We start from the raw sequence: 55,265 nt of genomic DNA on the forward strand, positions 1-55,265 counted from the left end.
CAGGACACTGCTCGCCGCAGCGGCCGCGGTCGGCTCGTCGGCCGCCCTGCTGCTGAGCAGCGGAACAGCCAACGCCCAGCCCGCTCCCCCGCTGCCGATCGACGCGTTGCAGGCGCCCGGCCTGCCGGCGATGGAGAGCCTCGGGCCGGCCATCCAGCAGGCGGCGGCCGACCCGAACAACGCCGTGTCGATGCTGATGGCGGCCGCTGCGGCATTCGCCGGAAACTCGTCGGCACCGCCTGATTCGCGCAATGTGGCGACCGCGGTCAATCAGTTCGTGGCCGAACCGGTTGCCCATGTCCCGGCGGCAGGGGCGCTCCCGGGCACCGAGGCGCATCTGCCTGCCGGCGTCGATCCCGCGCATGCAGTCGGTCCGGCACCCGAGGCCGCGCCGGACGCCGCTGCGCTGGCGGCGCCCGTGCCGGCTCCTGAGGCGGCCCCGGCTCCGGCTCCCGAGGCGGCTGCACCGGCACCGGCTCCGGCTCCTGAGGCGGCTGCACCTGCCCCCGCTCCCGAGGGAGCCGCGCCGGCTCCGGCGCCCGCACCGGGCGGCGCGCCGACGTTCAGCCCGGACAGCCCGCCGACACAGGACTTCATGTATCCCTCGATCAGCAACGGGTGCACGAAGGACGGCGGAAACGTTCTGGCGACGGCGATCTCGGTGGCGGGGCCGGCGAAGATCCCGACGCCGGGACCGCGCCCGGGGCAGACCGCCTACGTGTTCACCGCGGTCGGCACGCCCGGTCCCGCGGCCGAGCAGGCGTTGCCGCTCAATGTCACATGGGTCAACCTGACCACCGGCAAGTCCGGGAGTGCGACGCTCAAGCCGCACGCCGACATCAACCCGCAGGGGCCGACGACGATGACGGCGATCGCCGACACCGGGTCGGGCAGCATCATGTCGACGATCTTCGGTCAGATCACCACCACCGAGAAGCAGTGCCAGTTCATGCCGACCATCGGGTCGACGGTCGTGCCCTGACCTGTTACGCGAAAACGAATTCCCGGTCGTCAGGCGTGTACCGCCCGACGGCCGGGAATTCCGTTTATCGGGTGGGTCAGTAGGCCATGAAGAGGATGGCGTCGCGGTCGTAGTCGCGACCGGGATGCGCCTCGCTGAGGTGGGCCTGAGCCTTCTCGACCAGGTCGTCCTCGTCCTTACCGGTGATGGCTTCCCCGCACGGGCAACTCAGATGTGTCTTCATGGGTCCATTCTGCACACATGCGTCACCGGGCATGTCGGGATACGCCGACGCCGAAACTGCGCCCAGGGCTGCCGGGCGCCACGCCTGACGACCCTGTACGCAGTCTCGCGGCCGGGTCACAGCCCACGCTCGCCCAGCCACCCGTCGATCCGCTCCGCGACGTCCGCCCAGCCCGGCTCGAGCATCATGTTGTGCGCCATGCCCGGGAAGATCTCCGCCTCGGTGCCGTAGGCGCGCGCAGTCGACTCCACCTCGGCCACCGTGAAACACCGGTCGTTCTCCCCGCCGAGCACCAGCATCGGGGCCGTCACGCGCTCCGGTCGACACTTGTCCCATCCGAGTGTGTCGAGGGTGAGTCGCCCCACCAGTTCCTCACCGAGCCGCGCGGCGTAGCGCGCGACGTCCGCTTCGGGCAGCGACGCCGAGAAGAACATCTCGCGGGCCCGCGTCGCCGTACCGACCGACTGTCTACCCCGCAGCGTCACCCCGGCCGCCTGCACCGGGTGGTGACGCCAGAGCCGTCCCATGTATCCGACGATGCCCGACACCGGCATCGACGCGACCAACACACCGGCCTGCGCATGATGGGTTTCGAGGTACTTCTGCACGACGGCGCCGCCGAGAGAGTGTCCGATCAGGACCGGCTCGGACCCCAACTCATCGGCCACCGCGGCGACGTCCTCGACGAAGTGGGCCAGTGCGCAGGAGCGCGGCCGCGGATGAGTGCGGCTACCTCCGTGGCCACGCAGACTGACTGCCAGTGTGCGGTAACCGCGCTCGGCGAAGAAGTCGAGAAAGTGCTCGTCCCAGCACCACGCGGCGTGCCATGATCCGTGGACGAACAGCAGCGGCGCCGGGTGCCCCGACGTGCAGCCGCCCTTGTCGATCACCTCGAGCCCCTCGACCATGCCCATTCTCGGAGAATTGCACGAAGCTCCGGCGTCCCGTGCGTATTCGACTACTCGAAGTTCAGGCCTTCGCGGCCTTGGCCGCCGCCTTGGCCTGCTTCTTGTACGAACGCACCCGCTCGAGCGATCCGGCGTCGGTGACGTCGGCGACCGACATGTGCGAACCCGCCTTGCCGTAGTCACCCGCCGCCGCGCGCCAGCCCTGCGGCGTCACTCCGTACTGCTTGCCGAGCAGCGCCAGGAAGATGCGCGCCTTCTGATCGCCGAACCCGGGCAGTGCCTTCAGCCGGCGCGCCACCTCGGTGCCGTCGGGATCGCCGTCGGTCCACAACGCCGCGGTGTTGCCGTCGTACTGGTCGACGATCACCTGGGCCAGCGCCTGGATGCGCTTGGCCATCGAGCCCGGGAACCGGTGCACCGCAGGGCGTTCGGCGCACAACGCGGCGAACGCCTCCTCGTCGTACTCGGCGACCTGGCGGGCGTCGAGACCGCCGAGCCGGTCGGCGAGCTTCTTCGGCCCGGCGAACGCGACCTCCATCGGGATCTGTTGATCGAGCAGCATCCCGACCAGCAGGGCGAACGGGTTGTCCTCCAGCAGAGCATCGGCCGCCGGATCCTGAACCAGCTGCAGTTTCGGCACGGGCTGTCCAATCTTTCGGGGCGCACAAGGCATGAGCAGGTGGGAAACAACGTATCCGTCGAGCCGGCGAGTGGCTGCCGGCGGCAGTCAATCTCTTCTCGAGACGCCTCTGCGTGCGGCGTCTGTGAGCGATGGGCATGCCCTACGCCGGTTTCGCCGATGCCCATTGCTTCGACACCTCGACGGCGTGGTGATCAAGGTTACGGTGCGTCGGAATCGCTGTATCGCGCATAAACCGAGCGGTAACCGCGACGACGGGCAAGCGGTGCCAAGGCTGCGCCCAACCCTCTTGAGGCCATTCCTGCAACTCCCGGCAGGCCGATGTCTTCGCGATACTCGTGCGCTATCAGGACCATCTGGAGAAAAGTGGGCAACTGTGTCCTCGAGCTGAACTTCCCGTCGCTGGCCAGGCCGAAGTAAGTCTCGAAGAATGTCTCCATTCTCAGTGCCGGGCGCAGTGTCACCGCGACTGTGGCCGAATCGCTGAACGGGTTGCCCCAGACATGGTCCGCACCGCGGGGAACGACCACCAATTCGCCGGCTTCGGCTACCCGAGTCGTGCCTGCGGTCTTGATCTGCACACGGCCCGAAACAATTTCGAACCGCTCCTCTGCCCGCGGGTGGACATGCGGGCGAGGCAGGAAGCCACCCGCTGCCATTTCGATGCTGAGCTTGAGAAACGTTCCGCCCGTTGTCGCAGCAGTTTCGAGGAAGGTCAACCGCTCGCCTGTGAGCGGGTGCTCGATCGTGTCTCCGACATGCGCCATTCGAACCACCCCGTCCCCTCGCGGACCACAAGTCTCACCCGCCGCGCCTCGAGATGTCAGGAAAAGAACGATTCCACTGACTCGCGTGCGAATCGAATTCGATTCATTGGTCCTGCTGACCCGCGTTCAGTGGCCATTCAGCGAACGGGTTGTCCTCCAGCAGAGCATCGGCCGCCGGATCCTGAACCAGCTGCAGTTTCGGCACCGCGCCGGTCTAAGGTGACCAGAGGCTGGTGAGGTGAGATGTCTGGCGAGCTCGCTTTGGTGCTGGCGGCGGTCCTGCTGCTGGCGGCGGTCGCCGCCGCGGTCGCGGTGGTGCGCACCCGCCGCGTCGTGGCCACTCCGACCGAACGCGCGGTGCACGCAGCCCTGCACACCGCGTCGCTGGCGGCCCGCGCCCTGCGACAGGGCCTCGACACCGAATCCGCACAGACGTCGGCGCCGTTCCTGCGCGGCCTGACCGGTGCCGACGGCGTGGCGCTGTTCGGCCGCGACGGCGATCTGCTGGCCCGCGATCCCGCCGACGAGCCGGTCTGGACGGCCGATGTGGTCGAGGACTGCGAACGCACGGCGGCGCAGTCCATCTCCGGAGAGCGCCGGGTGCTCGAGGCCGGCCGGACGTCGGCGGTGGTGGCCCAGCCACTCCTGGCGGAAGACGGCGACGTGCTGGGCGTCCTGGTCGTGGTCACCACCCGCACGCCGGGCCCGGGCCTGCTGGGCGCTGTCGGAGAGGTCGCCCGGTATGCGGCCAGTCAGCTCGAACTCGCCGAACTCGATGCGTCGCGGGCCCGGCTCGACCGCGCCGAGGTGCTCGCGCTGCGCGCCCAGATCAGCCCGCACTTCATCTACAACGCGCTCAACACCATCGCCTCGTTCGTGCGCACCGATCCCGACCGGGCCCGTGAGCTGATCCTCGAGTTCGCCGACTTCACCCGCTACTCGTTCCGCGCGGCGGGCCCGTACACCACGCTCGCAGAGGAGCTCCGCAACATCGACCGGTACCTGACGCTCGAGCGGGCCCGGTTCGGCACCGCGCTGGACGTCCGCCTGCAGGTGGCCCCGGAGGTGCTCAACGTCGTCGTGCCGTTCCTTGCCCTGCAGCCGCTGGTGGAGAATGCGGTGCGGCACGGCCTGGTCGGGCAGGCCGGCGGCTCGGTGGAGATCATCGCCCGCGACGAAGGGTCGGACTGCGTCATCACCATCGAAGACGACGGCGCCGGAATGGATCCCGCCGCGCTGCGGGCCGGATCGGGCGACGCCCTGAACGCCGCCGCCAGCGAGTCCGCGCACGTCGGCCTGACGAATGTGGACCATCGGCTGCGGGCCGCGTTCGGCAACGATTACGGTCTGGTGGTCGAAACCGCGATCGGTGCGGGCACCAAGGTGATGATGCGGGTGCCCAAGTTCCGCTCCGGGGTCCGGGCCAGCGGAGGTGCGTTCGGGTGAGGGTCAGATGACCGGCCTGACGGTGCTCGCCGTCGACGACGAGGCGCCCGCCCGCGACGAACTGGTCTATCTGCTGAGCCGCCATCCCGGCATCGCCCACGTGCACAGCGCCGCCGACGCCGCCTCGGCGTTGCGGGAACTCAACCAGCGCACCATCGACGCGATCTTCCTCGACATCAACATGCCCGGCCTGTCCGGCATCGAACTCGCCGGTGTGCTCGCCAACTTCGCCCACCGCCCGGCGGTCGTGTTCGTCACCGCCCACGAGGACAAGGCGGTCGCCGCCTTCGACGTCGGCGCCGTCGACTACCTGCTCAAGCCGATCCGCGAGCAACGGCTCGACGAGGCGGTGCGCCGCGTCTCCGCCGCGCGGTCGGTCGAACCTGCGCCCGCTGAGACCGTGCCGGCGCCCGACTCCGACGTCATCCCCGCCGAGGTCGGGGGCGTCACCCATCTGGTGCCGCGGGAGAGCATCGGCTGGGTGGAAGCGGACGGCGATTACGCGCGGCTGCACTCGGCGTCCGGCTCGCACCTGGTCCGGATCCCCCTGAGTACTCTCGAAACACATTGGCGCAACTACGGATTCCAGCGCATTCACCGCTCCTACCTGGTGGCACTGCGGCTGGTGACCGGTCTGCGCACCGCCGACGGCGCGGTGCTGGTGCGACTGCGCGCCAACGGCGCGTCGCCCGCTGTCGAACTGCCGGTGAGCCGGCGCCAGGCCCGGGAACTGCGTGACCGTGTGGTGCGCGACCCCATGCGGCACCTCAAACCGGCCGGTGGCGATGACTAGCGGCGGCCAACCCGACCGGCCGCAGCGCGAGCGCGTCGTACTGGCCCACCGCCGCGGCGCACGCATGGTGCGTACCCGCGTCGAGGTGCAGGAGCAGACCCAGGTCGGCGACGCCCTGGTGCGCGGCCTGGTGCGCGCGCAACTGGGCCTGGCCCTGCGGCTGGCCGCCGTGGTGCTGTGCGCGGTCACCGCGATCGTCGTGGTGAACAGCGCGTTCCCCGGCTTCGCCGACATCGACGTGGCCGGTGTCCGGGCCAACTGGCTGATCCTGGCGGCGCTGGCCTATCCGCTGCTGTACGGCGTCGGCCGCCTTTACGTGCGGCTCGCCGAACAGGCCGAGCGGGATTTCGTGCGCGTCGTCGACAGCGAACCGTGACCGGCTCCCCGCTGACCGCGGCCGCGCTGCTCGCCTCGGCGCTGGCAACCATCGCGATCGGTGCGTACGGAGTCCGGTTCTCGCGCACCACCTCCGACTTCCTCGTCGCGTCGCGCAGCGTCGGCTCCCAGTGGAACGCCGCTGCCATCTCCGGCGAATATCTCTCGGCCGCATCGTTTCTCGGCGTCGCCGGTCTGATCGCCAAGTACGGCGCCGACGCGCTGTGGTATCCCGTCGGCTTCACCGCCGGTTACCTCGGGCTGCTGCTGTTCGTGGCGGCGCCGCTGCGCCGCTCGGGCGCCTACACGGTGCCCGACTTCGCCGAGTTCCGCCTGGGGTCGGCCCGGTTGCGCAAGGTGGCGATGCTCACCGTCGTCGTCATCTGCGTGTTCTACCTGGCGCCGCAGTATCAGGGCGCCGGGCTGGCGTTGAAAACGCTTCTCGGCGTTCCCGTCTGGATCGGCCCGTTGGCCGTCGGCGCGATCGTCGTCACCAATGTGGTCGCCGGTGGCATGCGGTCGATCACCTTCGTCCAGGCGTTCCAGTACTGGTTGAAGCTGACCGCCGTCGCGGTCCCCGCCCTGGCACTGACCGGGTTGTTCTTCAGCGGCGGCGGGGAACTCGGCGGGCCGCTGCCACCGACCGTGCAGCAGGACACCACCGTCGCGATCGAGACCGACGTGGTGGTGCAGGTCGCCGCACCGGCCGGGATCACTGTCACCGGAACCCTCGACGGGACCCCGGTGGCCGACGCCGGCATCGGCGCGACGGGCGAGCACACACTCGGCGCGGGCAGCACGCTGAGTCTCGCCGCCGGAACGGCCACGCCCGTTGTCGCAGGCACCCCCGGCGCGGGCTCGGAATGGCTCGCGTCCGGCGGCGGCCTGGGCGGCGATCATCCGCTGTACCAGGTGGTGTCGATCATCATCGCGACATTCCTGGGGACCATGGGCCTCCCGCACGTGCTGGTGCGTTTCTACACCAACCCCGACGGCCGGGCGGCGCGCAGAACCGCGCTGGCGGTGATCGCACTGCTGTCGCTGTTCTATCTCTTCCCGACCCTGCTCGGGGTGTTCTCCCGGTTGTACGTGCCGCAGCTGCTCATCACCGGCACCGCCGACGCCGCCGTGCTGCTCGCCCCTGGCGCGGCGGTCGGCGGGGTGGGCGGGCAACTACTCGCAGCGCTGGTGGCGGCCGGGGCGATCGCCGCCTTCCTGGCGACGTCGTCGGGCCTGCTGGTCAGCATCGCCGGTGCCCTGGCCACCGACGTGTTGCGCGGCCGGGTGCGTGACTTCCGGGTGGCCGCCCTGGTCGGCGGTGTCATCCCGATCCCGTTGTCGCTCATCACCTCCGGCCTGGAACTGTCACGCAGCGTCGGCCTCGCGTTCGCGGTGGCCGCTTCCACGCTGTGCCCCCTGTTGGTGCTGGGCATCTGGTGGCGTGGACTGACCGCACTCGGGGCCGCCTGCGGGCTGGTGGTCGGCGGGCTGGTGTCCGGGACGGCGGTCACCCTCGCGATCACCGGCGCCGTCGACGAGCGGGCGCTGGCAGGCTGGCCTGCGGTGGTGACCGGCTATCCCGCTGCCGTGAGCGTGCCGTTGGCCTTCGCGACGATGATCGTCGTCAGCCTGTGCGACCGCCGCGGCGCACCGCGCGACGTCGCACAGATCTTCGCCCGTATGCACGTCCCCGAACGACTCGGGATGGGCATCGAACGAGTGCCTCGAGGCTGAGCTCCTGGCAGCGCGCCGTTCGTCGTGGCCGATCGACCGCTCACCGCAGCCGACCACGTCCTTGCCGTGTGACCTGCGGGAAAGGTGGGTATGTGACCCACATCTCAGCTAGCTTCGCCGATGAGCCGGTTCACACACACGAGGTCAGGAGTCACCGTGCCCGAGACCATGCCCTCGGATCCCGCGGCCGCCATCAGCGGCCAGCGGTATCTCGAGGTCCAAGCCAGTCCGGAATTCCAGGAGCTGCGAAGCAGGCTGCGCCGCTTCGTGTTCCCGATGACCGCGTTCTTCCTCGTCTGGTACGGCCTCTATGTCGTGCTCGGCGCCTTCGCACACGACTTCATGGCCATCCAGGTGTGGGGCAACATCAACGTCGGGCTGATCGTCGGCCTCGGGCAGTTCCTCACCACCTTCCTGATCACCGGGCTGTACGTCCGCTTCGCCAACCGGGAACTCGACCCGCGCGCCACGAAGATCCGCACCGAACTGGAAGGTGAGCTCACGTGAGCGTCCTGGCCGCCGAGACGGTGGGCAACACCGCCGCCAACATCGGCATCTTCGCGCTGTTCGTGGTGATCACGCTGATCGTGGTGATCCGGGCCAGCCGCAACAACCGGACCGCCGACCAGTTCTTCACCGGTGGCCGCGGATTCTCCGGGCCGCAGAACGGCATCGCGATCGCCGGCGACTACCTGTCGGCCGCAAGCTTCCTCGGCATCGCAGGCGCCATCGCCGTCTACGGCTACGACGGCTTCCTCTACTCGATCGGCTTCCTGGTGGCCTGGCTGGTGGCCCTGCTGCTGGTGGCCGAATTGCTGCGCAACACCGGCAAATTCACCATGGCCGACGTGCTGAGCTTCCGGCTCAAGCAGCGGCCGGTCCGGGTGGCGGCCGCGACGACGACGCTGACCGTGTCGCTGTTCTACCTGCTGGCCCAGATGGCCGGTGCGGGTGGGCTCGTCGCCCTGCTGCTGAACGTCACGAGCAAGAGCGGCCAAGCCGTGGTGATCGCCGTGGTCGGTCTGCTGATGATCGTCTACGTACTCGTCGGCGGCATGAAGGGCACCACCTGGGTGCAGATCATCAAGGCGGTGCTGCTGATCACCGGCGCGGGTCTGATGACGGTCATGGTGTTCGTCAAGTTCGGCCTGAACTTCTCCGAGATCCTCGGCTCGGCACAGACCGCCATCTCCGGCGCCACCACCGAGGGTGTCGCCAGTCGCGACGTGCTCGCCCCGGGCGCGCAGTACGGCGGATCGCTGACGAGTCAGATCAACTTCATCTCACTCGCGCTCGCGCTGGTGCTCGGCACCGCGGGCCTGCCGCACGTGCTGATGCGGTTCTACACCGTGCCGACGGCCAAAGAGGCCCGCCGGTCGGTGGTCTGGGCGATCGCCCTCATCGGCGCGTTCTACCTGTTCACTCTCGCGCTGGGCTACGGGGCGGCGGCCATCGTCGGACCCGACCGCATCCTCGGCGCCCCCGGCGGGGTCAACTCCGCCGCTCCGCTGCTGGCGTTCGAACTGGGCGGGGTGATCCTGCTCGGTGTCATCTCGGCGGTCGCCTTCGCGACCATCCTCGCCGTGGTGGCCGGACTGACGATCACCGCGTCGGCCTCCTTCGCCCACGACATCTACGCGTCGGTACTCAAGGCGCACAAGGTGACCGAAGCCGAACAGGTGAAGGTCTCGCGTATCACGGCCGTGGTGCTCGGCGTGGTCGCGATCGGCCTCGGCATCCTCGCCAACGGCCAGAACGTGGCGTTCCTGGTGGCGCTCGCCTTCGCCGTCGCCGCGGCGGCCAATCTGCCGACCATCGTGTACTCGCTCTACTGGCGCCGGTTCAACACCCGCGGCGCGCTGTGGAGCATGTACGGCGGCCTCCTCTCGACGATCGTGTTGATCGTGTTCTCCCCCGCCGTGTCGGGGTCGAAGACGGCCATGATCCCGGGCGTCGACTTCGCCTTCTTCCCGCTGGCCAACCCCGGCATCGTGTCGATCCCGCTGGCGTTCATCCTCGGCATCGTCGGCACCTACACCTCGCCCGACGACGAGAACCGCGAGGTCGCCGCTGAGATGGAGGTGCGGTCGCTCACCGGCATCGGCGCGGAGAAGGCCGTGTCGCACTGACCACGAACGGAATAACCGGGGCCGCCGGCGTCGCTGTCATCAGATATGTCTGACAACGCGCCGGCGGCCTCGTCCCCCGCCACCGACTCCCGGCAGGCGGTCAGCCGCTTCGCCCTCCCGTTGCTGGCGTACGCCTTCGCCGCGATCATGGTCGGCACCACGCTGCCGACGCCGATGTACGCGCTCTACGCCGAGCGCATGCATTTCGCGGTGCTCACCACCACGGTCATCTACGCCACCTACGCCGGCGGCGTGCTCTTCGCGCTGCTGGCGTTCGGCCGCTGGTCCGACGCGATCGGCCGAGGCCCGATGCTGCTCGCGGGCGTGGCGTTCGCGGTGGTGAGCGCGATGGTGTTCCTGGTGGCCGATTCGGTGCCGGTGCTGCTGGTGGGCCGGGTGCTGTCCGGACTGTCGGCGGGCATCTTCACCGGCACCGCGACCGCGGCGGTTATCGAGGCCGCCCCGCCGAGCTGGCGCGACCGGGCGGCCGCGGTGGCCACCGTCGCCAACATCGGCGGCCTCGGCCTCGGCCCGCTGCTGGCCGGGTTGCTCGTGCAGTACGCCCCGCAACCGCTGCATCTGGCATTCGTGGTGCACATCGCGATGGCCGCACTCGCCGCGATCGCGGTGTTCGTGGTGCCGGAGACCTCGAGCCGCGCCGGACGGATCGGTGTGCAGCGGCTGTCGGTGCCCCCGGAGACCCGCGCGGTCTTCGTCGTCGCCGCGCTGGCGGCGTTCGCCGGATTCGCCGTCACCGGATTGTTCACCGCGGTCGCGCCGTCGTTCCTGGCCGGCGTGGTGGGCATCGACAACCACGCGGTCGCCGGAGCCATCGCGTGCTCGATCTTCGCGGCCTCCGCGGTGGCCCAGGTGGTGGCCCGCCGGACCGCACCGCAGCGGGCCGTCGCGCTCGGCTGCGTGATCCTGTTCGCCGGCATGGTCATACTCGCTGTCGCGCTGGCCACTTCGTCACTGCCGGGACTGCTCGCCGCCGCGGTGGTGTCCGGTGTCGGTCAGGGCATCAGCTTCAGCCGCGGGCTGGCCGCCGTCGCTGAGCGCACGCCGCCGGATCGCCGCGCGGAAGTCAGCTCCACGTATTTCGTGGTCGCCTACATCGCCATCTCGGTTCCCGTAGTGGGCGAGGGCCTGGCGGCTCAGCATCTCGGATTGCGCACCGCGGGCGTGAGTTTCGCGATCGCGGTGGCGATACTGGCCGCGGTCTGCTTGCTCGCGATCCTCGCCCAGGAGCGACGGATGAGGGTGAGCACCGCCGCCGGCTGATACACCGTCACGGGTAGGGCAGCGGGGCGCCGTCCCGTTGTGCGAGCAGGATCGTCATCACCTGGATGTCCTGTGCCTGCTCGCTGATCATCACGGCGGCCGCTCGGCGTACCGCGTCGGTGTCGGTGTGGCGCACGGCGTGTGACGCCATGTCGATCCCACCCTGGTGGTGGCGCACCATGAGTTGCAGGAAGAGCACCTCGTTGTCGCGTCCGGTGCTGCGCTGCAGCCGGGTGAGGTCGGCGGGTGAGGCCATCCCCGGCATCGCCGTCGCCGCGTCACCCGGATGGTGGTGCTCGTCGTGGCCCATCCACGCCATCGGGGTGGCGGCGGCAGGCGGTGCGTCGACGAGCTGGAGCCAGCCGGTCATCTGACCGATCTCGGTGAGCTGGGTGAAGCGGATCTGCTCGGCGAGTGCGCGCACATCGGGCCCGGCGTCACGGACGAGCATGTCGGACATGGTGACCGCCTGTTGGTGATGGCTCGACATGTCCTGGGCGAAACCGGTGTCGACAGCCGTCATCAGCGGCGGGCGCGGCGGTGGCTCGCGATATGCGAGCGCGATCGCACCGCCGAGCACTCCCGCGGCGAGCAGCGCCACGATCCGCACCACGACCGTCCGCGTCATCGCGGCGGGTACACGGCGGGGTCGAGCCGCAACGCCATGAAGCCGTTGTCCGAGCAGGACACGAAGAGCGTGTTGCCGCGGAACTCCGGCGGCGACATGCACCAGTCGGCCGACAGGTCGAGCCCGATGATGCGGCCGTCCCGGATGATGTCGTTGCCGTTGATCTGCCCGTTGAGGATCGCCTGGGCGATGGCGACCGCACTGCTGGCAGGCGGCACGATGATGCCGCCGAACCGGACGTGCTGCGAGTTGGGCAGCCGGTCGTTCTTGCCGGTCTGCGCCGGCGGGTTGAAATAGGCGATCTCCCTGATGTTCTCGGGATCACGGACGTCGAAGACCCGGATGCCGGACTGGGTCCATCCGCACGCGAGCGCCTGCGGATTCTCCCGCCGGTCCACCGCGCAGTAGTGCGACTCGTAGCCGAAGGCACCGCTGCTGGAGGCGGTCGCGGCCCACGTGTCGAGGTTCTGCGGCAGGTTGATCTCGAGCTTGACGGTGTTCTTCAGCCGGAGGTCCGCAGGGTTCGCGGCGTCGAAGACCTTGACACCACCGGACCCGAACTCGTCGACGTTGAACAGGTACGGTGTGCCGCCATAGGTCACGTAGATGCTGTGCTGGCTGATCAGCCCGTCACGCCAGTGCTTGTATCCACGCAGCGGCAGCATCTGGTGCATAGTGGTGCCGGGCGCCACGCGATCCTGGATCGCCGAGGTGTCCAGGATGTTGAGGCCCTGGGCGGTGGACATGTACATGGTGTCACCGTCGGGACTGAACTCCATTCCGTGGCTGGCGAATCCGGCGGGCGCACTCCACACCACCGCCGGGTTCGCGGGGTCGACGAGGTCGACCGCGCTGGCCCACATCTGCCCCGAGGCCCAGTAGGTGTTCCCGTCGGGCGAGAAGCCCCCTTCGTGGGTCAGCATCGGGATCCGCACACCGGGCAGCGAACCGCGCCCGAGGTTCAGCAGGCGCGGGTGCGCGCAGTCGGTGGCGATGTCGTAGATCGAGATGTAGCCGAGCCCCATCACGAAGGGCACTCCGGTGCCGGCAAGCAGGCCACGGGCTTCGTTGACCTTCAGCGATTCCCAGGTGCCGTTCACCATGGCCGGTTCGCTGAGCATCGCGGTCGGTCGCGGATTGGCCGGATCGGAGACGTCGAGCACCTGCACGCCCTGGGTGTGGGGGAACGTCGATCCGATGTAGACGCAGTTCTTGTACGACGCGCTGGTCCACCCGGCCCCCGGTCCCTGGAACTGGCCGAGCAGATCGATGTTGCAGTGGTAGCCCTCGGTGCTGCGGCGGGAGTCACGATCGGCGAGCGGCACCTCGCCCTGCAAGCCGGTCTCGGGACGGTCTCCGAGCCGGCAGTTGGCCGTGGGCACCGCCGTCGGCCAGATGTCCTTCGCCTCGTCGAAGTCCGGCGGCAGCGTCGCCCAGGCGTTCGTCCCGCCGACGGCGACCAGCATCAGCAGCACCGTCACCACGACGAGGACACGGTCGAGCACCCTCCCGCCGATCCGGTGCCCATCCCCCGCCGGCGCACATCTCCCCATGACCGGAACGTAACATTCTCTAATCTATTAGAGAATGAAATGTGAATAATGGATATCTGTCGCGAGCGACAATTGGCACGCCGGGCGGCGACGTACAGGCCGGACGGGACGGGCCTGCAATAGACTCGAAAACATCGCCACACGCAGGAAGTACGACGCACCGCAGCGCCGGAGGGATCTCGCCGACGCGGGTATCACCCTGCTGGGCACTGACGGTTCGCGTGGTCTGAGTCATCCGCGGGTGGACCGCCATGCCGGTGTTCCCGCGGGCACCACGTCGTTCTATTTCCGCACCCGCAAAGCACTTTTGCAGGCGATCGGGAATCGCATCACCGAGCTCGATGTCGCCGATCTGTCGATGATGGCGGAGTTGGGGCATGACGAAGCCGGCGGCTACTCGGGCACCCTTGGACTCGCCCAGTTGGTGATGCTGTCGAGCACCGAGCCGTATCTGACGCGGACCCGGGCACGATTCGAGATCGTGCTGAGCGCCCGCCAGGACCCTGAGCTCGACGAGACGTTCCGGAATTACGGCATGCGCTTCTATGCCCTGGCGCGCGACGTCATCGCGCAGTGGTACGACGACCCCCACGTGCCCGACACCGTGATCGAGGAGCGGGCCGTCACCGTGCTGACGTTCATCAGCGGTGTGATGACGAGCTTCGTCAACGGCTACTCCGTCGTCTCCGACGCCGCACACCTCGACCGGCTGATCCGCCAGATGTTGCGCAGCAGCGACCTCGCGTGACGATCAGGCCAGGAAACGACTGACGTAGGGCGCGAAGCGCTCTCGCAGCTCCTCCTCGTCGATACCGAAGTCACGCCACGACGTCGAGATCCGGCCCAGCCGGCCCCGCTGGTGTCCGTCGAGGTAGCCGGCCATCGCCGCCCGCGCGTCGTCGGTCAGCGGTTCGTCGGCCAGCCGGTACACCGCCTCGGCGACGCTCATCTCGTCGGCCATGAAATCGTCGAACCGGACGTCGATCGAGCGGTCCGGTCCGAGCAGGTCGCGGTCCCGGATCAGCGCGGCGAGCATGCGCTCGAGCCGGTCGATCCACATCGCCGCCGTGTCCCGCACCGGCACCGGATCGCGGTGCATCCGTGCCGAATACGTGATCATCGCGATCATCGACAGCGCCACCGGCAGCGGGTCGCGGTGCGTGCACACCACCACTGCGCCCGGAAAGACCCGATCGAGCACCGGCAGCTGCTCGAGGTGCTGCGGCGACTTGAGCAGCCAGCGCCGGCCGCCGCGCAGGAACTGCATCGCCTTCAGCTGCGTGGCGAGGTAGCGGTAGTGCGGCGCCTGATCGTGGCCCTGGTAGTGGTCGCGCCAGCGCGGCACGTCGGCCAGCGTCTCGAACAGCATCGTGGAGAAGTCGTTGGCCAGCAGCTGGATCTCCTCGTGCACATGATCGGTGGTCATCTCGTGCATCAACCGGAAGTGCGGCATGACGACGTCCATCACGCTCACAGCGGCGTCCATCCGCAGCCTGCGGGGATCGGGCTCGACGCCCTGCTCACCCGGCATCGGGAACGGCTCGACGCTCTCCCAGTACGGCATCGTCCGGAAAGTGGTCGGCGCGGCCAGCAGATTGTGCAGATGGGTGGTGCCGGTCCGCGGCAGACCGGCGATCACGACCGGCGGAAGGAGTTCGATCTGGTGGATCTCGGGATGGCGGGCCAGCAGGTCGGTGAGTAGTAGCCGGTTCTTCAGCAGCTGCACCAGCATGACGTGGAAGTTGACCACGCCGGGGTCGTGCAGTCCGGAGATTTCCTGCAGCGCAGTGAGAAACACATCGAGACGGTCGCGGTAGTCATCGGCGCCGAAGTCGTGGAGCCCGGTTTCCGCACTGGCCTTGGCGTGCAGCGCGGCCGCGTCCAGCGGGCAGTCCGCGGCCATCATCGCCATCATGTCGCGGATCTGCTGCGCGTCGGCACTGAACTGCGGGTGCGCAAGATCGCCGAGCTCGACGACTGCGGCTGTGGTGTCGGTCACAGCGACTTATGTTACTCTGAGTTTCGTAATGACGACAGACCTGGGTCGCCCCCGGAATCCCCGCATCGACTCCGCCGTCCTCGACGCGACCGTCGACCTGCTCGGCCGGACCGGCTACGCCGCGCTCTCGGTCGACGCGATCGCCAGGCGGGCAGGCACCAGCAAGCCGGCCATCTACCGGAGGTGGCCCAGCAAGGCGCACCTCGTGCACGAAGCGGCCTTCCCGCTCGACGCGGCGGTGGAGCTGCCCACCACCGGGTCCCTGCCGGAAGACGTCCGGGAGATGGTGCGCCGCACCGCCGCCGTGCTCACCACTCCGGCCGCACAGGCGGCCCTGCCCGGCCTGATCGGCGAGATGGCCGCCGACCCCACGCTGCACACCGCACTGCTCGAGCGCTTCGGCGACATCCTCGGCCGCGGGCTGTCCGAACGACTGGCCGATGCCGGAACCCGCGGCGAGATCCGGACCGATGTGACCGCCGTCGACCTCACCGAAGCGATCGCCGGCATCACCCTGCTCGCGTTGCTCAGCCGGGGCGCCACCCTGGACGACGCCTGGGTCGAACGCACCGCCACCCTCATCACGAAAGGCATCAGCGCATGACCGGAGCCACCCACGAGTCGAGCGCCGCGTGGCGCGAACTGCTCGACACCCTCGGCAGTCTCGACCGCACCTTCCTCGAGGGCGACCGCGCCGTCACCGACGACCGCCACGTCGCGGACGGCTACCGCATGCTTGCGACCACCCTCGGGGTGGCCTTCGACACCTACCTGTTCGCCGACCCCGCCCGCCCGCGGTGGCTCGAGGTGAACTCGCCGTCGCGTCCCGACCGCCGATGGGGTGGCGACAACACCGACGCCTACTACTTCATGTGCCCGGTCGACCCGCAGCGCCGCTACCGCATCAGCGGCAACCGCGGCGACAGCGTCTACTTCTCGGTGACCGCCTACAACGAACCCGCCCCTGGTGCGTGGTCGGACCGCATCGTGGCGATCGTGCGCGACGACGACCTCGAGTTCACCGCCGACGGCGACTTCACGTTCGACTTCGGCCCGGCCCCGGACGCCGCGGTGCTGATGACCCGCGACTACCAGGCCGATCCGCGCACCGGGCGACCGGTGCGTTGGGAGATCGAGGCGCTCGACGAGCCACCGCCGTTCCGGCACGGCGACGCCGAAACCGCCTCGGCATTGCGCGCCTCGGCGGCCTGGCTGCGGACGATGTTCGCCATCCTGCCGCTGGCCGTCGGCGTGCGGGTCGACGACGCACTCGCGCACGGTCACGAGATCGCCTCGGTGGCCAACGAATTCGCCGACCCGTACCAGGTCCCGGACGCCAACTTCGGCTGGTCGGCGCGCGACGCGTGCTATGCCTACGGCAGCTTCGTGCTCGAGGACGACGAGGCCCTCGTGATCACCCACCGCCCGCCGCCCTGCCGGTTCTGGAATCTGGTGGTGTGGAACCAGTTCATGGCCACCCCCGGCGTGGCCGACGCCCGCAGTTCGGTCAACGGCCACCGCGCGGTGCCCAGTGCCGACGGCTCGGTGACGATCGTCGTGTCACCCGGCAGCACGGCGCACCCGAACTCGGTCACGACGCTCGGCTATCCCCGCGGCAACCTCGCGTTCCGGTGGTTCCTGGCCGACGGGGTGCCCGCCCGGCCGGAGGTGCGGTTGGTCAAGGCGGCGGACGCCCCGACCGAAATTTGAGTAGCACTACCTAGGCGGTCGCGGCATACCGTTTTCCCATGCCAGAACGCCTTTCCGAACCCCGGGTCGCAACGCTCCTGCCCGCCTTCTTCCCGTCCCCCGCCGAGGTCGCCGCGGGCACCCCGGCCACCCGCGACCGCGCCATCGACGTCATCCGCATCACCGCCCTCGTCGGCGTGGTTCTCGGCCACACCGTGATGGCCACCAGCACCATCCGCGACGACGTGTTCATCTGGAGCAATCTGCTCACCGCCTCGCCGGTGTTGCAGGCGCTGACCTGGGTGTTCCAGATCATGCCGCTGTTCTTCTTCGCGGGGGTGGCGGCGTGCGTGGACTCGTGGAAAGCCGGCGGATCCTGGGGCAACTGGCTGCTGCGCCGCTGCACCCGGCTGTACCGGCCGGTGTTCTACTACCTGGCGTTCTGGGGTGTGGCCCTGGTGACGCTGCGCGTGGTGCTGCCCGAACACGTCTACGAACCGATCGCCGGTATCAGCATCCAACTGCTCTGGTTCCTCGGCGCCTACGTGCTCGTGCTCGCCGCCGTCCCGCTGCTCACCCACATCACCACCACGGCCCGGCTGGCGGCGGCGGTGCTCGGCGCCTACGCGTTCGTCGCGGCGATCGACGTCCTGCGCATCAACATGGAGATGCCGAAGCTGGTGTCCTACCTGAACATGGCGGCCTGGCTCATCCCCGGCATGCTGGGAGTGGCGTACCGGCGACGGCTGCTCGACGGCCGCACCGCGCTGGGCGTCGGCGTGGCGATGCTCGGGGTGAATCTGGCGCTGCTGTGGTGGGGCCCCTACGAGCTGAGCCTGGTCGGCATCGAGACCCAGCAGCTCAAGAACATGACACCGCCGTCACTGCTGCTCGCCGGACACGCGATCATGATGTGCGCCTTCGCGATCGCCGCCGCACCCGCCATCAACCGGTGGGCACAGCGGCCCCGGGTGTGGTGGCTGGCCGCGATCGGCAACTCCGGAGCGATGACGCTCTACCTGTGGCACATGCCGGCCCTGCTGGCCATGCACCTGGTGTTCGACCACCTCGGCATGTCCCGATTCGACCCCGCCGCAGACGGTTTCGTGCTGCTGTCGGTGGTTCAGCTGGTGATCATGGCGGCGCTGATCGGCGTGGTGTTCGTGACGCTTCGCCCGCTGGAGAACAACCCGTTACCGCTGTGGGACGGCGGCCTGGTGTCGCGGCCGGGGCCGCGCAGCGCCGCGGTCGGCACCCTGCTCTGCGTGGCCGGCGCTGCCACGCTGGCCTCCGTCGGGTGGGGGCTCAAGGATCAGGGCCTGTGGTGCGTCGCGGTGATGCTGGTGGCGCTGGTGGGCGCCCGCGCGCTGGCCGGTGACGCGTCGGTGATCGCGCCGCGGGTCACCGAACGTGCGGCCACGGCGATCTGACCGCCGGATCGCCGAAGTGACCGCCGCGCTACCCGCTCTTGCGGCGGAACTCCCGACGGCTCTCCTGGGGGCCGTGTGCCCGGGGCTGCTTGCGGCCGCCGTCCTTGTGCGCGGCGCCGCCGCCCGCATTCGCCTTCTTGCGTTCCAGCGCTTCGCGGAACTTCTGCTTGGTGTCGTCCGGTGCGGCGGCTCCGGTCGTCTCGCCGTTGCTCTCGGTCACCGGTTCGTCAGCCATGAGCGCAGCGTAGCCTGCCCGCCCGCCGCCGTCGCGAGGTTTACCGGCGCCCCGGCGGCATGCCGTAGACATGCGAGATCGGCAGCGTCAGCAACACCCGCCGGTCGTCGACCATCGCCCGCCGGTAGTCATCCCAGTCCGGATGCTCTCCGGCGATGTTGCGGTACAACGCAATCAGCGCCTCGACGGTGTCGTCCCGGGGATCGGCGGCCGGAGGGGTCAGACTCGCCGTGCCCTCGGCCACCGCATACGACCACCCGTCGTCGGAGCCGACGTGCAGCGAGGCCCGGGCGTCACGGCGCAGATTGCGGGTCTTGGCCCGCGGTTCGGTGACCGAGACCTGGACGACGACCGCGCGGGGGTCGAAGTAGTAGCTGACGTTCGACAGCTGCGGCCGGCCGTCGCGCTTGATGGTGGCCAGCACGCCCAGCGAGTTGTTCGCGATCAGCGCCAACAGCTTGTCGTCGAACACCTGACGGCCCATGGACCGAGCCTACGTCTTTACCATCGATCTGATGACGGCGATCGACGGCAACACTTTGGACGGCGTTTCGGCCACCACCCTGTGGACGCTGCACAACCGCGGCTCCGAGGCCAAGCGGTCCGACGGCGTGATCCGCGACCCGTGGGCGGTGACGCTGCTGGACGCCATCGACTACGACTACCGCAAATTCGGCAAGCCCAACCAGTCGCACGGGCTGCGGGCCCGCGCGTTCGACGACGCGACGGCCGCCTATCTGCGCGCCCACCCCGGCGCGTCGGTGGTGGCGCTCGCCGAAGGACTGCAGACCAGTTTCTGGCGCCTGGACCGCCGCGGCGTCGCGGACGACGTGAGGTGGTACTCGGTCGATCTGCCCCCGGTGATGGCGCTGCGCGAGCAGCTGCTCCCGCGGGACGACCGGATCGTCGAGCTGGCCCAGTCGGCGCTGGACCGCAGCTGGATGGACCGGGTCGACGCGTCGCGGGGGGTGTTCATCACCGCCGAGGGCCTGTTGATGTACCTCGAGCCCGGCGACGTGCTCGACCTCCTCCGCGACTGCGCGGCGCGCTTCCCGGGCGGGCAGATGATGTTCGACTCGATCCCGCACTGGCTCAGCCGCCGCACGCTGAAGGGGCTGAAGCTGTCGGACCGCTACGTCACACCGCCGATGCCGTTCGCGCTCACCGCCGACGACGGTGTCGCCCTGGCCGGACGCATTCCCGGCGGGCGCGCGGCCCGCGACGTCGCCATGCCGCGCGGCCGCGGACTGTTCAACGTGCTGTTCTGGCCGGCCCTGGACCGGCTCGGGTTTCACCGCCGCAACCGGCCGAGTATCACGCTGCTGGAGTTCGGCGGGTGACCCGCTACGCCGCGTTCCTTCGCGGAGTGAACGTCGGCGGGGTGACCCTGAAGATGGCCGACGTGAAACGCGTCTTCACCGATGCCGGATTCAGTTCTGTGCGAACCATTCTGGCGAGCGGCAATGTCGTCTTCGACAGCCCAGCCGCGGTCGGCGGGGTCCGCGCGAAGGCCGAGAAGGCGCTGCGCGACGCGTTCGGCTACGACGCCTGGGTCCTGGCCTACGACCTCGGCACGGTGGCGGCCATCTCCGAGGCGTACCCGTTCGAGCGCGAGGTCGACGGGCACCACTCGTACGTCACATTCGTCAGCGATGCCGACGTGCTCGACGAGTTGGCCCTACTGGCCGACGACCCGGGGCCCGACGAGAAGATCGCCCGCGGTGACGGCGTCGTCTACTGGCAGGTGCCCCGCTCGGCGACGCTGCACAGCGCGATGGGCAAGACGATGGGCAGGAAGCGGTACAAGTCGTCGACGACCACCCGCAATCTCCGCACGCTGGACAAAGTGTTGAGGTGAGTACATTCGCGTAGGTGACAGGCACACCTACCCCGAAGGTCGACGCCAGCGCCCTGAAGGATGTCTCGGAGACGGCCCTGCTGACCCTGCAGGTCCGGGCACACGAGGCCAGGCGCCCCGACTCCCTGATCGACGATCCGATGGCCGTGCGGCTCGTCGACTCGATCGACTTCGACTTCGCCAAGTTCGGCTTCACCCGCCGCCAGGACATGGCACTGCGCGCGAAGACCTTCGACACCTACACCCGTCGCTACCTCGTCGACCACCCGAAGGCGACGGTGGTGGCCCTCGCGGAGGGGTTCCAGACCAGCTTCCACCGGCTGGACGCCGCCGGGGTGGGCCACGACTTTCGTTGGCTCACCGTCGATCTGCCACCGATGATCGCGCTGCGCGAGAAGCTGCTGCCGCCGTCGGACCGGGTGCGGATGCTGGCGCAGTCAGCGCTGGACTACTCGTGGATGGACGCGGTGGACGACTCCGACGGCGTGTTCGTCACGGCCGAGGGCCTGCTGATGTACCTGCCGCCGTCGGACGCGATGGGTCTGATCAACGCCTGCGCCACCCGGTTCCCCGGCGGCCAGATGATGTTCGACCTGCCGCCGCCGTGGTTCGCGGCGATCACCCGCCGGGGCCTGCGGACGTCGACGCGCTACAAGGTGCCGCCGATGCCGTTCAGCCTGACGGTGTCGCAGGCCGCCGAACTGGCCGACACGGTGCCGGGCGTGCGCGCGGTGCACGACGTGCCGATTCCGGAGGGCCGTGGGCGGCTGCTCAACGCCCTGGCCTGGACGGCGCAGCGATTGCCCGCGTTCGACTCGGTGCGTCCGGTGACGACGCTGCTCGAGTTCGGCTAGCGCTAGTCGAAGGCCGACTCGACGTAGCGCAGCGCTTCGGTCTTGTCGACGCCGAGTGCCCGCGCCGTCGCCACGAAGGTGTGTGCCGCGGTCGCCATCACGGTGTCGGCGGGGTCCACCCTGGCGACGAATGTGCCGAACCTGCCCCGGGTTTCGAGGATGCCCGCGGCTTCCAGTTCGCGGTAGGCGCGGGCCACGGTGTTGACGGCCAGGTTGAGCTGACCGGCGAGTTCGCGCACGGTGGGCAGCCGGGTGCCCGGAGGCAGCCCGCCTTCACGGACACCGTCGATGATCTGCTGCCTGAGCTGGTCGAAGAGTGGCCGTGCTGCTTGCGCGTCGATCCGCACCCAATCCCCCAATTCGGCCACGTGCCCAGTATTGCTCACAGCCGCTACTTTGGTCATGTGCAAGTGACGGTGCTCAGCGGGGCCGGCATCTCGGCCGAGAGTGGCGTGCCGACGTTCCGCGACGTCGAGACGGGTCTGTGGGCCAAGGTCGACCCCTACGAGATCTCCAGCGCCCACGGCTGGGCGAACCATCCCGAGAAGGTCTGGGCGTGGTACCTGTGGCGCCACCACATGATGGACGCCGTGGAACCGAACAACGGCCACCGCGCGGTCGCGGCGTGGCAGGACTACGCCGACGTGCACGTCGTCACCCAGAACGTGGACAACCTGCACGAGCGGGCAGGTAGCCGCAACGTCTACCACCTGCACGGCAGCCTGTTCGAATTCCGTTGCGCCGCGTGTGGCGGGCAGTTCGAGGGTGTGGTGCCCGCGATGCCCGAACCGGTGGAGTCGGTGGATCCGCCGCAGTGTCCGTGCGGCGGGCTGATCCGCCCGAATGTGGTGTGGTTCGGCGAGGCGCTGCCCGAGGACGCGTGGCAGCGGTCGGTGGCCGCGGTCAACGCCGCGGACGTGGTGATCGTGGTGGGCACGTCGTCGATCGTCTACCCGGCCGCCGGGCTCCCCGAGATGGCGCTGGCCAACGGCACGGCGGTGGTGGAGGTCAATCCGGAGCGCACCCCGCTGTCCGACGCCGCGACCGTCAGCCTGCGCGAATCGGCGGCCGGCGCGCTGCCCAACCTGTTGCAGCGGCTGCCGCAACTACTGCGCTAGGGCGTGGCGGCAGGCCCGCTCGAGCGCTGCTCGAAGTGGCGGCGCATGGCCGCGAGCATCTCCTCGTGCGCTCTCACCGCTTCGCGGTGCGCATAGCCGATCAACGGGCGCGGTGCGACGATCCGCACCCGCTCGACGATCCGGGTGCCGTTGTCGACGGCATCGAAACTCACGACGTCACGGAGTCGCACACCGAGGTGCGCCTGTGACTCACCGACCACGTCGCCTTCAGCACCGACGCGCAGATTCGCCGTGTACGACGTGCGAAACGACAACGGACCGAGCGTGTTCCGCTCCTGAACGCGCCAGTGCCCGGGTGCGACCTCGCGCACCGCCAGGATCAGCGGGTGAACCGTCGGCAGGTTCGTCAGGTCCGTGTAGAAGGCTCGCATCGTGGCAGGATCGGTGGGCACCCACTCGGTCAGCGTCCACTCCGAGCGCGCACGCCACCAGCTCATGGTCAGTCCCGGACTGCCCGGCCCAGCGCCACTTCGGCGACCGGCGACGGCGCCCAGGCCGGTAGCGCCCATTCGCGTCGCGCGCCGTCGACACGGAATCCCGCGCCGACGATCGACGATTCGGTGTCGCGGTGGGTGTGACAGTTCCCGAGCAGCCGCGGCCACACTGTGGCGTCGGCGAGCCGCTGCAGCCGCGCCCGTATGCCGGTACCTGCGACGTGTTCGAGGTAGCGCAGCTCCCCGCCCGGACGCAGCAACGAATACAGCTGTCGCAGAACACCGTCCGGATCATCGACCGAGCACAGCACCAGTGAGCACACCACCGCGTCGAACGGCTCGCGGGCCGCGAAGTCCTCGATGGCGTCGGCGGTGACGGTGACGGGGACCGGTGCGTGCGCGGCCGCCTCGCGGGCGGTTTCGGCGAGCCGGTGTTCGGGTTCGAGTGCGATGACCTCCGCCACCCCCGGCGGGTAGTGCGCGAAATTGGTGCCGGTGCCTGCACCCACCTCGAGCACCCGGCCGGTCAACCCGGCCAGATTCTCCGTACGCAGCCGGCGAACGGTCTCCGGTTCGTGTCCGGACATGGCGGTCCACACCCGTGCGAAGAACGGATTGTCAACGAGTTCGCTCATCGGCCATCTCCTTCATCAGCGCTATCGTCTGCTGCGGTGGCGTCTCGACATCGATGATCGTCGACATGATGTGGCCGCAACACACCGCCCGCAGCACGCGGTCGGCGAATGCCTCGACGTCGCCCCACGGCAGATACGGCCGTGAGATCAGCATCGCCGCCACCCCGTGGGCGGCCGTCCACAGTTCCAGCGCCAGCATGGTCGGGTCACCCGGCGGGTAGATGCCCTCGGCGATCAGCGCTTCGATCGAACCGCGCATGTGGACGAACGCCGAACTGTTGAGTGTCACGTCGACGTCGCTGCCCGGGCGGCCCTCCCCCATCGTCGCGATGCGGTACAGCTCAGGGGTCTCGGTGGCGAACCGGACATAGGCCAGGCCCTGGGCCCGCAGCACGTCGATGGCCGACGGCTGATCGGCCGACACCCGCTGCATCTCCTCGTCGAGTTTCTCGAAGTAGCGGGCGCACACCGCATCCAGGAGCGCATCCTTGTCGGCGAAGTGCAGATAGATCGACGGCGCGGTGACGCCGACGCGCTGCGCCACGGAGCGGATCGACACCGCCTTGGCGTGCCCCGTCTCCAGCAGCAGATCGGTGGTGGCGTCGAGTATCTCCTCACGCAGGTGTTCGCCGGACCCGCGTGGGGCCCGGCGACGCTTCACCCCGGTCGGCCCGCTCACGTCACCCAGTGTCCGACACGGCGAGCCGTGGCCGGTCGTCGGCCCCCGCAGCGCGCTCGGGCGCCGACTCACTGATGCCGATGCGCTCGTGCAACCGGACCAGCGGCGCGGGCGCCCACCAGTTCCACCGGCCGAGCACATGCATGAACGCCGGCACCAGCAGCATCCGCACCAGCGTGGCATCGGCGAGCACCGCCAGGGTGAGGCCCACCCCGAACATCCGCATGAAGGACACCTGCGCGGCGATCAGTGCGGCGAAGCTGATCGACATGACCAGCGCCGCAGCCGTGACGACACGGCCGGTGCGGGCCAGTCCGAGCGCCACGGCCTCGTCGTTGTCCTCGGCTGTCCTTCCGGGTGATGCCAGCCAGTACTCCCTGATCCTGGAGACCAGGAAGACCTCGTAGTCCATCGACAGGCCGAAGGCGATGCAGAACATCAGCACCGGCATGTTGGCGACCAGGGTTCCGGTCGGCGTGGTGCCGAACGCGCCGAGATGGCCTTCCTGGAAGATCCACACCAGCGCGCCGAACGCGGCGGACAACGAGATGACGTTGAGCAGCAACGCTTTCAGCGGTATCACCACGCTGCCGCTGAGCAGGAACAGCAGCACGAATGTCACCGCGGCAATGACACCGAGCACCAGCGGCAGCCGGGACGTGATCGATTCCGAGCTGTCGCGGTTGATCGCCGCGACACCGGTCAACTGCACCGGCTTGCCTTCGGGCGGCGCCACCGCTCGCAGTGCGTCGAGCTGCGCGTCGGACGCCGCGGTGAACAGCGGCGCCTCGCTCGTGACGGTGAGATAGGCGGCGCCGTCCCGCATTCCGGTCGATGCCGCAGGCGCCCCGACCGGTGCACCGTCGACGAACGTGCCACCCGGTGCGGACGCCGAGGCGACCTGCGGCACCTGCGACAGGGCGGCGGCATAGCGGTCGAACTGCTCGGGTGTGACGCCGGTGGCGTCTGGCAGGACCACCGTCACGTTGGCGGCCGAGTCGACCGCGAAGCCGTTGCGCAGCTCGTCACCCACTTGGCGCGCCGAGGCCGACTCGGGCAGCACGCGGTCGTCGGGGAATCCCCACTTGATGCCGAGGAACGGCGCCCCGAGCAGGAGCAGAAGCGTGACGACGGCCAGGCCGATGATGACTGAGCGGCGCATCACGAACTTCGTCGAGCGGTACCAGAAGGTCTCCTCGACCGGCCGCGGGACCGGCTCGGGCCGGCACAGTATCCGCCTCAGGCCGCGCCGCACGTCGAGGGAGTCGATGCGATCGCCCAGCAGCGCGATCGCCGCGGGCGCCACCACCAGTGCTGCGGTCGCGGCGAAGACCACCACCGCGATACCGGCGTAGGCGAACGACTTCAGGAAGTACATCGGGAACAGCACCATCGCGAGCATCGACAGCGCGACCGTCATCGCCGAGAAGAGCACGGTGCGGCCTGCCGTCACCATGGTGCGCACCAGCGCGCGGTCCCGGTCGGCGCCCTCGGCGAGTTCGTCGCGGTAGCGGCTGATGATGAGAAGCGTGGAGTCGATGGCGATCGCCAGACCCATGGCGATCGAGAGATTCAGCGCGAAGATCGACACGTCGGTGAACAGGGTGACGGTCCGCAGCGCGGCCATCGTGCCCAGGATCGCGAAGGCGCCGACGATCAGCGGCAGCGTCGCGGCGAACACGCCGCCGAACACCCACAGCAGCACCAGGAAGCTGAGCGGGATCGCGATCGACTCCATCAGGAGCAGGTCTTTCTCGCTCTGCCCGTTCACCTGGACGTAGGTCATCGCCTCGCCACCGGCCCGCACCACGACACCGTCGCGGTCGTGCACCACCTGTTCGACCAGCGCCTTGGCATGTTTCTGCGCGTCACTCTCGCCCCCGGTGATTCCGGCGATGATCAGGCCGGTGCGACCGTCCTCACTCACCAGGGCCGACGCGGCGGCAGGTGGCGCGGTCCACGCCGAGCTGACCTGGCCGACCTCGGGCGAGGCCTCCAGTGCGCGGACGATGTCGTCTCCGGCGGCGCGGGCTGCGGCGTCACGCGCGCCCGCCTCGGAGGTGACGCTGATGACGAGGTCCATGTCGCCGCGGTCGAACTTGTCGACCAGCACCGCGGTGGCTCTGGCCGATTCGGAGTCCGGATCCTGGAAACCACCGGCGGACAGGTTCTTGGCCACCGGGATGCCGAAGACTCCGGCTGCGACCATCACGAGTGCGGCGATGACGAGAATGCGGCGGGGTGCGGCGATGGCCAGCTCGGCGATTCGTTGCAGCATCGTCGCGTCCTCCAGACCCGAATACGGACTTACCGGCGCTAACTTAACAACGGTAACCCGAGACGTCAACGCCCCGGCCGCAGGATTGCCGTCCGCGCCGGGACCAACCCCGTCACCGCACCCGAATCGCCCGATCGGGCAAACAAAGGCCGTTCGGGGTGCCTACTGTATTCCCGCCTGCGATGATTCGCCCGTGACCACCTCAGTCGTCGGCCGCGCGGGTGACTCTCGCGTCGTCGCCGACTTCCTCACCGCCGCCTCCGAGCAACCATCGGGCCTCGGCATCGAGGGTGAGGCGGGCATCGGGAAGACCACCCTGTGGCTGGGTGTGGAGGACCGGGCGCGCACCACCGGATTCCAGGTGCTGTCCGCGCGCGCCGTACAGAGCGAATCATCGCTGGCCTACGCGGCTCTGGCCGATCTGCTGCGCGACGTACCGGCCGCGGTCATCGACCGGCTCCCCGAGCTGCAGCGCATCGCGATCGACCGGGTGTTGTTGCGCGGCGACGACACCGGGCCGAGCACCGATCAGCGTGCGGTGGCCGCCGCGTTCGTCTCCGCGGTCGAGACGATGACGGCCGACGCGCCGGTGCTGGTGGCGGTCGACGACGTGCCATGGCTCGACGCGTCGACCAGGGCGGTCCTCACCTACGCCGCGCGCCGGCTCTCCGGACCGGTCGGGATCCTCGTCACGGCGCGCACCGATGCCGACGAGCCCGACGCACTGTCGTGGCTGCGGCTGAGCCGGCCCGACGCCATGCGACGGCACCGGGTGAGCCCGTTGAGCCTGGGCGGTCTGCATCAACTGCTGGCGGAGCGGCTCGGCCGGACCTTTCCTAGGCCGACGCTGGTCCGCATCGCCGAGATCTCCCGAGGCAACCCGTTCTATGCGCTCGAGTTGGCGCGGGCCTCCGACGGGCTCCCACGGGCCGACGGCGAGCTGCCCGCCGGTCTCGCGGAGCTGATGCGCAATCGCATCGGCCGGCTCGACCGTGACGCCGGCCGGGTGTTGCTCGCCGCGGCCTGTAGCGCCCAGCCGTCGATCGAGCTGCTGGCCGAGGCGACCGGCAACAGTGCCGAGCGGGTGCTCGACGTGCTCGAAGACGTCGAGACCAACGGCATCATCACGATCGAGGGCTCCCGCGTGCGGTTCGCCCATCCGCTGCTTGCGCACAGCGTCTACACCGATGCCGGCCGCCCGGACCGTCGCCGGATGCACCGCACGCTGGCGCAGATCGTCACCGAGCCGGAGCTCAAGGCGCGACACCTGGCGCTGGCCGCGGTCAGCGAGGATCCGGCGACTCTGCAGGCGCTCGACGACGCGGCCGAGGTGGCGCGGCGGCGGGGCGCGCCCGCGGCCGCAGCGGAGCTCCTCGAGATGGCGTTCCGGCTCGGCGGCGACGACCCGGTGCGCCGGCTGCGTGCGGCCGAACACCACTTCGAGGCCGGCAGCACCGACCGCGCCGTCGAACACCTCGACCCCACGATCGAGCGGCTGCCGCCGGGGCCGATCCTCGCCATGGCGCTGATCCTGCGGGCCGGTCTGCGCATCTACGACAACCGATTCGCACTCGCCGCACAGCTTCTCGACCAGGCGCTCGAAGCGGCAGGCGACATCCCGAAGCTACGGCTGCGCACCCTGCTGCTGCTCAGCATGGCCCGCGGCATGGCGGGCGACGTCGACGCCTCCACCCGCGCCGCGAGCGACGCCGTGCGCATCGCCGAGGAGATCGGCCGCCCGGCACTGCTGAGCCAAGCGCTGGCGCTGCAGGTGCATGCCGGCCTGCAGTTCGGGCAGCCCTTCGACGAGGCCGCCCTCCGTCGCGCCGTCGAGTTGGAGAACCTCGACTACAACGGCCCCATCCCGTTCCGCGCCCACGTCGTCAACGCGCTGTCGATGGCCCACATCGGCCGGCTCGACGAGGCCGCCGTGCTCATCGCCGAGGCCCGCCGTCGGTGCGACGAGCGGGGCGCGGAGAGCGATCTGATGGCCATCGCCGGCTGGAGCACGCTGATCAGCATCTGGCGCGGACGCTTCGAGGAGGCCGCGGGATACGCCGAGGAGGCCGTCGAGCGGGCCGAACAGCTCGGCGGCGATTCGGTGCTGGTGATCCCGCAGACCGTGCGGGCGGCCGCCTACTCCTATCTGGGTCGCTTCGAGGAGGCCCGCGCCGACGCCAAGGCCGCCTACGAGTGCGCCGTGGAGTGCGAGGCGGTGCGGATGACGGAGTGGCCGTTGATGACGCTCGGCTTCATCGAGGTGTCGCAGGGCAATTACGCCGAGGCGCTCACGGCCATGGCCCCGTTGATCGCGATGTTCGACCGGATCCCGGGCACAGAGATCATGTCCTCGATGCACGTCCCCGATGCCGTCGAGGCGATGGCCGCGCTGGGTCGCCTCGATGAGGCCGAGCCGATGGTGACGGAGATGGAGCGCAACGGCCGGGCCCACGACCGCCCGTGGATCCTCGCCGTCGGCGGCCGCTGCCGCGCCATGATGCAGGCCGCGATGGGCGACGTGGAGGCGGCGGAGCGGACGGCGCGGCAGGCGCTGACCGAGCATGACCGGCTGCCGATGCCGTTCGAGCGGGCCCGCACCGAGCTTCTGCTGGGCCAGCTGCAGCGCCGATTGCGTCAGAAGGACCTGGCGGCAGGCACGCTGCGGAAGGCCCTGCGGACCTTCGAATCGCTCGGCACGCCGCTGTGGGCTGCCCGGGCCCGCGCCGAACTGGCCCGCACCAACGTCGGGCCCGGCGGGCAGGCCGCGCTCACGCCGTCCGAGAGGCGCGTCGCCGAACTGGCCGCCTCGGGCATGACGAACAGAGACGTCGCCGCCGCCCTGTTCATCAGCCCGAAGACCGTCGAGCACAACCTGGGACGCGTCTACCGCAAGCTCGGCATCCGGTCACGGGCCGAACTGGGGCGGCTGATGGGCGGCTCATAGGCCTCCCACCTGGGTACTTTCCATCGAAAACACCCTGTTCAAGATTAGGGAAACGCCCGATTCGAACGCGGGGAACCGACACTAATTTGAGTGGTATGGGCGCCTCAGCACCGCATCTCTGCTGTTTCCTCGCCGAGTGGTACCGGCCCGAGATGACCCGGCCGGGAGTCGAGGACCTGCTGGGCGAGCTGGACGCCGCGACCGCCGCGATGGCGTCCGAGGGCAAGTCGGTGCAACTGCTGCTGACCTTGGCCGTACCGACCGACGAAGTGCTCTACGGCGTGTTCACCGCCGACGCGCCGGAGGTCGTCAGCGAGGTGTGTGCCCGTGCCGGCATCCCGGTCGCGCGGTTGAGCACCGATGTCGACGCCCGTCTCAGCTCCTGGTGACCAACCCGATCCACCTCACGGGACCTACTGGCCAGAAACCTACCGAGAAGTAGGATTGCCACCATTTTCCGAACCGTGACTCAAAGAACTCTTAATGGTGACCCATACGCTCAGTGTCATGTGGATCGACGACACCAGTGCCGATGTCATCAAGGTCGACTTCGAGGCGCTCTACCACGGGGACTTCCTCGTAGAGGGCGACACCTCGGAGCAACTGGACGACCTGGCCCAAGCCGTGTGACCACGCGCGCCTGATCGGCGCGCGTGTCACCCGTCAGCCTTTGCTGCCCGCCGGGGCACCCCTGGTCATCTCACGATGACCCGTGGAGCCTCAGGCGGGCACTTTTTGTTCTCGACCCGAGGTGACCATTCCGGCCAACCGGTCGGTGATCAGCTCCTCGGCCTCCGCGACCAACCGCGACACCAGTTCCCCGCAGGTCGGGATGTCGTTGATCAGGCCCATCGACGTGCCCACCGACCAGATGCCTGCGTCGAGGTCGCCGAGCTCGTAGACCTTGTTGCCCCGCACGCCGGCCACCAGATCCTTGACGTCCGGGAACTGGCCGCCGTTGTTGAGGATCTCGACGACCTCGCGTGACACCGCGTTGCTCGCCACGCGGGCGGTGTTGCGCAGCGGCCGGAAGATCAGCTCGGTGTCGAGCTCGGTGCCGGCGACGATGGCTTCCTTGACGTTCTGATGGATCGACGACTCGACGGTGCACATGAACCGTGAACCCATGTTGATGCCGTCGGCACCCAGCGCGAGTGCCGCCACCAGGCCGCGGGAGTCGGCGAACCCGCCCGACGCGATCATCGGGATGTCGATCTTGGCCGCCGCGGCCGGGATCAGGATCAGGCCGGGGATGTCGTCCTCGCCGGGATGGCCCGCGCACTCGAACCCGTCGATGCTGATGCCGTCGACGCCGAGGCTCTGCGCCTTCACCGCGTGCCGCACCGAGGTGCACTTGTGCAGCACCTTGATGCCGTTGTCGTGGAACATCGGCAGATGCGGCGCCGGGTTGGACCCCGCGGTCTCGACGATCTTGATGCCGGCATCGACGATCACCTGGCGGTACTCGTCATAGGGCGGCGGGTTGATCGTCGGCAGGATCGTCAGGTTGACGCCGAACGGCTTGTCGGTGAGCTCGCGGGTCTTGTCGATCTCCTTGGCCAGGTCCGCGGGCGTCGGCTGGGTCAGCGCGGTCAGGAACCCCAGCGCCCCGGCATTGGCGACGGCCGCCACCAGTTCGGCGCGGCCGACCCACTGCATGCCGCCCTGCACGATGGGATGTTCGATGCCGAATGTCTCGGTGAACTTCGTGTTCAGAGTCATGCGATCACCTCGGGGCCATGCGGATGGCGCCGTCGAGGCGGATGACCTCGCCGTTGAGCATCGGGTTCTCCACGATGTGCACGGCAAGCGCGCCGTACTCGTCGGGGTCACCGAGGCGGGCCGGGTGCGGCACCTGCTGGCCGAGCGACTTCTGCGCCTCCTCGGGCAGCGAGCCCAGCAGCGGCGTCTTGAACAGGCCCGGTGCGATGGTGCAGACCCGGATCAGGCTGCGCGACAGGTCGCGCGCGATCGGCAGCGTCATGCCGACCACGCCGCCCTTGGACGCCGAGTACGCGGCCTGGCCGATCTGACCCTCGAACGCGGCGACCGAGGCGGTGTTGACGATGACGCCGCGCTCGTCGCCGTTCTTGCCGGCCAGCGGCTCGGTCTTGGCGATCCGCTCGGCCGACAGCCGCAGCACGTTGAACGTGCCGATCAGGTTGACCTCGATGGTCTTCTTGAACACGTCGAGCGGGAAGGGCCCGTCCTTGCCGAGGGTCTTGATCGCGCTGCCGATGCCCGCACAGTTCACGTTGATCCGCACCGGGCCGAGCGATTCGGCGACGTCGAGCGCCTTGGCGACGGCGGCCTCGTCGGTCACGTTGGTCTCGACGAAGGTGGCGCGGTCACCGAGGTCGGCGACGGCCTCTTCCCCGCGCAGGTCCAGCACGACCACCTGTGCGCCCGCGTCGAGCAGTCGCTTCGCGGTTGCCAGGCCCAGGCCCGATGCCCCGCCGGTGACGACGGCTACGGCGTCCTTGATCTCCACTGATGTACTTCCTCTCCGGCCGGCCAGTGTCGCCGACCTACTGGTTGGTTGGGGACTATACCCAGTCGCTCAACACGGACTCGGTGTCCGCTCCGGGGGCTCCCGGCGGCTTAGGCAGATCGGGTGCGGTGCGAGAGAACCGCGGGGCGGGCGCGGGGTAGAGCGAGCCGTCCTCCCGGTAGAAGGTGTCGCGCTCGGTGTTGTGCGGCTCGTCCTCGACCTCGGCGAAGCTCAGCACCGGCGTGACGCACGCGTCGCTGTCGGCGAACACCTTCGCCCAGTGATCGCGGTCGTGGGCGGCGAAGGCCTTGGTGAACACCTCGCGCAGTTCGGGCCAACGGCCCATGTCGTTCTGGTCGGGCAGGTCGGCGGCGTCGAGGCCGAGCTTGGCCAGCAGTTCGGCGTAGAACTGCGGCTCGATCGCGCCGACGGCGACGTGGCGGCCGTCCGCGCAGGTGTAGGTGTCGTAGTACGGCGCACCGGTGTCGAGCATGTTGACCCCGCGCTCGTCGCTCCACATCCCCATCGACCGGAACGCCCACATCATCTGCGCCAGCACGCTGGATCCGTCGACCATCGCGGCGTCCACGATCTGGCCCTTGCCCGAGCGTTCCCGCTCCCAGAGCGCGGACAGGATGCCGACGAGCAGGAACATCGAACCGCCGCCGAAGTCGCCGACCAGGTTCAGCGGCGGCACCGGCCGCTCACCGGCACGGCCGACGGCGTGCAGCACGCCGTTGAGGGAGATGTAGTTGATGTCGTGGCCGGACCGCTGGCTGCGCGGACCGTTCTGCCCCCAGCCGGTCATGCGTCCGTAGATGAGGCGGTCGTTGACCTTTGCGCAGTCATCCGGCCCCAGGCCGAGCCGTTCGGTGACGCCGGGCCGGAAGCCCTCGATCAGCACGTCGGCCTTGGCGATCAACCGCAGCACCAGGTCGCGCCCCTCGTCGCTCTTGAGGTCCGCGGACACCGAACGCCGGTTCCGGAGCAGATGGTCGCGGCCCTTGGTCGGGATGCCCGGCCCTTTACCCGGCCGTTCGACGCGCACCACGTCGGCGCCCAGATCGCCGAGGATCATGGCGGCATGTGGCCCCGGGCCGATACCGGCCAACTCGACGACACGCAATCCCTGCAGTGGACCCGACATGCTTACCGCCCTTCACCTGTGGTTGACCGCCGACATAGCTTACTTGTATAACCTTCTCCAGTGATCGCGGGTCGTCGACCCGTCGAAACGCCTACCGGGACTGGTGCCGATATGACCTCCACCGAAACGTATGTGAGCCTCGACGACCTCACGGTCGTCCCGCGAGACGGCGTCCTGTCGATCACTCTGAACAGGCCGGACAGCCTCAACTCGCTGACCGCGGAGATGCTCGAGGGCATCGCCGACGCCCTGACCCAGGCGGCCGCCGATCCCGCCGTCCGGGTGGTCAGGCTCGGTGGCGCGGGCCGCGGCTTCAGTTCCGGCGCGGGCATCAGCGAGAACGACCAGACCGCTGACGGCCACGACGCCAAGGCGGTGCTCGACGCCGCCAACCGCGCGGTGGCCGCGATCGTGGCGCTGCCCAAACCGGTGGTGGCCGCCGTGCACGGGCCCGCGGCGGGCGTGGGGGTGTCGCTCGCGCTGGCGTGCGACATCGTGCTCGCCTCGGAGAAGGCCTTCTTCCTGCTCGCCTTCACCAAGATCGGGCTGATGCCCGACGGCGGCGCGTCGGCACTGGTGGCCGCCGCGATCGGCCGGATCCGGGCGATGCGGATGGCGCTGCTGGCCGAACGGCTCTCCGCCACCGAGGCCCACGAGTTCGGACTCGTCAGCGGGGTGCACCCCGCCGACGACTTCGAGACCGAGGTCGACCGGGTGCTCGCGATCCTGGTGGCGGGACCCGCCGTCGCGCTGCGCAAGACCAAGCAGGCGATCAACGCCGCCACGCTCACCGAACTCGACGGCGCATTCGACCGGGAGAGCGAGGGACAGCTCCAGTTGCTGGGCTCGCACGACTTCCGCGAGGGCACAAGGGCGTTCCAGCAGCGCCGGTCGGCGCAGTTCACCGACAGCTAGCCACACCTCCCGCGGGTTCCGCGCGGCTGACCGGCCGAAAATCGTTGGACCAAGGGCCAACCGGTCGGCGACCATCGACGGTGTGAGCACTCAGTTCGATCTCGAGCAGCCGGCGCCTGCCGGCGGCTGGCGCGTGCTCGCACCCTTCCGCTCCCGCGAGTACCGGCTGCTGATCGCGGCGGTCTCGCTGTCCATCTTCGCCGAGGGCATGTGGACGGTGGTGATGGCGCTGCAGGTCATCTCGATCGACGACGATCCGGCGTCGCTGTCACTGGTGGCGACCTGCCTAGCAGGCGGCCTGGTGGCGTTCGTGTTGGTCGGCGGCATCGCCGCCGACCGAATCTCTCAGCGCGCCATCATCATTGCCGTCGCAGCCGTGAACTTCGCGGCAGTCGCCACGGTCGCTGCGCTGGGACTGCTCGGCGCGCTGCAGATCTGGCATCTCGCGGTGGCCGCGGCCGTCCTCGGTATCGCCGCGGCGTTCTTCTTCCCCGCCTACAGCGCGATCCTGCCGCGGATCCTGCCCGCCGAACAGCTGCTCGCGGCCAACGGCGTCGAAGGCGTGGTGCGGCCGGTGTTCCAGCGATCGGTCGGGCCGGCGGTGGCGGGCCTGGTGATCGGTGCGACGTTCCCGTCGGTCGGCGCCGTCGTGGTCGCGGCACTGTTCGCGCTGGGCCTGCTGCTGCTCGTCGCAACCCGTCCGGCGACCAGGGCCGTCGAGGACTCCGTCGGCGAGAAGCCGCAGATGCTGCGCGACCTGCGCGACGGGTTCGTCTTCATGGTCGCCACGCCGTGGCTGCTGTGGACGCTGTTGTTCGCCAGCCTGTTCGTGCTCGTGGTGCTCGGTCCGATCGAGGTGCTGCTGCCGTTCATCGTCGCGGACCGCTTCGCCGACGGCGCCCGCATGTACGGCTTCGTGCTGGCGTTCTTCGGGGTGGGCAGCGCGATCGGCGCGCTCGCGGTGTCCTCGCGGCGCCTGCCGCGGCGCTACCTCACCGTGATGATGGCGATGTGGAGCGTCGGCTCGATTCCGCTCGTGGTCATCGGCACCACCTCGTCGTTTCCGGTGATGGCTGCCGCGACGTTCGTCATCGGCGTGACCGACGGTGCGGGACTGGTCATCTGGGGCACGGTGCTGCAACGGCGGGTACCCCGGCACATGTTGGGTCGGGTGTCGAGCCTGGACTTCTTCGTGTCCCTGGCGTTCATGCCGCTGTCGTTCGCGATCGTCGGCCCGCTGTCGAAGGTGGTGTCGATGCAGACCATCTTCTGGGTCTCCGGTGTGGTGCCGGTGCTGCTGGCGGTGGTCGCCGTGTGCGCGGCCCGGATGCCGCGCGACGAGGTGGCCAACCCGCTGCGTGAGACGCCCGCTGCGTCAGACGCCGAAGATCGGGGGTAGCGCGAGCACCATCACCAGACCCCAGAAGAAGTGGGTGAGCATCGGGGCGAGCACACCGCCGGTCGCGCGGCGCTCGAACGCGCAGATGGTGCCGAGGATGATGGCCGCGAACGCCAGCATCGGGTTCTGCGTGCTGACACCGGTGACGACCACGTAGACGAGCGTCGTCACGATGAACGCGAACCACCCGTTGTTCCGCTTGCCCAGAGACGAGTACATCGAGCCGCGGAAGAAGATCTCCTCGGCCAGGCCGTTGATCACGGTGATCGCGACGATCACCGGCAGTGAACCCTGGTTCGCGAATTCGAGCACCTGCACGATGTAGTCACGGACCGCGGGGATCTCGCGCGCGACCAGGCCGCCGACCACGAATGCGCCGCCGAGCACCAGGCCGATCGCGGTGCCGGTGATCACGGGCCGTTGATTGCGTCCGCGAAAACAGATGCGGCCCAGGTGAACCGGGCCGGAGACGAAGGCGCCCACAATCCACCACGCCGCCAGCCCCATCGTGAACCAGTAGAACGCCGGGTCGCCAGGGGGTAGCCGCAACGAATAGCCAAGCAGCACGAATCCGCCGACCACGAAGATCGCCACGAAGATCCGCCGCCGGCGGATGGTGCCCGGTCCCTCGTTGTGCGGTTCGGCAGTGCCGGTGAGGATGCGGCGGGCCTCGGAGAAGAAGCCGCTGCGTTCGTCGCAGGACTTCGTCGACACCTCGGTCATCAGTGGCCCACCTTCGGGGCGAGGGCGATGACGGTGTCCAGGCCGGTGCGCACCGCCGCGGCCACCGGGCCGGGTACGGCGCCGAGCAGTCCGAGCGCCGGCCGGGCGATAGGCAGCGTGAACGGGCGGATCAGTTGGGTGATCCGTTGGACGTCACCGCCGGCCCAATCCGGATCGGTGTCGGCCAGCTGGTGGACGTCGGCGAGCGCGTTGACCGGACGCGGACGTTGTTTGGCCAGTGAGAGGGTGATCGCCTCGTCGACCGAGGTGAGTCCGCCCGGCGGGTCGGGCACCAGGTCGCGCAGCCCGTCGCCGGACGCTGTCATCGGGTGGTCAAGGGACTCAACGAGATCGCCGGCCAGACCGCCCGGCACGGGCAGCACCAGGCCGGTGACCTTCGAGACGATCGAGGTGTCGATGCCGCGGACCGGCAGCGGCGCCCGCCACTTGCCGGCGATGCGCGCGTACTTCGTCAGCAGTTCGCCGTAGGTGGTGGTCTCCGGTCCGGAGATGTCGTAGGCGCCGGCAGGGACCCGGTCGGTGTCCGCGGCGGCCACCAGGTAGTGCAGCGCGTCGCGGATCGAGATGGGGTCGATCGGGTTGGCCGCCCACTTCGGCAGCGGGATGACCAGGAACCGGTCACCGACGTAGCGCAGCATCTCGAAGGACGTCGATCCGGCGCCGATGATGATCGCCGCGCCGAGCCACACGACGTCGGCGCCGCCCTCGATGTTCAGCGCCTCCGCCACCTCGGCGCGGCTGGCCAGGTGCTCGGACAGCGTGTCGTCGGTCGGCACGAAGCCGCCGAGGTACACGATGCGCTTGACGCCGGCGTCCCGGGCGGCGGCCGCGACGTTGGCCGCGGCGCGGTTGTCGGCGTCGCGGAAGTCGGGTTGGCCGATGCCGTGCACCAGGTAGTAGATGACGTCGATGGGTCCGGCGTCGGCCAGCGCCTGCTTGACCGATGCGGGGTCCCCCGCGTCGAGGGAGACACCGGTGACATCGGCGTGCCAGCCGAACGTCGCCAGCCGGTCGGGATTGCGGGTGGCGGCCACGACCTTGTTGCCCTGTTCGACGAGGGCGCTCACCAGCCGCGATCCGACATAGCCGGTGGCGCCGGTGACCAGGATCCGCATGTTGCTCACCGTAGGCCTGTACCCGGAGCGCAGCGTCGGGAACCCTGAGGTGCGGGGGGTCACTGTGACGCGGCGCACAACGTTCACCGTGCCCGCGAGAACCGTTGCGCCGGCCGGGGATCGGCCCGTTACTCCGGCGCCGGGCTGACCACGGTGGCTCCGCGGTGATGGTCGATGAGCCGCTGATAGACCTCGGCGTTGTAGCGGTTGGCGGCGACCTCGGCGTCGCTGAGCTCGCGTCGCACCTTGCCGGGCACGCCCGTCACGAGCGACCTGGGCGGGATGACCGCACCCTGGGGGATCAGTGCACTGGCGGCCACCAGCGAGCCGGCGCCGATGTGCGCGCCGTTCAGGATCACCGCGCCCATGCCGATCAGGCAGCCCTCATCGATCGTGCACCCGTGCAGCACGGCGTTGTGGCCGACGCTCACCGCCGAGCCGATGCACACCGGGAACTCGGGGTCGCAGTGCACGGTGACGCCGTCCTGGATGTTGGATCCGAATCCGATCTCGATCGGTTCCACCTCGGCCCGCAAGGTGGCGCCGTACCAGACGCTGGCCCTGGCTGCCAGGGACACCTGCCCGATCACCGCGGCGTTCGGGGCGATCCACGACTCGGCGTGCAGCTTCGGGGTGTGCCCGCGTAGGGCCAGGATCAGCGGCTGCGACATGGCCGACATCGTAGGAGCCGATCGCGGTGACGTGGTCAGGAACCCCGAAAGACCTTGCGGTAGCCGGTCGGTGACATCCCGACGCCGCGGCGCAGATGATGCCGCAGGTTTCCGCCCGATCCGAGGCCGGACAGCCGGGCCACCTCGTCGACCGGGAGGTCCTCGGACTCGAGCAGTTCGCGGGCACGGTCGACGCGGCGGCCCCGCACCCACGCGCCCGGCGCCTGGCCGGTCTCCTCGCGGAATCGTCGAATGAAGGTGCGCGGGCTCATGTGCGCGTGCCGGGCGAGACGTTGCAGGGTCAGCGGCTCGTCGAGCCGGCGCAGCGCCCACTCCCGGGTGGCCGCCGTCGACACTCCCCCGGCGGCCGCGTCGTCGTCGCGACGCTCGATGAACTGCGCCTGCCCGCCTTCGCGCCACGGCGGGACCACGCAGTGCCGGGCCACCGCATTGGCGACCGCGGCGCCGTGGTCGGTGCGGATGAGGTGCAGGCACAGGTCGATGCCCGCGGCCAGCCCGGCCGAGGTGAGCACGTCGCCGTCATCGACGTAGAGCACGTTCTCGTCGACGTCGACGGCCGGGTAGAGCCGCCGCAACTCGTCGGCGTGCTGCCAGTGGGTGGTCGCGGGGCGGCCGTCGAGCAGGCCCGCCGCCGCGAGGACGAACGCTCCGGTGCAGATCGAGACCAGGCGCGCTCCGGGCGGGATGGCCGCCAGTGCCTGCCTCGCCTCGGGCGGCAGCACGCCGTCGACCCGGACCGCCGGGTACCGGGTGCCCGGGATCACCACGGTGTCCGCGGTGGCAAGCACCTCCGGGCCTGCGGTCGGGACGACGGCGAACCCGGTGGTCGACGGCACCGGGCCCGCGGTGAGTCCGCAGGTGATCACCTCGTAGAGGGGTTCTCCGCCGGGACCTGCGGCGGCGCCGAACAGCGTCGGCGCGATCGCGGCGTCGAAGCCGATCACGGGTGGCAGCAGCAGGACGGCGATCCGGTGCACCGGGCAATCTTGGCATGTTTTTGACGAATGGTGTCATTCTTGCCACTGGCCGCCGTTCGCCGGCCGGGTGAGAGTGGCCAGGTGACTGTGACAGCGCGACCCGGCACGGCCAGCCGCGTGCACTGGGCGTGGGTGGTGGCGGCCGTCAGCTTCGTCGCCCTGCTGGGCGCCGCGGGCTTCCGCTCGGTGCCGGGCGTGATGATGAATCCGCTGCACCAGGAGTTCGGCTGGACGCACGGGACCGTCGGCCTGGCGATGTCGGTGAACATGACGCTGTTCGGGCTGACGGCGCCGTTCGCGGCGGCGCTGATGGACCGACTCGGTGTGCGCCCCGTGCTGACGGGTGCGCTGCTGCTCATCGCGACGGGCTCTGCGCTGTCGGTGACGATGACGGCGAGCTGGCAGCTGGTGCTGCTGTGGGGCGTGCTGGTCGGTGTCGGCACCGGCGCGATCTCGATGGGCTTCGTCGCCACCGTCGCCACCCGCTGGTTCGATGCCCGCCGCGGGCTCGTCACGGGCGTGCTGACCGCCGCGAGCGCGACCGGCCAGCTCGTCTTCCTACCGCTCGTCGCCGCGGTGACGACGGCGCACGGCTGGCGGTGGGCGTCGCTGATCGTGGCCGGGGCCGCACTCGCGGTGGTGCCGCTGGTCGTCGCGTTCATGCGCAATGCGCCGCAGGACAAGGGGCTGCTGCCGTACGGCGCGACGGCTGCGGCCCGGCAGGCGCCGGTTCCGGGGAGCGGCTTCCGTGCGGCGTTCGAGGGGCTGGCGATCGGTGCGCGGGTGCCGGCGTTCTGGTTGTTGGCGTCGAGCTTCGCGATCTGCGGCATGACGACCAACGGCCTGATCGGCACGCACTTCATCCCGGCGGCCAACGACCACGGCATGCCGACCACCGTGGCGGCCGGTCTGCTCGCCACGATCGGCGTGCTCGACGTCGCGGGCACCGTGTTCTCCGGCTGGCTGACCGACCGGGTCGACCCGCGGTTGCTGCTGGTCGTCTACTACACCGGGCGTGGGGTGTCGCTGCTGCTGCTGCCGTCGCTGCTCGCGCCGCACACCGAGCCGGGTACCTGGGTGTTCGTCATCTTCTACGGCCTGGACTGGGTGGCCACCGTGCCACCGACGATCGTGCTGTGCCGCGAGTACTTCGGGGCCCGCACACCCGTGGTGTTCGGCTGGGTGTTCGCCTCCCATCAGCTGGGCGCGGCGGTCGCGGCGGCAGGCGCGGGCTGGCTGCGCGACCTCAACGGCAACTACGACACCGCCTTCTTCTTGGCGGCCGGTCTGTGCGGGGTGGCGGCGGTGCTGTGCCTGGGTATCCGGCGGACTGTGACACATCCGACGTAACGATCTCCTGAACCCGTGCTCAGGGCGGGTTTCGGCGTTGGAAGGAGGCCGCCAACCCTCGACCTCGACTTGGCCGTTACCAATTCGTGGCTTTACCCTACGAGACGGCGCCGAACCGGTAGCCGGACATCTCCGCCCATCGGGGAGGGCGTTCTGACGAGCTGAGGAGCCTGACGTGAAGACTCGCACCAGTAGAGCACTGGGCGCGGCCGTGGGAACCGCGGCCATCGCCCTGTCGCTGCCGTTGGCGGTCAATGCCTACGCGCAACCCGAACCGACGCCGTCGAAGCCGGTGGAGAACCCGCTGCCCAACCTCGAGGGCGACTGCGACCCGTTCCGGGAAGCGAACCCCAACTGGAAGAGCTACGCCGGCCAGCCGGTCAGCCAGGTCCTGGCGCAGATCCCCGACATCAGCACGTTCAACTCCGCGATCTCGGGTCAGCTGAACCCCGCCGTCAACATCGCCGGGGTGCTCGACAACGGCCCGTACGTGGTGTTCGCGCCGACCAACGAGGCGTTCGCGAAGCTGCCGCCCGAGCAGCTCGAGTCCCTCAAGACCAATGCCGACGCGCTGACGGACCTGGACTACTACCACGTCTTCCTCGGCCTGCTCGGCCCCGCCGACGTGAAGGGTCAGCGGCCCACCCAGCAGGGCGCCGAGATCAAGGTCGAGGGCACCAACGGCGACATCAAGGTCAACGACACCGCCAAGGTGATCTGCGGTGGCATCCCCGCCCAGAACGCGCGGATCTACGTGATCGACACGGTGCTCGACCCGGCCGCCCCGCCGGAGGCGCTCACCCCGACGCCGAAGTCGCCGACCAGCACCACGACCACGACCACCACGACGCCGCCCCTCGCGCCGGCGGAGATGCCCGCCGCGGACGCCCCGATCGGCTAGCTCTTTTTGTGATTTCGGCGCGCTCACGTTCGTCTGACGAACGTGAGCGCGCCGAATTCGCTGTCTACAGGCCGAGATCGCGGCCGATGATCTCCTTCATGATCTCGGTGGTGCCACCGAAGATCGTCTGGATGCGTCCGTCGACGTAGTCGCGCGCGACGCGGTACTCCAGCATGTAGCCGTAGCCGCCGTGCAGCTGCACACACTGGTCGACGATCTTCTTGGCCGTCTCGGTGGCGAACCACTTCGCCTTGGCCGCCTCGACCGCGGTCAGCTCACCGTCGACGACTCCCTGCAGGCAACGGTCGATGTACTGCTCGGTCACGTCGAGCTCGGTGTCCATCTCGGCCAGCAGGAACCGGTTGTGCTGGAAACTGCCGATGGGCTGGCCGAACGCCTTGCGGTCCTTGGCGTACTGCAGTGTCTGACGCCAGGTTTCGCGCGCACCGGCGATCGCGGAGATGGCGATCGAGAGCCGCTCGGATGGCAGGTTCGTCATCAGGTGGTAGAAGCCGCGGCCCTCCTTGCCGAGCAGGTTCGCGCTCGGCACGCGGACGTTCTCGAAATGCAGCTCGGAGGTGTCCTGGGCATGCAGGCCCATCTTGTCGAGCTTGCGGCCCCGGGTGAAGCCGGGCATGTCGCGCTCGACAACCAGCAGCGAGAAGCCCTTGTGGCCGGCCTCGGGGTCGGTGCGGGCGACGACGACCACCAAGTCGCAGTTGATGCCCGACGAGATGAAGGTCTTGGAGCCGTTGACGATCCAGTCGTCGCCGTCGCGGACCGCCGAGGTGCGGATGCCCGCCAGGTCGCTGCCCGCGCCCGGTTCGGTCATCGCGACCGCGATGATGGTCTCGCCGCTGGTGATGCCGGGCAGCCAGCGCTGCTTCTGCTCGTCGTTGGTCAGGTCCTTGAAGTACGGGCCGACGACGTCGTTGTGCAGGCTCAGCGCGGGCGCGGGCACGCCGGACTTGGCGATCTCCTCGTCGATGATCGCGTTGAACCGGAAGTCGTCGCTGCCGCCGCCGCCGAACTCCTCGGGCATGTTGAACCCGATCAACCCGTGCTTGCCCGCGGCCACGTAGGCCGACCGGTCGACGAGGCGGTCGGCCTCCCACTTCTCGGCGTTCGGGACGAGCTCACTGTCGATGTAGCCCCGCACGGTGTCGCGGAAGGCCTCGTGCTCGGCGTCGTAGATCGTTCTCTTCATTGTCGTTTCCTCACTTGGCTTTCCATACCGGCTCGCGCTTCTGCGCGAAGGCCAGCGGTCCTTCTTTGGCGTCCTCGGAGCTGAAGACGACGGCGACTTCGCGCCTCGTGCGTGTCCAGCCGGCTTCGTCGTCGGCCACGACCCGGTCGTCGGCACCGATGGCGACCCTCTTGCTGGCCTGCACGGCCAGCGGCGCGTTGACGGTGATGCGTTCGGCCAGTGCGAGCGCCGCGTCGAGCTCCTCGCCGTCGGGCACCACCTCGTTGATCAGGCCCCACTTCAGCGCCTCGGCCGAGGTGATCGGTTCTCCGGTGAACATCATCTGCAGCGCGACCTTGCGCGGAATCTGATCGACGAGACGGAACACCCCGCCCGCGGCCGCTATCAGTCCCCGCTTGACCTCCGGCAGCCCGAACTTCGCACTCGCACCGGCGACGACGAGATCGCTCGCGAGCGCCAGTTCGGTGCCACCGCCGAGCGCAGTGCCGTTGACGGCCGCGATCGTCGGCTTGTCGATGAAGTGGCGGACGTATCCGGCGAAGCCCCACGCGGGCCGGTCGGGGTGACCGATGTTCTCGCCGCGCGACAGGGCCTTGAGATCGGCTCCCGCACAGAAGGATTTGTCGCCCGACCCGGTGACCACGACCACCCGGACATCCGGGTCCTGCTGCGCCTGCTCGAGTGCGTCGCCCAGGGCGATCGACACGGCGGAGTTGATGGCGTTGCGCGCTTCCGGCCGATTGATCGTGATGACCATGACGTTGCCCCGGCGCTCGACGAGAGCACCGGGGGCCGTCGTGGTGTCGGCTCCTGTCACAGCAGCTCGAGGATGGTGGCGTTGGCCTGGCCGCCGCCCTCGCACATGGTCTGCAGGCCGTACTGAATTCCCTTGTCGCGCATGTGGTACAACAGGGTCGTCATGATGCGCGCACCCGAACCGCCGAGCGGGTGACCCAGCGCGATCGCGCCACCGTTCGGGTTGAGGTTCTTCTCGTCGGCGCCGATGTCCTTGAGCCAGGCCAGCGGCACGGGCGCGAACGCCTCGTTGACCTCGAACGCGCCGATCTGGTCGATGGTCAGCCCGGATCGCTTGAGCGCCTTCTGGGTGGCCGGGATCGGGGCGGTCAGCATGATCACCGGGTCGGCGCCGGCCAGCACTGCGGTGTGCACCTTGGCCAGCGGCTTGAGGCCGAGTTCCTTGGCCTTCTCGGCGGACATGAACAGCAGCGCCGCCGATCCGTCGGAGATCTGCGAGGAGTTGCCGGCGTGGATCACGCCGTCCTCCTTGAAGGCCGGCTTGAGCTGACCCATCTTCTCCAGGGTGGTGCCGCGACGGATGCCCTCGTCCTTGAGCACCGGGTTTCCGTCCTGGTCCTTGATCGCCACGATCTGATCGTCGAATGCACCGGAATCCTGCGCAGCGGCGGCCTTCTCGTGCGAGTCGAGGGAGAACTGGTCGAGCGTGGCGCGGTCGAGGCCCCACTGCTCGGCGATCATCTCGGCGCCGATGCCCTGGTTCGGGGTCTGCTGGTAGCGGTCCTTGAAGCCCTGCGGGTACGGGTTGCCGCCACTGGCCAGCGACGCGCCCATCGGGGTGCGCGACATGGCCTCGACACCGCCGGCGACGACGACGTCGTAGTGGCCGGCGACCACGCCTGCGGCGGCGAAGTGCACGGACTGCTGGCTCGACCCGCACTGGCGGTCCACGGTCACGCCGGGCACCGACTCCGGCCAGCCGGCCGTCAGCAGGGCGGTGCGGGCGATGTCGAGCGCCTGCTCGCCGGCCTGCATGACGCAGCCCCAGATGACGTCGTCGACCAGCGCCGGGTCCACACCGGCGCGCTCCACGAGGCCATTGAGCACCTGCGCGGAGAGTTCGGCGGGGTGCACGCCCGACAGTCCGCCGTTGCGCTTGCCGACAGGCGACCGCACGGCCTCGACGATGACGGCTTCAGCCATGGAAGTTCTCCTTTGAACGCGACCTGGGAGCCCGACGGGGCCCGTATGAGCATCGCCACCGAAGGTAGACGAGTAGGTTTACTAGGTCAACCTACTGGTTGGTAGAGTCGGACTCGACGCCGTGCCGCGACGCCACATGGTTTACTGAGTTGTACAGCTGGCTTGCATGCCAGGTCAAACACCCCACCGGAGAAGAACGCGTGCCTCGAACCACACCGCTGGCCCCGATGATGGGGGCGAGTGCCGTGACGTCGGGGAACACCGTGCGCTCCCCCAAGACCGCCGAACTGGTGGCGGGCACGCTGCGCCGGATGGTGGTCGACGGCCAGCTCAGGGACGGCGACTTCCTGCCCAACGAGGCCGAGCTGATGAGCCACTTCGGCGTCAGCCGTCCGACGCTGCGCGAGGCCGTCCGCGTGCTGGAATCCGAGCGCCTGGTCGAGGTGCGCCGCGGATCGCGCACCGGAGCCAGGGTGCGCGTCCCCGGCGCGGAGATCGTCGCCCGGCCCGCGGGGCTACTGCTGGAACTGAGCGGCGCCACGATCGCCGACGTGATGACGGCGCGGTCGGGGATCGAGCCGATGGCCGTGCGGCTGCTCACCGAGTCCGGCGACACCGCCGCCTACGACGAGCTGGAACGAACGCTGGCCGAGGACGTGCCGGTCGGCTGGGACACCGGTCAGCTGGCCGAGACCACGGGCGAGTTCCACCGCCGGATGGTCGAGCTGTCGGGCAACGCGACGCTGAACATCATGGCGGGCATGCTGCACGAGATCACGGTGCGCCACACCGCGTTCGCGATGAGCGAGAGCAATCCGCCGTCGAAGGCCGACTACGAGAAGCTGATGCGGTCCTACCGCCGGCTGTTGCAGTTGATGCGCTCGGGTGACGGGGCGGCGGCCGAGGCGCACTGGCGCAAGCATCTCGACACGGCGAGGGGTCTGCTGCTGCAGGGACTGGAGACGGTCAAGGTCCGGGACGTGATGGGATGAGGCTCACGTAGCGTCGGCGCCGTCCTTCTGCCACGTCACGTGCACTGGCGCGGTGTCGTCCCACGGCTGGCGGGTGACCAGGTCGGCCACGTTGACGTAGCCGCGTTCGAACTCGCCGGTGGCCGCGTCGACCAGGCGGTACTCCTGGCGCTGGCGGTGAATGGGCTGGCCGTCGATCAGCACCACCCTGATCTCGCCCGGTTCGAAGTGGCACCGCTTCTGCATCGCTGAGATCAGCTGCTCGTTGTGCATGTGGCCGTCGCCGAAGTTCCACCCGATCGCGGTGCTGCAGATCCGCTCGCCGTCGGTCAGCACGTAGTCGTCCTCGTTCAGCCCTGCCATGGCGCGGTGCGCCAGCGCGAACATGGCCCGGCCGTGGCTGTTGAACGACCGGAACGCGTACCCCATGTAGAGGTACATCTCCGCGGTCTCCTTACTGCCGTAGTACTTCTCCATCTGCGCGGCGGGCATGCTGGCGATCGCGACCAGCCCGGCGGTGATCTTTTCGGCCGCCGACGGCTTCACGCACCACAGCGTGGTGTCCCAGTTGCCCGCGTAGTAGCGCATTCCGGGCAGGAAGGACACCTTGCGCGGGAACAGGTTCCCCAGCACGACGGTGCCTGCGACGACGGCGAACAGCACGACCGGCCACGGACTCTGCAGGTCGCCCAGGCCGACGCCGGGATGGCCGACGAACAACGCCAGCACGCTGAACATCATGAAGACGTTCCACTCCAGCGGCACCCCCATCGGGATCGACGACAGGATGCCGAAGTGGAACACCAGCATGATGAACGCCGCGATCGCGCCGGCCACGCCGCCGTGGCTGAAGAACAGCACCAGCGGCACCAGTCCCTCGACGGCGGTGCTGAAGTGGGCCAGCCAGCGCGAGGCCCGGCCCGGTCGCAGGTCGTCGGGGAAGTGTTCGAAGAACCTGCGCTTGATCCAGCGCGGGCGGAACACCGGGTTGTTGCTCATCATCGTCGAGATGACGAACGGGAAGTGCTTGTTAAGTTTCGACGTCGCCGCACCCAGCCAGATGACCAGGCACACCAGCTTGGCGGCGAGGATGATGTCGGCGCCGCTGAACAGGAAGCACACCGCGAGCGAGGCGTACACCTCGCCGCGGGCTGCCAGGAAGATGACCTTGTCCCGCAGGCCGGCGACGGCGAGCAGGCCCAGCACCGCCACTGTCTGCCAGATCGGCAGCACGCCGACCTCGCTGCCGAGTTCCGGGATGGGACCCGTGCCGTCGGAGAACAGCGCGATCACGAGCATCACCAGCAGGGCGGCGTAGACCGCGACGTCGAACGGGGTGCGGCTGTCGCCCTTGGTCAGCGGGATGCGACCGGGCCAGGGCGGCAGACGAATGGTCTTCGGCCGCAGCCAGTAGAGGATGGAGCCCATCGGCGGGAAGAAGCGGTTGTTGAGCGGTCCGAAGCCGCAGCCGAGGCCGACCACCTCGAACAGCATCGTGTAGAGCACGACCTTCTGGAAGACGATGGGCTCGGCGTACCAGGTGGCCACGGCGGTGAACCCGTCGATGCCGTCGGTGCTCAGCACGATCAGCCAAGCGACCAGCACATACAACAGGATCTTGACGACGTAGAACAGGTGAAGCACACCCGGCGTGCCGAAGCCGACCTCGGCCCAGTGCCGGGCCATCGGCACGATCCTCTCGGCGCGGGTGCCCTTGCTCCATTCGGCGTAGTCGACGACGGGCGCGTCCTGTTTGAGAAAACCCATGCCGGACAGACTAGAACGTGTTCTAGTCCTGTGGTTCCACTTGGCCCGATGACCGCATACCGCGGCGGGTCAGCCCGCGGTCTTGGCGGGCGGCCGATAGAAGATCGCCAGCTGACCGATGCCGCCGGCCAGGCCGAGCACCACCGCCACCGCCAGGCCACCCCAGCCCTGCACGTAGTCCCACAGCGCGGTGCCGTGGAACAGCGCGTAGTCAAGGCTCAGCTTCCCCGCGCCGACCCCGGCGATCGCCACGGCCGTCACGGCGAGGATCAGGTTGTACTCCCAGCCCTCCTTGACGATGAAGAAGCCGTTGTGCCGGTGCACCGTCCACGCGGCCACCAGCATCAGCGCCACGAAGCCTGCGGCGGGCACCGGGGTGAGCAGCCCGACGGCCAGGCCGATGCCCGCGGCCATCTCCGTACTGGCGGCCACCCGGGCGTGGAAGGTTCCCGGCTTCATGCCGATGCTCTCGAACCAGCCCGCGGTGCCGGGGATGCGCCCGCCGCCGAAGAACTTGTTGTAGCCGTGCGCGGCCATGGTCAGGCCGAGCACGACGCGCAGCACCAGAAGAGCGAAATCGTAGGCATCCACGTAACAGAATCTAGGGCATCTGTCACACGGCTGCCCACCCCCCGTCGATGGACAGCACGGCGCCCTGGATGTTCGCCGCGTCCCCGGCAGCGAGGAACACCACCGCGGCGGCGACCTCTTCGGGGGTGCTCATGCGCCGCGAGGGGATGCGCGCCAGCATCGGCGCGACGTGCTCGGCGAACTCCACCGCGCGTTCGGTCGCGATCGGCCCGGGTGCCACGGCGTTGACCCGCACCCCCGACGGCCCGTACTCGTCGGCCCACGACTTGGTGAAGGAGTGGACGATCGCCTTGTTGCCGGAATACACCGCCGAACCGGCGCTGCCGCGCAGCCCGGTGTTGGATCCGATGTTGACGATCGCGCCATCACCGCGCTCGGCCATCGCGGGCGCGATCATCCCGGTCAGTAGTAGCGGTGCGAACACGTTGACGCCGAACACCTCCCGCAGTTCCTGCTCGGTGACGTCGGCGGTCGGCTTCGGCATCAACAGGGTCGCGGCGTTGTTGACGAGGATGTCGAGCCGGCCGCCCGCCGCAGCCACGGCCTGGCCGGCCAGTGCCCGGGCGGCCTCTGCTCCCCCGCCCAGATCAGCCGTGACGAAGGCCGCTTCGCCTCCGGCGGTGCGGATCTCGGCGACAACCGCATCGCCGCGTTGCTTGTTGCGGCCGGACACGACGACGAAGGCCCCGGCGGCGGCGAGCGCCTGGGCGATGGCCGCTCCAAGGCCTGCGGTGGAGCCGGTGACCAGTGCGGTGCGGCCCGCGAGCCGCGTATCGTTTTTGCTCATGAGTCCGACAGTGCGCCGATGAAAATGGACCCGCAAGTCCAGAAATTCACCGCGAAGGGACGCGCCACCCGGCAGCGGATCATCGACGGCGCCGCAGCCGAGGTCCGCCTCAGCGGTGCGGTCGCCACCACGCTCGACGATGTGCTGGCCCGCACCGCGACCTCCAAGAGCCAGCTGTTCCATTACTTCCCCGGCGGCAAGGACGAACTGCTGCTCGCCGTCGCCGCGCAGGAGGCCGACCGGGTGCTGTCCGACCAGCAGCCGCATCTGAGCAGGCTGACGTCGTGGGCGGCCTGGCAGCGCTGGCGCGACGTGGTGGTCGAGCGATACCGCAGGCAGGGCCGGATGTGTCCGCTGTCCACGGTGATGTCCGAGATCGGCCGCACACCCGGCGCGCACGCGGTGACGACGACGCTCATCGATCGCTGGCGGATGGAGATCGAGGCCGGCGTGCGGGCGATGCAGGCGCAGAACAAGATCGCCGCGTCGGTGGATCCGCAGCGTGCCGCCGCGGCACTGCTGGCCGGCATTCAGGGCGGGGTGTCGGTGCTGCTCAGCACCGGCGACCTCAGTTACCTGGAGGCCGCGCTGGACGTGGGGATCGCGTCGCTGCGCGCCACTCAGCCCAGCGCCGCGGCCAGTCGCGCCGTGTAGGCGTCGACGTCCCCGATCGCCGACTCGGCGGCGTGCACGCTGATCGCGACGGTGTCGCCGACACCGTGCACGCCGTGCGCCAGCCCCACCATCTGCGAGAGCTCGGGGAACCCGGTGGTGACCACCACCGGCGCGCCGCCGAAGCTCAGGTCGGCCGGACCTCGGTGGACGCTGGACACGACGGTGTTGCCGATCACGAGCGGCGCCCGCACGTCGGGGTCGAACTGCGCGACGCCCCAGCGCAGCAGCGGGGCGGGCGTGGCCGCGAACGCCCTGCCGGCCGCCCGCATGCCCGGATGCGCGGCGCGGCGTCTGCGGTCCGCGAGGTCCTGCGCGATCCTGCGGGCCCGGTCGGGGGCGTCGAGCTCCGGGTAGAGCCCCACACCGACATTGCCGAAGTGGTTGTGCGCCAGCCGTTGTCCGGCTGCGGCCATCGGCACTTCTGCACCGAGCGTGGCAGGGTCGTCGCCGAGTTCGCGCAGCTGTGCGGCCAGCGCACCCGACACGGCGGCCAGCACACCCGTCGTGACGGTCGGGCCGGGCAGCTCACGCCGGTGACGGACGATCGTCCGGACGTACCGCACACCCGCCGGCCTGGCGTTGGTACGCAGCGGCGGCCGGGTATCCGCCTGCGCTGGTGTAACTCCGGCGGTCACGTCGCGCAGCAGCCGACGATGGGTTCGCGCAGCGGTGACCGCCCGCACCGGCAGCCGGGCCGCCGGAAAGCGCGACACCGGCACCGGCTCGACGCCGCCAGGCCTGCCCAGCAGCAGCGCGGCCAGTGCCGATCCGCGGACGCCGTCGGCCAAGGCGTGCGCGACCTGCAGTACCACGACGGTGCCTGGGCGGCCGGCGCCGGGGATCCCGTCGACAGCCGCGAAAAGGTGCAGCCGCCAGGTCATCTCGCGCGCGTCCAGCTGCCGCTCGGCGAGCCGGCGTACCGCGGCCAGGCAGCCGGGCCAGCTGCGGTCGTCGAGGTCGTGCACGCAGAACTGGCGGTCGTCGATGCCGGCGGGTGCCCACTCGGGGTAGGTGAGTGCGCTGTGTTCTCGCACCCGCAACCGCAGCTCGCCGCAGCCGCGGGCACGTTCGCGCACGGGGGCGAGCGCCTCCCGCGGGTCGGCGGGGCCGCCCGCGAAGCCGTAGACCAGGAACTGGTCGCTGGGCATCTTGGCCGACAGCCAGTAGGTCTGGGCATCGGCCGCGGCGAGCCGGCGCACGGCTACCGTGCGGAGCCGACGAATCCGACGATGTGGCGGCCCACCTCGTCGGGCTGCTCGAGCTGCAGGAAGTGGCCGGCCCGCGCCACGATCGCCATGTCGCTGCCCGCGGGCAGGACGGGCCGCACCCAGTCCGCGTAATCCGGTGCGGCGCAGCCGTCGTCGGCGCCATGCAGGTACAGGGTCGGCAGCCGGGGCGGGGCCAGCCAGTGCTTGTGCAGTTCGGCGTACTGCGCCGGCGGCCGGGTGTTGCGCACGGTCGCGCGGTAGTAGCCCAGTGCTGCCCGCCAGCGCTCCGGCGCGCCGATCGCGGCGTCGACGTGGCGGAGGTCCTCGCCGGCGGGATAGCCGGGCGACCACTGCCGCCACAGCCGGGGCACCACCCACGACGCGGACCGGTCGGGCAGGAACGGGAGCTGGAAGTAGGTAATGTACCAGCTGCGCAGCAGTTGGCGGGGCAGCTGGGCCGCCAGCCTGCCGCGGTCGGGCAGCTTGCCGAACGGCTGGAAACTCGCCGGCGGCGGAACGGACATGATCACGGTCTTCGCGAACGGACTGTCGGGCATCGCCGCCAGCCCCGCCGTCGCGATCGCGCCCCAGTCGTGGCCGATGACGACGTCGCGTCCGGTCGGGCCCGCGGCCTGCAGCACCCGCAGCGCGTCGTCCATCAGCGCTCCGACGTGGTAGCTCCCGTCAGAGGGCAGTGACGACGGCACGTAGCCGCGCATGAACGGCGCCACCACCCGCCAGCCTGCGTCGACGAGCGCGGGCGCCACTTTGCGCCAGCTGTACGCGGTGTCCGGGAATCCATGCAGGCACAACGCAACCGGGCCGTCATCAGGACCCCACACCAGTGCCCGAAGCCGCCCGGCGGGCACACTCACGTCCAGCCAGCGCGGTTCGCTCATGCGCTCACACCGGCTCGAACTGCGAGACGAGCCACCGGTCGCCGACCTTGTCGAGGGTCACCCTGACGGTCGACAGGTTGTCGGTGGGCATCTGCCCGCCGATGCTGACCTTCTGGTTGACGTAGAGCATGGTCACCGCGTGGTTCTTGTCGACCGATTCGATCGCGGCGCCGGGGACGGCGGCGACGGCCGTGATCCCCTGTTGCTTCGCGCCGGGGATGACGATCTCGTTGGTCATCCGGGTGTAGGTCTCGCGGAACGGGCCGGTGAGCAGGTCGCGGGCCTGGGAAAGTTGCTCGTCGATCTTCGCGGGCTCGTAGGTCAACATGACGGTCACCGTGTTGCGCGCGGCCTGCAGGCTCTCGGCGCGAGCCGCGTCGGTCTGGCGGACCTCACTGTCGTGCCACTTGAGCACGCCCGCGGCGACGGCGAGCACCAGTGCCAGCGCGGGCAGCACGCCGAAGGCGAACACTCGCGACCACCGGATTCCGGATGCGGCCTCGGGCTCTTCGACGTCGGGCTCTTCGACGTCGGGCTCTTCGACGTCGGGCTCTTCGACGTCGGCGATTGCGGCGTCCTCGGGCTCCTCAGCCTCGGGCTCCGTGACCTCCGCGGCCTCCGGCTCGGTCGCCTCGGGCTCCGTGGTCGTCGGCTCGCCGCTGTCGGGAACGGGGGCGTCGGGGTCGACCGGATCGTTCTCGGTGGTCATTGCACGAACTCCACGTCCGACACCTTCATCTGGCCGTCGATCTCATCCACGGTCACCCGCATCCGCCAGTACCGGAGCGGTTGGTCGGGTGCGCCTGCGTTCGACGCCGCGATCGACACGGCCACCAGCACCTTGGCCGAGTCGCCGGTGTCGGACACCGACTCCAGGCCGGCCTGCTGGATGGTGCCGACGGACTTCGACTTCGCCTGCTTGACCACCTCGGTGTACGGCGCGGCTCGCTTCTGGAACTGGTCGTAGAACCCGCCGGTCGACGCGTCGAGGATGCGTTGCACGTCGACGTCCGCCTGCTGCCAGTCGACGGAGGTCAGGTTCAGCACGCCCTGGCGTCCCGTTTCGACGAAGCGTTCGCGCTGCTGTTCGGCCTGGCGCGCCTGCCAGCCCTGGTAGCCGAGCCAGCCGGACAGTCCGCCCAGTGCGAGCACCACGACCAGGCCGGCCACGGTGGCCAGCCGGACCAGTGACCAGGGCGCTCTGCGCTGCTTGTGTGGGACGTCGGCTTCGGTGTCGCTGCCTGCGTCCTCGGATTCCGACTCGACGGCAGCATCCGGCTCGTCGACGTCGCCGTCGACACCCCAGTCCGCCGGGGCGGCGTGCTTTGGCATTGGTCGCTCCTTCGCGGCACTCCGCCTTCAAAGTACGGGACGGCGATCCGCGGCCTCGGCGACTCCCCGGAGGATGGGCGGCTCAGACTCCGGCGACGGCGTCCTCCAATTCGGCGACGACGATCTTGCGCATGCCGAGCATGGCCTTCGTCGCGGCCTCCGCACGGGCCGGGTCGGCATCGTTCAGCAATTCGTAGAGCCGCTTCGGCACGATCTGCCAGCTCAGCCCGAAGCGGTCCTTGAGCCAGCCGCACTGCGACTCCTCGCCGCCGTCGACCAGGCTGTTCCAGTAGTGGTCGACCTCGTCCTGATCGGCGCAGAGCACCTCGAAGGACACCGCTTCGGAGAACTGGAACGCAGGGCCGCCGTTGATGCCGAGGAAGCGGGTGCCGTCCAGGACGAACGTGCCGTATGCCACCTCCCCGGGCGTGCCGGGCCCGGCGTCGGTGTAGCGGTACATCTGCTCGACGTGGGAGTTGGGAAACACCGATGTGTAGAACGCGGCGGCTTCCTCCACGTTGTCGTCGAACCAGAGCGACGGCGTGATGGCGGGCATGGCGAATCCTTTCTGCTGGAGACCTCGTACGAAGTGAGACTCGACCCAGCCGGGAACCTCATCGCCGCCGCGATAGCGTGAGGCTGTGAGCACCGCGAAGTCCGATCAGATCCAGCCGCAGACCGTCACCTTCCGCGGCGCGGAGGGACTGTCGCTGGTCGCCGACGAGTGGAACCGCGGCGCGGACTCGGCCGGTAGGCCTACCGTTCTGATGCTGCACGGCGGCGGCCAGAACCGCTTCTCATGGAAGAAGACCGGCCAGATACTGGCCGATCAGGGACTGCACGTGGTCGCGCTGGACAGCCGGGGCCACGGTGACAGCGACCGCTCCCCCGAGGCCAACTACACGGTCGAGGCGCTGTGCACCGACACCCTCGCCGTGATCGATCAGATCGGCAAGCCCGTCGCGCTGATCGGCGCGAGCATGGGCGGGTTGACCGGCATCACGGTCGCCCACCGGGCCGGGCCGGAGAAGGTCACGCAACTGGTGCTCGTCGACGTGGTGCCGCGCTATGAGAAGGACGGCAGCGCGCGCATCCGCGACTTCATGTTCAGCCATGTGCACGGGTTCGATTCGCTCGAGGAGGCCGCCGAGGCGGTCGCCGAATACCTGCCGCACCGCGCCAAGCCCCGCAGCCCGGAGGGCCTGAAGAAGAACCTCCGGCAGCGCGACGGCCGGTGGTACTGGCATTGGGATCCGGCGTTCCTCACCGCGCCGAACGACGACCCGTTCGTCCGGGAGGATCAACTCGAACAATCGGCGATCGAGTTGACCATCCCGATCCTGCTGATCCGTGGAAAGCTCTCCGACGTGGTGAGCGCCGAAGGGGTCAAGGACTTCCTCGCGAAGGTTCCTGCGGCGGAGTTCGTCGAACTGGCCGACGCCGGCCACACCGCGGCGGGCGACGACAACGACGCCTTCACCGAAGTCGTGGTGTCCTTCGTCAGCCGGTGAGCAACGACCGCCGCACCGTCGGCTTCAACTTCCTCGCCGAGCCGGAACTGCCCGCACCGCAGGTGACCGAGGCGCAGGCCGACGAACTGCTCGCCGCGCACTACGGCGTGAGCGGGCACGCCGAGTCACTCGGCAGCCAGCAGGACAAGAACTTCCTCGTGCGCGGCGACGACGGCGATGTCGTCGGCGTGCTGAAGATCGCCAATCCCGCGTTCACGGAAACCGAACTGGCCGCTCAGGATGAGGCGACTGCGCTCATCGCCGCAGCCGAACCGGCGCTGCGGATCGCGGTGCCCATACCCAACCGGACCGGTGACACCTGCACCGCGGTCGACGGGCTGCTGGACCGGACGGCTTATGTGCGGTTACTGCGGTTCCTGCCCGGCGGCACGCTGTTGGACGCCGGTTACCTGTCGCCTGCCGCGGTCAGCGGGCTCGGTGACATCGCCGGGCGGGTCAGCCGCGCGCTGGCGGGCTTCGAGCATCCGGGCCTGGACCGGATCCTGCAGTGGGATCTGCGCTACGGCGCGGACGTGGTGGCGGCGCTCGGCAGTCATGTCACGGACCCGGCCCGTCGCGCGCTGGTCGAGCAGGCCGCGCGGGAGGCCTGGAAGCGGATCGAAGTACTGGCGGATGAGTTGCCCAGTCAGGCAGTGCATCTGGACCTCACCGACGCCAACGTGGTGGTGTCGCGCGCGGCCGATGGCTCGGTGCGGCCGGACGGGGTGATCGACTTCGGCGACCTCACCACGAGTTGGGCGGTCTCGGAGCTGGCGATCACGGCGTCGTCGGTGCTCGGGCACCCCGGGGCCGAGCCGGCGTCGATACTGCCAGCGGTGCGCGCATTCCACGCGGTGCGACCGCTGAGTCCGGAAGAGGTCGACGCGCTGTGGCCGATGCTGGTGTTGCGGACCGCCGTGCTGATCGTGAGCGGCGCGCAGCAGGCGGCGATCGATCCGGACAACGACTACGTCACCGAGCACGCCGATGGCGA

The 55,265-nt window shown here is 69.4% G+C and carries 59 protein-coding genes and 1 pseudogene (2 of these 60 only partly in view); 27 read left to right on the forward strand and 33 right to left on the reverse strand.

Features of this window, described 5'->3' with window-relative positions:
- Positions 1-982, forward strand: partial view of a hypothetical protein gene (locus AB0K11_RS07695; RefSeq protein WP_364974312.1) — the 3' portion only. The gene continues 11 nt to the left of window position 1, outside the view; only the last 982 of its 993 coding nucleotides appear in the window; the start codon falls outside the window, past its left edge; the stop codon is at positions 980-982.
- 76 nt (positions 983-1,058) lie between these two features.
- Here the strand turns inward: AB0K11_RS07695 and AB0K11_RS07700 are convergent, their stop codons facing one another.
- From AB0K11_RS07700 to AB0K11_RS07720, 5 genes and pseudogenes are all read right to left on the reverse strand, one after another.
- Positions 1,059-1,205, reverse strand: a complete 147-nt coding sequence (locus AB0K11_RS07700) for a DUF1059 domain-containing protein (RefSeq protein WP_264011275.1) — start codon at positions 1,203-1,205, stop codon at positions 1,059-1,061.
- 116 nt (positions 1,206-1,321) lie between these two features.
- The gene (locus AB0K11_RS07705) at positions 1,322-2,113 is read right to left on the reverse strand and encodes an alpha/beta hydrolase (RefSeq protein ID WP_364976671.1); all 792 of its coding nucleotides are present in this window, start codon (positions 2,111-2,113) and stop codon (positions 1,322-1,324) included.
- Positions 2,114-2,174: 61 nt separating this feature from the next.
- Positions 2,175-2,753: an HhH-GPD-type base excision DNA repair protein gene (locus AB0K11_RS07710; protein ID WP_364974315.1), complete on the reverse strand. Its 579-nt coding sequence runs from the start codon at positions 2,751-2,753 to the stop codon at positions 2,175-2,177.
- A gap of 200 nt (positions 2,754-2,953) precedes the next feature.
- Entirely contained in the window at positions 2,954-3,520 is a 567-nt protein-coding gene (locus AB0K11_RS07715; protein ID WP_364974318.1) for a cupin domain-containing protein, read from the reverse strand.
- Positions 3,521-3,659: 139 nt separating this feature from the next.
- Positions 3,660-3,725, reverse strand: a pseudogene (locus AB0K11_RS07720) (Fe-S cluster assembly protein HesB); the annotation flags it as partial.
- Between the two features lie 38 nt (positions 3,726-3,763).
- Between AB0K11_RS07720 and AB0K11_RS07725 the strand changes: the two are divergent.
- The 7 genes from AB0K11_RS07725 (at position 3,764) to AB0K11_RS07755 (ending at position 11,278) form a co-directional block, all read left to right on the forward strand.
- On the forward strand, positions 3,764-4,966 hold the full coding sequence (locus AB0K11_RS07725; RefSeq protein WP_364974320.1) for a histidine kinase: 1,203 nt from the start codon (positions 3,764-3,766) through the stop codon (positions 4,964-4,966).
- A gap of 7 nt (positions 4,967-4,973) precedes the next feature.
- The gene (locus AB0K11_RS07730; RefSeq protein WP_364974323.1) at positions 4,974-5,759 is read left to right on the forward strand and encodes a LytTR family DNA-binding domain-containing protein; all 786 of its coding nucleotides are present in this window, start codon (positions 4,974-4,976) and stop codon (positions 5,757-5,759) included.
- A complete protein-coding gene (locus tag AB0K11_RS07735; RefSeq protein WP_364976673.1) occupies positions 5,752-6,135 on the forward strand; it encodes a hypothetical protein in 384 nt (127 codons plus the stop codon). Before AB0K11_RS07730 ends, AB0K11_RS07735 begins: the two co-directional genes overlap by 8 nt.
- Entirely contained in the window at positions 6,132-7,868 is a 1,737-nt protein-coding gene (locus AB0K11_RS07740) for a cation acetate symporter (RefSeq protein ID WP_364974325.1), read from the forward strand. Before AB0K11_RS07735 ends, AB0K11_RS07740 begins: the two co-directional genes overlap by 4 nt.
- Before the next feature lie 168 nt (positions 7,869-8,036).
- Positions 8,037-8,375, forward strand: a complete 339-nt coding sequence (locus AB0K11_RS07745; protein ID WP_364976675.1) for a DUF485 domain-containing protein — start codon at positions 8,037-8,039, stop codon at positions 8,373-8,375.
- Positions 8,372-9,997, forward strand: a complete 1,626-nt coding sequence (locus tag AB0K11_RS07750) for a cation acetate symporter (protein ID WP_364974328.1) — start codon at positions 8,372-8,374, stop codon at positions 9,995-9,997. The genes AB0K11_RS07745 and AB0K11_RS07750 overlap by 4 nt, the downstream gene beginning before the upstream one ends.
- A 45-nt stretch (positions 9,998-10,042) precedes the next feature.
- On the forward strand, positions 10,043-11,278 hold the full coding sequence (locus AB0K11_RS07755) for an MFS transporter (protein WP_364974330.1): 1,236 nt from the start codon (positions 10,043-10,045) through the stop codon (positions 11,276-11,278).
- 7 nt (positions 11,279-11,285) lie between these two features.
- Here AB0K11_RS07755 and AB0K11_RS07760 read toward each other — a convergent pair whose 3' ends face one another.
- The gene (locus tag AB0K11_RS07760; protein ID WP_364974332.1) at positions 11,286-11,906 is read right to left on the reverse strand and encodes a DUF305 domain-containing protein; all 621 of its coding nucleotides are present in this window, start codon (positions 11,904-11,906) and stop codon (positions 11,286-11,288) included.
- On the reverse strand, positions 11,903-13,459 hold the full coding sequence (locus AB0K11_RS07765) for a hypothetical protein (protein ID WP_364974335.1): 1,557 nt from the start codon (positions 13,457-13,459) through the stop codon (positions 11,903-11,905). Before AB0K11_RS07765 ends, AB0K11_RS07760 begins: the two co-directional genes overlap by 4 nt.
- 199 nt (positions 13,460-13,658) lie before the next feature.
- Here AB0K11_RS07765 and AB0K11_RS07770 point away from each other — a divergent pair, with 199 nt between their 5' ends.
- A complete protein-coding gene (locus AB0K11_RS07770; protein WP_364976677.1) occupies positions 13,659-14,207 on the forward strand; it encodes a TetR family transcriptional regulator in 549 nt (182 codons plus the stop codon).
- 3 nt (positions 14,208-14,210) lie between these two features.
- Here AB0K11_RS07770 and AB0K11_RS07775 read toward each other — a convergent pair whose 3' ends face one another.
- Positions 14,211-15,458 (reverse strand): sulfotransferase, encoded by a 1,248-nt coding sequence (locus AB0K11_RS07775; protein ID WP_364974337.1) that lies wholly within the window; start codon positions 15,456-15,458, stop codon positions 14,211-14,213.
- A 28-nt stretch (positions 15,459-15,486) separates the two neighbouring features.
- On the opposite strand from AB0K11_RS07775, the gene AB0K11_RS07780 reads away from it, so the two are divergent.
- The 3 genes from AB0K11_RS07780 to AB0K11_RS07790 are packed head-to-tail and all read left to right on the forward strand — an operon-like array spanning position 15,487 to position 18,577.
- Positions 15,487-16,062 (forward strand): TetR/AcrR family transcriptional regulator, encoded by a 576-nt coding sequence (locus tag AB0K11_RS07780; RefSeq protein ID WP_364974339.1) that lies wholly within the window; start codon positions 15,487-15,489, stop codon positions 16,060-16,062.
- Positions 16,059-17,168, forward strand: coding sequence for a DUF1214 domain-containing protein (locus AB0K11_RS07785; protein ID WP_364974341.1), 1,110 nt, complete (start codon positions 16,059-16,061; stop codon positions 17,166-17,168). The genes AB0K11_RS07780 and AB0K11_RS07785 overlap by 4 nt, the downstream gene beginning before the upstream one ends.
- Positions 17,169-17,206: 38 nt before the next feature.
- Entirely contained in the window at positions 17,207-18,577 is a 1,371-nt protein-coding gene (locus AB0K11_RS07790; protein ID WP_364974344.1) for an acyltransferase, read from the forward strand.
- A 28-nt stretch (positions 18,578-18,605) separates the two neighbouring features.
- Here the strand turns inward: AB0K11_RS07790 and AB0K11_RS07795 are convergent, their stop codons facing one another.
- On the reverse strand, positions 18,606-18,812 hold the full coding sequence (locus tag AB0K11_RS07795; RefSeq protein ID WP_364974346.1) for a DUF5302 domain-containing protein: 207 nt from the start codon (positions 18,810-18,812) through the stop codon (positions 18,606-18,608).
- A 40-nt stretch (positions 18,813-18,852) separates the two neighbouring features.
- On the reverse strand, positions 18,853-19,296 hold the full coding sequence (locus AB0K11_RS07800) for a PPOX class F420-dependent oxidoreductase (protein WP_364974349.1): 444 nt from the start codon (positions 19,294-19,296) through the stop codon (positions 18,853-18,855).
- Positions 19,297-19,327: 31 nt separating this feature from the next.
- Here AB0K11_RS07800 and AB0K11_RS07805 point away from each other — a divergent pair, with 31 nt between their 5' ends.
- Genes AB0K11_RS07805 through AB0K11_RS07815 form a run of 3 tightly spaced genes read left to right on the forward strand, consistent with a single transcriptional unit; the run spans position 19,328 to position 21,524 of the window.
- Complete coding sequence (locus AB0K11_RS07805) at positions 19,328-20,152, forward strand: class I SAM-dependent methyltransferase (RefSeq protein WP_364974351.1); 825 nt, start codon at positions 19,328-19,330, stop codon at positions 20,150-20,152.
- Positions 20,149-20,670 (forward strand): DUF1697 domain-containing protein, encoded by a 522-nt coding sequence (locus AB0K11_RS07810; protein ID WP_364974353.1) that lies wholly within the window; start codon positions 20,149-20,151, stop codon positions 20,668-20,670. Before AB0K11_RS07805 ends, AB0K11_RS07810 begins: the two co-directional genes overlap by 4 nt.
- 14 nt (positions 20,671-20,684) lie before the next feature.
- Positions 20,685-21,524, forward strand: coding sequence for a class I SAM-dependent methyltransferase (locus tag AB0K11_RS07815; RefSeq protein WP_364974355.1), 840 nt, complete (start codon positions 20,685-20,687; stop codon positions 21,522-21,524).
- Positions 21,525-21,526: 2 nt separating this feature from the next.
- Here AB0K11_RS07815 and AB0K11_RS07820 read toward each other — a convergent pair whose 3' ends face one another.
- Complete coding sequence (locus AB0K11_RS07820; RefSeq protein ID WP_364976679.1) at positions 21,527-21,892, reverse strand: GntR family transcriptional regulator; 366 nt, start codon at positions 21,890-21,892, stop codon at positions 21,527-21,529.
- Positions 21,893-21,928: 36 nt separating this feature from the next.
- Here AB0K11_RS07820 and AB0K11_RS07825 point away from each other — a divergent pair, with 36 nt between their 5' ends.
- Entirely contained in the window at positions 21,929-22,642 is a 714-nt protein-coding gene (locus tag AB0K11_RS07825) for an NAD-dependent deacylase (protein ID WP_364974358.1), read from the forward strand.
- On the opposite strand, the gene AB0K11_RS07830 is transcribed toward AB0K11_RS07825, so the two are convergent.
- From AB0K11_RS07830 to AB0K11_RS07845, 4 genes are read right to left on the reverse strand one after another with little or no spacing between them, the layout of a single operon-like run.
- Positions 22,639-23,100, reverse strand: coding sequence for an SRPBCC family protein (locus tag AB0K11_RS07830; RefSeq protein ID WP_364974361.1), 462 nt, complete (start codon positions 23,098-23,100; stop codon positions 22,639-22,641). The genes AB0K11_RS07825 and AB0K11_RS07830 overlap by 4 nt on opposite strands.
- Before the next feature lie 2 nt (positions 23,101-23,102).
- Complete coding sequence (locus AB0K11_RS07835) at positions 23,103-23,732, reverse strand: class I SAM-dependent methyltransferase (RefSeq protein ID WP_364974363.1); 630 nt, start codon at positions 23,730-23,732, stop codon at positions 23,103-23,105.
- Positions 23,716-24,411, reverse strand: a complete 696-nt coding sequence (locus AB0K11_RS07840) for a TetR/AcrR family transcriptional regulator (RefSeq protein ID WP_364974366.1) — start codon at positions 24,409-24,411, stop codon at positions 23,716-23,718. Before AB0K11_RS07840 ends, AB0K11_RS07835 begins: the two co-directional genes overlap by 17 nt.
- Position 24,412: 1 nt before the next feature.
- On the reverse strand, positions 24,413-26,689 hold the full coding sequence (locus AB0K11_RS07845; RefSeq protein ID WP_364974369.1) for an MMPL family transporter: 2,277 nt from the start codon (positions 26,687-26,689) through the stop codon (positions 24,413-24,415).
- A 193-nt stretch (positions 26,690-26,882) separates the two neighbouring features.
- On the opposite strand from AB0K11_RS07845, the gene AB0K11_RS07850 reads away from it, so the two are divergent.
- The 3 genes from AB0K11_RS07850 (at position 26,883) to AB0K11_RS07860 (ending at position 30,263) form a co-directional block, all read left to right on the forward strand.
- Complete coding sequence (locus tag AB0K11_RS07850; RefSeq protein ID WP_364974373.1) at positions 26,883-29,633, forward strand: LuxR C-terminal-related transcriptional regulator; 2,751 nt, start codon at positions 26,883-26,885, stop codon at positions 29,631-29,633.
- 95 nt (positions 29,634-29,728) lie between these two features.
- Positions 29,729-30,022 carry a hypothetical protein gene (locus tag AB0K11_RS07855; RefSeq protein WP_364974375.1) on the forward strand — a complete coding sequence of 98 codons (294 nt, stop codon included), beginning with the start codon at positions 29,729-29,731 and terminating at the stop codon, positions 30,020-30,022.
- A gap of 118 nt (positions 30,023-30,140) precedes the next feature.
- Positions 30,141-30,263 (forward strand): hypothetical protein, encoded by a 123-nt coding sequence (locus AB0K11_RS07860; RefSeq protein ID WP_264011340.1) that lies wholly within the window; start codon positions 30,141-30,143, stop codon positions 30,261-30,263.
- Positions 30,264-30,353: 90 nt separating this feature from the next.
- On the opposite strand, the gene AB0K11_RS07865 is transcribed toward AB0K11_RS07860, so the two are convergent.
- Genes AB0K11_RS07865 through AB0K11_RS07875 form a run of 3 tightly spaced genes read right to left on the reverse strand, consistent with a single transcriptional unit; the run spans position 30,354 to position 33,271 of the window.
- Positions 30,354-31,355 carry a nitronate monooxygenase family protein gene (locus AB0K11_RS07865; RefSeq protein WP_364974378.1) on the reverse strand — a complete coding sequence of 334 codons (1,002 nt, stop codon included), beginning with the start codon at positions 31,353-31,355 and terminating at the stop codon, positions 30,354-30,356.
- 4 nt (positions 31,356-31,359) lie between these two features.
- Complete coding sequence (locus tag AB0K11_RS07870) at positions 31,360-32,124, reverse strand: 3-hydroxyacyl-CoA dehydrogenase (protein ID WP_364974381.1); 765 nt, start codon at positions 32,122-32,124, stop codon at positions 31,360-31,362.
- Between the two features lie 55 nt (positions 32,125-32,179).
- Positions 32,180-33,271 carry a CaiB/BaiF CoA-transferase family protein gene (locus AB0K11_RS07875; protein ID WP_364974384.1) on the reverse strand — a complete coding sequence of 364 codons (1,092 nt, stop codon included), beginning with the start codon at positions 33,269-33,271 and terminating at the stop codon, positions 32,180-32,182.
- A gap of 111 nt (positions 33,272-33,382) precedes the next feature.
- Between AB0K11_RS07875 and AB0K11_RS07880 the strand changes: the two genes are divergently transcribed.
- Positions 33,383-34,186 carry an enoyl-CoA hydratase gene (locus tag AB0K11_RS07880; protein WP_364974387.1) on the forward strand — a complete coding sequence of 268 codons (804 nt, stop codon included), beginning with the start codon at positions 33,383-33,385 and terminating at the stop codon, positions 34,184-34,186.
- 82 nt (positions 34,187-34,268) lie between these two features.
- Positions 34,269-35,585, forward strand: coding sequence for a tetracycline efflux MFS transporter Tet(V) (tet(V), locus tag AB0K11_RS07885; protein WP_364974389.1), 1,317 nt, complete (start codon positions 34,269-34,271; stop codon positions 35,583-35,585).
- Here tet(V) and AB0K11_RS07890 read toward each other — a convergent pair.
- From AB0K11_RS07890 to AB0K11_RS07905, 4 genes are all read right to left on the reverse strand, one after another.
- Entirely contained in the window at positions 35,562-36,308 is a 747-nt protein-coding gene (locus AB0K11_RS07890; RefSeq protein WP_364974392.1) for a lysostaphin resistance A-like protein, read from the reverse strand. The genes tet(V) and AB0K11_RS07890 overlap by 24 nt on opposite strands.
- Positions 36,308-37,453: an SDR family NAD(P)-dependent oxidoreductase gene (locus AB0K11_RS07895; protein WP_364974394.1), complete on the reverse strand. Its 1,146-nt coding sequence runs from the start codon at positions 37,451-37,453 to the stop codon at positions 36,308-36,310. Before AB0K11_RS07895 ends, AB0K11_RS07890 begins: the two co-directional genes overlap by 1 nt.
- Positions 37,454-37,572: 119 nt before the next feature.
- A complete protein-coding gene (locus tag AB0K11_RS07900) occupies positions 37,573-38,124 on the reverse strand; it encodes a gamma carbonic anhydrase family protein (RefSeq protein ID WP_364974396.1) in 552 nt (183 codons plus the stop codon).
- A gap of 26 nt (positions 38,125-38,150) precedes the next feature.
- Positions 38,151-39,113, reverse strand: coding sequence for a helix-turn-helix domain-containing protein (locus AB0K11_RS07905; RefSeq protein ID WP_364974398.1), 963 nt, complete (start codon positions 39,111-39,113; stop codon positions 38,151-38,153).
- A gap of 27 nt (positions 39,114-39,140) precedes the next feature.
- Here AB0K11_RS07905 and AB0K11_RS07910 point away from each other — a divergent pair, with 27 nt between their 5' ends.
- Together AB0K11_RS07910 and AB0K11_RS07915 are read left to right on the forward strand one after the other, a co-directional pair.
- Complete coding sequence (locus AB0K11_RS07910; RefSeq protein ID WP_364974400.1) at positions 39,141-40,463, forward strand: MFS transporter; 1,323 nt, start codon at positions 39,141-39,143, stop codon at positions 40,461-40,463.
- A gap of 175 nt (positions 40,464-40,638) precedes the next feature.
- Positions 40,639-41,364, forward strand: a complete 726-nt coding sequence (locus tag AB0K11_RS07915) for a fasciclin domain-containing protein (RefSeq protein WP_364974402.1) — start codon at positions 40,639-40,641, stop codon at positions 41,362-41,364.
- Positions 41,365-41,428: 64 nt separating this feature from the next.
- Here AB0K11_RS07915 and AB0K11_RS07920 read toward each other — a convergent pair whose 3' ends face one another.
- The 3 genes from AB0K11_RS07920 to AB0K11_RS07930 are packed head-to-tail and all read right to left on the reverse strand — an operon-like array spanning position 41,429 to position 44,530.
- The gene (locus AB0K11_RS07920) at positions 41,429-42,571 is read right to left on the reverse strand and encodes an acyl-CoA dehydrogenase family protein (protein ID WP_364974404.1); all 1,143 of its coding nucleotides are present in this window, start codon (positions 42,569-42,571) and stop codon (positions 41,429-41,431) included.
- Between the two features lie 10 nt (positions 42,572-42,581).
- A complete protein-coding gene (locus tag AB0K11_RS07925; RefSeq protein WP_364974407.1) occupies positions 42,582-43,388 on the reverse strand; it encodes a crotonase/enoyl-CoA hydratase family protein in 807 nt (268 codons plus the stop codon).
- On the reverse strand, positions 43,385-44,530 hold the full coding sequence (locus AB0K11_RS07930) for a thiolase family protein (RefSeq protein WP_269892386.1): 1,146 nt from the start codon (positions 44,528-44,530) through the stop codon (positions 43,385-43,387). Before AB0K11_RS07930 ends, AB0K11_RS07925 begins: the two co-directional genes overlap by 4 nt.
- Before the next feature lie 200 nt (positions 44,531-44,730).
- Here AB0K11_RS07930 and AB0K11_RS07935 point away from each other — a divergent pair, with 200 nt between their 5' ends.
- A complete protein-coding gene (locus AB0K11_RS07935; RefSeq protein WP_364974411.1) occupies positions 44,731-45,522 on the forward strand; it encodes an FCD domain-containing protein in 792 nt (263 codons plus the stop codon).
- Positions 45,523-45,525: 3 nt separating this feature from the next.
- Here AB0K11_RS07935 and AB0K11_RS07940 read toward each other — a convergent pair whose 3' ends face one another.
- The 3 genes from AB0K11_RS07940 to AB0K11_RS07950 form a co-directional block, all read right to left on the reverse strand.
- A complete protein-coding gene (locus AB0K11_RS07940) occupies positions 45,526-47,268 on the reverse strand; it encodes a DUF3556 domain-containing protein (RefSeq protein WP_364974414.1) in 1,743 nt (580 codons plus the stop codon).
- Between the two features lie 69 nt (positions 47,269-47,337).
- Positions 47,338-47,859, reverse strand: a complete 522-nt coding sequence (locus AB0K11_RS07945) for a DoxX family protein (protein ID WP_364974417.1) — start codon at positions 47,857-47,859, stop codon at positions 47,338-47,340.
- Positions 47,860-47,881: 22 nt separating this feature from the next.
- Positions 47,882-48,646, reverse strand: a complete 765-nt coding sequence (locus AB0K11_RS07950; RefSeq protein ID WP_364974420.1) for a glucose 1-dehydrogenase — start codon at positions 48,644-48,646, stop codon at positions 47,882-47,884.
- Positions 48,647-48,670: 24 nt separating this feature from the next.
- On the opposite strand from AB0K11_RS07950, the gene AB0K11_RS07955 reads away from it, so the two are divergent.
- On the forward strand, positions 48,671-49,300 hold the full coding sequence (locus tag AB0K11_RS07955; protein WP_364974422.1) for a TetR/AcrR family transcriptional regulator: 630 nt from the start codon (positions 48,671-48,673) through the stop codon (positions 49,298-49,300).
- Here the strand turns inward: AB0K11_RS07955 and AB0K11_RS07960 are convergent.
- The 5 genes from AB0K11_RS07960 to AB0K11_RS07980 all read right to left on the reverse strand — a co-directional run bounded on the left by AB0K11_RS07960 (position 49,267) and on the right by AB0K11_RS07980 (position 53,316).
- Positions 49,267-50,520 carry a WS/DGAT domain-containing protein gene (locus AB0K11_RS07960; RefSeq protein ID WP_364974425.1) on the reverse strand — a complete coding sequence of 418 codons (1,254 nt, stop codon included), beginning with the start codon at positions 50,518-50,520 and terminating at the stop codon, positions 49,267-49,269. The two genes, AB0K11_RS07955 and AB0K11_RS07960, sit on opposite strands and share 34 nt — an antisense overlap.
- A gap of 2 nt (positions 50,521-50,522) precedes the next feature.
- Positions 50,523-51,428: an alpha/beta fold hydrolase gene (locus AB0K11_RS07965; RefSeq protein ID WP_364974428.1), complete on the reverse strand. Its 906-nt coding sequence runs from the start codon at positions 51,426-51,428 to the stop codon at positions 50,523-50,525.
- A 4-nt stretch (positions 51,429-51,432) separates the two neighbouring features.
- On the reverse strand, positions 51,433-52,137 hold the full coding sequence (locus AB0K11_RS07970; RefSeq protein WP_364974431.1) for a hypothetical protein: 705 nt from the start codon (positions 52,135-52,137) through the stop codon (positions 51,433-51,435).
- A complete protein-coding gene (locus AB0K11_RS07975; protein WP_364974434.1) occupies positions 52,134-52,760 on the reverse strand; it encodes an Mce protein in 627 nt (208 codons plus the stop codon). Before AB0K11_RS07975 ends, AB0K11_RS07970 begins: the two co-directional genes overlap by 4 nt.
- A gap of 82 nt (positions 52,761-52,842) precedes the next feature.
- Entirely contained in the window at positions 52,843-53,316 is a 474-nt protein-coding gene (locus AB0K11_RS07980) for a VOC family protein (protein WP_364974437.1), read from the reverse strand.
- A gap of 85 nt (positions 53,317-53,401) precedes the next feature.
- On the opposite strand from AB0K11_RS07980, the gene AB0K11_RS07985 reads away from it, so the two are divergent.
- Positions 53,402-54,271, forward strand: coding sequence for an alpha/beta hydrolase (locus AB0K11_RS07985; RefSeq protein ID WP_364974440.1), 870 nt, complete (start codon positions 53,402-53,404; stop codon positions 54,269-54,271).
- On the forward strand, positions 54,268-55,265 hold the 5' portion of the coding sequence (locus AB0K11_RS07990) for an aminotransferase (RefSeq protein ID WP_364974442.1). Its footprint extends 1,945 nt past the window's final position; the window shows 998 of its 2,943 coding nt (coding positions 1-998); its start codon is at positions 54,268-54,270; the stop codon falls past the right edge of the window. Before AB0K11_RS07985 ends, AB0K11_RS07990 begins: the two co-directional genes overlap by 4 nt.

This window comes from Mycobacterium sp. NPDC050551, from assembly GCF_040674075.1.
In the GTDB taxonomy this organism is placed as follows: Bacteria; Actinomycetota; Actinomycetes; order Mycobacteriales; family Mycobacteriaceae; genus Mycobacterium.

What these genes read in the sequence shown, in the direction of transcription:
- AB0K11_RS07700 (WP_264011275.1), bottom strand. Translation starts at nt 1,205, where the DNA reads ATGAAGACACATCTGAGTTGCCCGTGCGGGGAAGCCATCACCGGTAAG.
- AB0K11_RS07705 (WP_364976671.1), bottom strand. Translation starts at nt 2,113, where the DNA reads ATGGTCGAGGGGCTCGAGGTGATCGACAAGGGCGGCTGCACGTCGGGG.
- AB0K11_RS07715 (WP_364974318.1), bottom strand. Translation starts at nt 3,520, where the DNA reads ATGGCGCATGTCGGAGACACGATCGAGCACCCGCTCACAGGCGAGCGG.
- AB0K11_RS07725 (WP_364974320.1), top strand. Translation starts at nt 3,764, where the DNA reads ATGTCTGGCGAGCTCGCTTTGGTGCTGGCGGCGGTCCTGCTGCTGGCG.
- AB0K11_RS07730 (WP_364974323.1), top strand. Translation starts at nt 4,974, where the DNA reads ATGACCGGCCTGACGGTGCTCGCCGTCGACGACGAGGCGCCCGCCCGC.
- AB0K11_RS07735 (WP_364976673.1), top strand. Translation starts at nt 5,752, where the DNA reads ATGACTAGCGGCGGCCAACCCGACCGGCCGCAGCGCGAGCGCGTCGTA.
- AB0K11_RS07745 (WP_364976675.1), top strand. Translation starts at nt 8,037, where the DNA reads ATGCCCTCGGATCCCGCGGCCGCCATCAGCGGCCAGCGGTATCTCGAG.
- AB0K11_RS07755 (WP_364974330.1), top strand. Translation starts at nt 10,043, where the DNA reads ATGTCTGACAACGCGCCGGCGGCCTCGTCCCCCGCCACCGACTCCCGG.
- AB0K11_RS07760 (WP_364974332.1), bottom strand. Translation starts at nt 11,906, where the DNA reads ATGACGCGGACGGTCGTGGTGCGGATCGTGGCGCTGCTCGCCGCGGGA.
- AB0K11_RS07765 (WP_364974335.1), bottom strand. Translation starts at nt 13,459, where the DNA reads ATGGGGAGATGTGCGCCGGCGGGGGATGGGCACCGGATCGGCGGGAGG.
- AB0K11_RS07780 (WP_364974339.1), top strand. Translation starts at nt 15,487, where the DNA reads ATGACGACAGACCTGGGTCGCCCCCGGAATCCCCGCATCGACTCCGCC.
- AB0K11_RS07785 (WP_364974341.1), top strand. Translation starts at nt 16,059, where the DNA reads ATGACCGGAGCCACCCACGAGTCGAGCGCCGCGTGGCGCGAACTGCTC.
- AB0K11_RS07790 (WP_364974344.1), top strand. Translation starts at nt 17,207, where the DNA reads ATGCCAGAACGCCTTTCCGAACCCCGGGTCGCAACGCTCCTGCCCGCC.
- AB0K11_RS07795 (WP_364974346.1), bottom strand. Translation starts at nt 18,812, where the DNA reads ATGGCTGACGAACCGGTGACCGAGAGCAACGGCGAGACGACCGGAGCC.
- AB0K11_RS07800 (WP_364974349.1), bottom strand. Translation starts at nt 19,296, where the DNA reads ATGGGCCGTCAGGTGTTCGACGACAAGCTGTTGGCGCTGATCGCGAAC.
- AB0K11_RS07805 (WP_364974351.1), top strand. Translation starts at nt 19,328, where the DNA reads ATGACGGCGATCGACGGCAACACTTTGGACGGCGTTTCGGCCACCACC.
- AB0K11_RS07830 (WP_364974361.1), bottom strand. Translation starts at nt 23,100, where the DNA reads ATGAGCTGGTGGCGTGCGCGCTCGGAGTGGACGCTGACCGAGTGGGTG.
- AB0K11_RS07835 (WP_364974363.1), bottom strand. Translation starts at nt 23,732, where the DNA reads ATGAGCGAACTCGTTGACAATCCGTTCTTCGCACGGGTGTGGACCGCC.
- AB0K11_RS07845 (WP_364974369.1), bottom strand. Translation starts at nt 26,689, where the DNA reads ATGCTGCAACGAATCGCCGAGCTGGCCATCGCCGCACCCCGCCGCATT.
- AB0K11_RS07855 (WP_364974375.1), top strand. Translation starts at nt 29,729, where the DNA reads ATGGGCGCCTCAGCACCGCATCTCTGCTGTTTCCTCGCCGAGTGGTAC.
- AB0K11_RS07860 (WP_264011340.1), top strand. Translation starts at nt 30,141, where the DNA reads ATGTGGATCGACGACACCAGTGCCGATGTCATCAAGGTCGACTTCGAG.
- AB0K11_RS07865 (WP_364974378.1), bottom strand. Translation starts at nt 31,355, where the DNA reads ATGACTCTGAACACGAAGTTCACCGAGACATTCGGCATCGAACATCCC.
- AB0K11_RS07875 (WP_364974384.1), bottom strand. Translation starts at nt 33,271, where the DNA reads ATGTCGGGTCCACTGCAGGGATTGCGTGTCGTCGAGTTGGCCGGTATC.
- AB0K11_RS07880 (WP_364974387.1), top strand. Translation starts at nt 33,383, where the DNA reads ATGACCTCCACCGAAACGTATGTGAGCCTCGACGACCTCACGGTCGTC.
- AB0K11_RS07890 (WP_364974392.1), bottom strand. Translation starts at nt 36,308, where the DNA reads ATGACCGAGGTGTCGACGAAGTCCTGCGACGAACGCAGCGGCTTCTTC.
- AB0K11_RS07900 (WP_364974396.1), bottom strand. Translation starts at nt 38,124, where the DNA reads ATGTCGGCCATGTCGCAGCCGCTGATCCTGGCCCTACGCGGGCACACC.
- AB0K11_RS07910 (WP_364974400.1), top strand. Translation starts at nt 39,141, where the DNA reads ATGGTGTCATTCTTGCCACTGGCCGCCGTTCGCCGGCCGGGTGAGAGT.
- AB0K11_RS07920 (WP_364974404.1), bottom strand. Translation starts at nt 42,571, where the DNA reads ATGAAGAGAACGATCTACGACGCCGAGCACGAGGCCTTCCGCGACACC.
- AB0K11_RS07930 (WP_269892386.1), bottom strand. Translation starts at nt 44,530, where the DNA reads ATGGCTGAAGCCGTCATCGTCGAGGCCGTGCGGTCGCCTGTCGGCAAG.
- AB0K11_RS07940 (WP_364974414.1), bottom strand. Translation starts at nt 47,268, where the DNA reads ATGGGTTTTCTCAAACAGGACGCGCCCGTCGTCGACTACGCCGAATGG.
- AB0K11_RS07950 (WP_364974420.1), bottom strand. Translation starts at nt 48,646, where the DNA reads ATGAGCAAAAACGATACGCGGCTCGCGGGCCGCACCGCACTGGTCACC.
- AB0K11_RS07955 (WP_364974422.1), top strand. Translation starts at nt 48,671, where the DNA reads ATGGACCCGCAAGTCCAGAAATTCACCGCGAAGGGACGCGCCACCCGG.
- AB0K11_RS07965 (WP_364974428.1), bottom strand. Translation starts at nt 51,428, where the DNA reads ATGAGCGAACCGCGCTGGCTGGACGTGAGTGTGCCCGCCGGGCGGCTT.
- AB0K11_RS07970 (WP_364974431.1), bottom strand. Translation starts at nt 52,137, where the DNA reads ATGACCACCGAGAACGATCCGGTCGACCCCGACGCCCCCGTTCCCGAC.
- AB0K11_RS07975 (WP_364974434.1), bottom strand. Translation starts at nt 52,760, where the DNA reads ATGCCAAAGCACGCCGCCCCGGCGGACTGGGGTGTCGACGGCGACGTC.
- AB0K11_RS07980 (WP_364974437.1), bottom strand. Translation starts at nt 53,316, where the DNA reads ATGCCCGCCATCACGCCGTCGCTCTGGTTCGACGACAACGTGGAGGAA.